Source organism: Streptomyces sp. NPDC000404, from assembly GCF_040300365.1.
Lineage (GTDB): Bacteria > Actinomycetota > Actinomycetes > Streptomycetales > Streptomycetaceae > Streptomyces > Streptomyces ramulosus.
In genome coordinates this window covers 171239-228909 of record NZ_JBEPDN010000001.1, presented here as the reverse complement: position 1 = coordinate 228909, position 57671 = coordinate 171239, and the positions used below count along the sequence as shown (strand labels likewise).

42 protein-coding genes, 1 tRNA gene and 1 pseudogene (2 of these 44 running past the window's edge) are annotated in these 57671 nt (G+C 74.0%); 34 read left to right on the top strand and 10 right to left on the bottom strand.

Annotation, left to right across the window (positions count from 1 at the left end; genetic code table 11):
- From trpC to ABT345_RS00955, 9 genes are all read left to right on the top strand, one after another.
- Window positions 1-355, top strand: partial view of an indole-3-glycerol phosphate synthase TrpC gene (gene trpC, locus ABT345_RS00995; RefSeq protein ID WP_345083129.1) — the 3' portion only. 455 nt of this gene lie to the left of the window's left edge; only the last 355 of its 810 coding nucleotides appear in the window; its start codon lies beyond the left edge, outside the window; the stop codon is at window positions 353-355.
- A gap of 16 nt (window positions 356-371) precedes the next feature.
- Entirely contained in the window at window positions 372-674 is a 303-nt protein-coding gene (trpM, locus tag ABT345_RS00990) for a tryptophan biosynthesis modulator TrpM (protein WP_345083126.1), read from the top strand.
- Window positions 675-1028: 354 nt separating this feature from the next.
- The gene (gene trpB / locus ABT345_RS00985; protein WP_345083123.1) at window positions 1029-2291 is read left to right on the top strand and encodes a tryptophan synthase subunit beta; all 1263 of its coding nucleotides are present in this window, start codon (window positions 1029-1031) and stop codon (window positions 2289-2291) included.
- On the top strand, window positions 2291-3118 hold the full coding sequence (gene trpA / locus ABT345_RS00980; protein WP_345083120.1) for a tryptophan synthase subunit alpha: 828 nt from the start codon (window positions 2291-2293) through the stop codon (window positions 3116-3118). Before trpB ends, trpA begins: the two co-directional genes overlap by 1 nt.
- 122 nt (window positions 3119-3240) lie before the next feature.
- A complete protein-coding gene (locus tag ABT345_RS00975) occupies window positions 3241-4050 on the top strand; it encodes a DsbA family protein (RefSeq protein WP_345083117.1) in 810 nt (269 codons plus the stop codon).
- A 113-nt stretch (window positions 4051-4163) separates the two neighbouring features.
- The gene (lgt, locus tag ABT345_RS00970; protein ID WP_345083114.1) at window positions 4164-5168 is read left to right on the top strand and encodes a prolipoprotein diacylglyceryl transferase; all 1005 of its coding nucleotides are present in this window, start codon (window positions 4164-4166) and stop codon (window positions 5166-5168) included.
- A gap of 368 nt (window positions 5169-5536) precedes the next feature.
- Window positions 5537-6277 carry a VIT1/CCC1 transporter family protein gene (locus ABT345_RS00965; protein ID WP_345083111.1) on the top strand — a complete coding sequence of 247 codons (741 nt, stop codon included), beginning with the start codon at window positions 5537-5539 and terminating at the stop codon, window positions 6275-6277.
- Between the two features lie 291 nt (window positions 6278-6568).
- Window positions 6569-11176 carry a glutamate synthase large subunit gene (gltB, locus tag ABT345_RS00960; protein WP_345083108.1) on the top strand — a complete coding sequence of 1536 codons (4608 nt, stop codon included), beginning with the start codon at window positions 6569-6571 and terminating at the stop codon, window positions 11174-11176.
- Window positions 11169-12629, top strand: a complete 1461-nt coding sequence (locus tag ABT345_RS00955) for a glutamate synthase subunit beta (protein WP_345083105.1) — start codon at window positions 11169-11171, stop codon at window positions 12627-12629. Before gltB ends, ABT345_RS00955 begins: the two co-directional genes overlap by 8 nt.
- Before the next feature lie 164 nt (window positions 12630-12793).
- Here ABT345_RS00955 and ABT345_RS00950 read toward each other — a convergent pair whose 3' ends face one another.
- Window positions 12794-13279: a PPOX class F420-dependent oxidoreductase gene (locus ABT345_RS00950; RefSeq protein ID WP_345083102.1), complete on the bottom strand. Its 486-nt coding sequence runs from the start codon at window positions 13277-13279 to the stop codon at window positions 12794-12796.
- 231 nt (window positions 13280-13510) lie between these two features.
- A complete protein-coding gene (locus ABT345_RS00945) occupies window positions 13511-14029 on the bottom strand; it encodes a hypothetical protein (RefSeq protein ID WP_345083099.1) in 519 nt (172 codons plus the stop codon).
- Between the two features lie 129 nt (window positions 14030-14158).
- Here ABT345_RS00945 and ABT345_RS00940 point away from each other — a divergent pair, with 129 nt between their 5' ends.
- The 3 genes from ABT345_RS00940 to ABT345_RS00930 all read left to right on the top strand — a co-directional run bounded on the left by ABT345_RS00940 (window position 14159) and on the right by ABT345_RS00930 (window position 19284).
- Window positions 14159-14899 (top strand): MBL fold metallo-hydrolase, encoded by a 741-nt coding sequence (locus ABT345_RS00940; protein ID WP_345083096.1) that lies wholly within the window; start codon window positions 14159-14161, stop codon window positions 14897-14899.
- A 223-nt stretch (window positions 14900-15122) separates the two neighbouring features.
- Window positions 15123-15932, top strand: a complete 810-nt coding sequence (locus tag ABT345_RS00935) for a S1 family peptidase (RefSeq protein WP_345083093.1) — start codon at window positions 15123-15125, stop codon at window positions 15930-15932.
- A 262-nt stretch (window positions 15933-16194) separates the two neighbouring features.
- Entirely contained in the window at window positions 16195-19284 is a 3090-nt protein-coding gene (locus ABT345_RS00930; RefSeq protein ID WP_386461339.1) for an endo-alpha-N-acetylgalactosaminidase family protein, read from the top strand.
- Window positions 19285-19325: 41 nt separating this feature from the next.
- Here ABT345_RS00930 and ABT345_RS00925 read toward each other — a convergent pair whose 3' ends face one another.
- A complete protein-coding gene (locus ABT345_RS00925) occupies window positions 19326-20060 on the bottom strand; it encodes a dienelactone hydrolase family protein (protein WP_345083088.1) in 735 nt (244 codons plus the stop codon).
- Between the two features lie 224 nt (window positions 20061-20284).
- Complete coding sequence (locus tag ABT345_RS00920) at window positions 20285-22051, bottom strand: glycoside hydrolase family 35 protein (protein ID WP_345083086.1); 1767 nt, start codon at window positions 22049-22051, stop codon at window positions 20285-20287.
- A gap of 136 nt (window positions 22052-22187) precedes the next feature.
- On the opposite strand from ABT345_RS00920, the pseudogene ABT345_RS00915 reads away from it, so the two are divergent.
- Window positions 22188-23057: pseudogene (locus tag ABT345_RS00915) on the top strand (helix-turn-helix domain-containing protein); the annotation flags it as partial.
- Between the two features lie 3 nt (window positions 23058-23060).
- Here the strand turns inward: ABT345_RS00915 and ABT345_RS00910 are convergent.
- Window positions 23061-24479 (bottom strand): MFS transporter, encoded by a 1419-nt coding sequence (locus tag ABT345_RS00910; protein ID WP_345083083.1) that lies wholly within the window; start codon window positions 24477-24479, stop codon window positions 23061-23063.
- A gap of 345 nt (window positions 24480-24824) precedes the next feature.
- Between ABT345_RS00910 and ABT345_RS00905 the strand changes: the two genes are divergently transcribed.
- From ABT345_RS00905 to ABT345_RS00850, 12 genes are all read left to right on the top strand, one after another.
- The gene (locus tag ABT345_RS00905) at window positions 24825-26348 is read left to right on the top strand and encodes an aldehyde dehydrogenase family protein (RefSeq protein WP_345083079.1); all 1524 of its coding nucleotides are present in this window, start codon (window positions 24825-24827) and stop codon (window positions 26346-26348) included.
- Between the two features lie 71 nt (window positions 26349-26419).
- Window positions 26420-27343, top strand: coding sequence for a VOC family protein (locus tag ABT345_RS00900; RefSeq protein ID WP_345083076.1), 924 nt, complete (start codon window positions 26420-26422; stop codon window positions 27341-27343).
- Window positions 27340-28167, top strand: coding sequence for an aspartate dehydrogenase domain-containing protein (locus ABT345_RS00895; protein WP_345083073.1), 828 nt, complete (start codon window positions 27340-27342; stop codon window positions 28165-28167). The genes ABT345_RS00900 and ABT345_RS00895 overlap by 4 nt, the downstream gene beginning before the upstream one ends.
- Window positions 28164-28961 carry an alpha/beta fold hydrolase gene (locus ABT345_RS00890; RefSeq protein ID WP_345083071.1) on the top strand — a complete coding sequence of 266 codons (798 nt, stop codon included), beginning with the start codon at window positions 28164-28166 and terminating at the stop codon, window positions 28959-28961. The genes ABT345_RS00895 and ABT345_RS00890 overlap by 4 nt, the downstream gene beginning before the upstream one ends.
- 32 nt (window positions 28962-28993) lie before the next feature.
- A complete protein-coding gene (locus ABT345_RS00885; RefSeq protein ID WP_345083068.1) occupies window positions 28994-29515 on the top strand; it encodes a cupin domain-containing protein in 522 nt (173 codons plus the stop codon).
- The gene (locus tag ABT345_RS00880; RefSeq protein WP_345083065.1) at window positions 29515-30267 is read left to right on the top strand and encodes an SDR family oxidoreductase; all 753 of its coding nucleotides are present in this window, start codon (window positions 29515-29517) and stop codon (window positions 30265-30267) included. The genes ABT345_RS00885 and ABT345_RS00880 overlap by 1 nt, the downstream gene beginning before the upstream one ends.
- A 58-nt stretch (window positions 30268-30325) precedes the next feature.
- Window positions 30326-31114 (top strand): SDR family oxidoreductase, encoded by a 789-nt coding sequence (locus tag ABT345_RS00875; RefSeq protein ID WP_345083062.1) that lies wholly within the window; start codon window positions 30326-30328, stop codon window positions 31112-31114.
- Between the two features lie 25 nt (window positions 31115-31139).
- On the top strand, window positions 31140-32786 hold the full coding sequence (locus ABT345_RS00870; protein ID WP_345083059.1) for a thiamine pyrophosphate-binding protein: 1647 nt from the start codon (window positions 31140-31142) through the stop codon (window positions 32784-32786).
- 47 nt (window positions 32787-32833) lie between these two features.
- The gene (locus tag ABT345_RS00865; RefSeq protein WP_345085028.1) at window positions 32834-33769 is read left to right on the top strand and encodes a PDR/VanB family oxidoreductase; all 936 of its coding nucleotides are present in this window, start codon (window positions 32834-32836) and stop codon (window positions 33767-33769) included.
- A gap of 23 nt (window positions 33770-33792) precedes the next feature.
- The gene (locus tag ABT345_RS00860; protein WP_345083056.1) at window positions 33793-34014 is read left to right on the top strand and encodes a recombinase-like helix-turn-helix domain-containing protein; all 222 of its coding nucleotides are present in this window, start codon (window positions 33793-33795) and stop codon (window positions 34012-34014) included.
- Between the two features lie 3 nt (window positions 34015-34017).
- Window positions 34018-35067: a Rieske 2Fe-2S domain-containing protein gene (locus ABT345_RS00855; RefSeq protein ID WP_345083053.1), complete on the top strand. Its 1050-nt coding sequence runs from the start codon at window positions 34018-34020 to the stop codon at window positions 35065-35067.
- Between the two features lie 100 nt (window positions 35068-35167).
- A complete protein-coding gene (locus tag ABT345_RS00850) occupies window positions 35168-36358 on the top strand; it encodes a serine hydrolase domain-containing protein (protein ID WP_345083050.1) in 1191 nt (396 codons plus the stop codon).
- Window positions 36359-36429: 71 nt separating this feature from the next.
- On the opposite strand, the gene ABT345_RS00845 is transcribed toward ABT345_RS00850, so the two are convergent.
- Window positions 36430-36978: a MarR family winged helix-turn-helix transcriptional regulator gene (locus tag ABT345_RS00845; protein WP_345083047.1), complete on the bottom strand. Its 549-nt coding sequence runs from the start codon at window positions 36976-36978 to the stop codon at window positions 36430-36432.
- 194 nt (window positions 36979-37172) lie between these two features.
- Between ABT345_RS00845 and pepN the strand changes: the two genes are divergently transcribed.
- From pepN to pyk, 4 genes are all read left to right on the top strand, one after another.
- Window positions 37173-39746 carry an aminopeptidase N gene (gene pepN, locus ABT345_RS00840; protein WP_345083044.1) on the top strand — a complete coding sequence of 858 codons (2574 nt, stop codon included), beginning with the start codon at window positions 37173-37175 and terminating at the stop codon, window positions 39744-39746.
- A 612-nt stretch (window positions 39747-40358) separates the two neighbouring features.
- Window positions 40359-41987, top strand: a complete 1629-nt coding sequence (locus tag ABT345_RS00835) for a pyridoxal phosphate-dependent decarboxylase family protein (protein WP_345083041.1) — start codon at window positions 40359-40361, stop codon at window positions 41985-41987.
- On the top strand, window positions 41987-43399 hold the full coding sequence (locus ABT345_RS00830) for a lysine N(6)-hydroxylase/L-ornithine N(5)-oxygenase family protein (protein WP_345083038.1): 1413 nt from the start codon (window positions 41987-41989) through the stop codon (window positions 43397-43399). Before ABT345_RS00835 ends, ABT345_RS00830 begins: the two co-directional genes overlap by 1 nt.
- Before the next feature lie 154 nt (window positions 43400-43553).
- Window positions 43554-44990, top strand: coding sequence for a pyruvate kinase (gene pyk / locus ABT345_RS00825; protein ID WP_345083034.1), 1437 nt, complete (start codon window positions 43554-43556; stop codon window positions 44988-44990).
- A gap of 255 nt (window positions 44991-45245) precedes the next feature.
- On the opposite strand, the gene ABT345_RS00820 is transcribed toward pyk, so the two are convergent.
- Window positions 45246-45320 (bottom strand) — tRNA-Leu (locus ABT345_RS00820).
- A gap of 95 nt (window positions 45321-45415) precedes the next feature.
- Here ABT345_RS00820 and ABT345_RS00815 point away from each other — a divergent pair.
- Entirely contained in the window at window positions 45416-46084 is a 669-nt protein-coding gene (locus ABT345_RS00815; protein ID WP_345083031.1) for an ANTAR domain-containing response regulator, read from the top strand.
- Window positions 46085-46212: 128 nt separating this feature from the next.
- Here the strand turns inward: ABT345_RS00815 and ABT345_RS00810 are convergent, their stop codons facing one another.
- Window positions 46213-46686: a PaaI family thioesterase gene (locus ABT345_RS00810; protein ID WP_345083028.1), complete on the bottom strand. Its 474-nt coding sequence runs from the start codon at window positions 46684-46686 to the stop codon at window positions 46213-46215.
- 82 nt (window positions 46687-46768) lie between these two features.
- Complete coding sequence (locus ABT345_RS00805) at window positions 46769-49075, bottom strand: FdhF/YdeP family oxidoreductase (RefSeq protein WP_345083025.1); 2307 nt, start codon at window positions 49073-49075, stop codon at window positions 46769-46771.
- A 277-nt stretch (window positions 49076-49352) separates the two neighbouring features.
- Between ABT345_RS00805 and polA the strand changes: the two genes are divergently transcribed.
- From polA to pgfA, 4 genes are all read left to right on the top strand, one after another.
- Window positions 49353-52091 (top strand): DNA polymerase I, encoded by a 2739-nt coding sequence (gene polA / locus ABT345_RS00800; protein WP_345083022.1) that lies wholly within the window; start codon window positions 49353-49355, stop codon window positions 52089-52091.
- Between the two features lie 746 nt (window positions 52092-52837).
- Complete coding sequence (locus ABT345_RS00795; RefSeq protein WP_345083019.1) at window positions 52838-54739, top strand: lytic transglycosylase domain-containing protein; 1902 nt, start codon at window positions 52838-52840, stop codon at window positions 54737-54739.
- Between the two features lie 129 nt (window positions 54740-54868).
- Window positions 54869-55003, top strand: coding sequence for an SPW_0924 family protein (locus ABT345_RS00790; RefSeq protein ID WP_345083016.1), 135 nt, complete (start codon window positions 54869-54871; stop codon window positions 55001-55003).
- Between the two features lie 44 nt (window positions 55004-55047).
- A complete protein-coding gene (gene pgfA / locus ABT345_RS00785; protein ID WP_345083013.1) occupies window positions 55048-56043 on the top strand; it encodes a cell envelope lipid trafficking protein PgfA in 996 nt (331 codons plus the stop codon).
- Window positions 56044-56190: 147 nt separating this feature from the next.
- On the opposite strand, the gene hrpB is transcribed toward pgfA, so the two are convergent.
- Window positions 56191-57671, bottom strand: partial view of an ATP-dependent helicase HrpB gene (gene hrpB / locus ABT345_RS00780; protein ID WP_345083010.1) — the 3' portion only. It continues 1126 nt past the right edge of the window; only the last 1481 of its 2607 coding nucleotides appear in the window; its start codon lies beyond the right edge, outside the window; it ends in the stop codon at window positions 56191-56193.

Here is a 57671-nt window from a genome sequence, read left to right as displayed (position 1 = left end):
CGAGCGGGCCGAGTCGATCGGCCTGACGCCGCTGGTCGAGGCGCACGACGAGGAAGAGGTCGCCCGCGCGGTCGACGCCGGCGCCAAGATCATCGGCGTGAACGCGCGCAACCTCAAGACCCTGGAGGTCGACCGCGGCAACTTCGCCCGGATCGCCCCCGAGATCCCCGACCACATCGTCAAGATCGCCGAGTCGGGCGTCCGCGGCCCGCACGACCTGATCGCGTACGCCAACGACGGCGCGGACGCCGTGCTCGTCGGCGAATCGCTGGTCACCGGCAAGGACCCGCGCACCGCCGTCGCCGATCTGGTCGCGGCCGGCTCGCACCCCGCCATCCGGCACGGCCGGGCCTGAGGACGGACCCGATCCCATGACCGCCACCGGCAGCCACCGCCCCGCCCGGGACCCGTTCCCGGGTGCGTTCGGCGTGCCCGCCGGTGCGCCCGCGGGGTGCGGGCCGGACGACCTGCCCGGCCACGGCCCCGCGCTCGCCCTGACACCCCGCGCCCGCCGCGCCCCGCGCCGGGCCGCGGTCCGCTGCGCGCTGCCGCCCTGGCACCGCGGCTGCCGGGCCCCCGCCCGCCGGGTGCACGGCCGCCGGGTCAGGTACCACATCGGCTCCGAACCCGGTCAGACCAACGGCATGCGATGGCGCCGGGGGCCCGTGCGCTGACGCGTGCGCGCCCCGGCGAGGCGGTGCGGCGGTGTGCCGCTCCGGCCTGCCGGGACCTCGTCCGGCGGGTGGCCGCAACGATCATCAGGCCGGACGCGTCCTACCGGTGCCCTCGTGGGCCGGTCGCTCGTTAGGCAGGGCGCGGCGCTCCCACGGCCCGGCGGATACCCCACGGCCCCACGGCGACCGGGAGTCACCGGCGGCCGGATCCGTCGGCGTACCGCGCGCCCCGCGCACCACCCGCGCGAGCGGCGCACGCCCCCTGTGCTTCTCCACACCCTTCCCATCCCTTTTCTCATCTTTCCGACAGACCCAGTTGTCCGGGGCGAGGGCCCCGGCAGAGGAGTGCGTCAGATGTCCTCCGATTTCTTCGTGCCCGACCCGGAGGGGCTGGTTCCCGGCCCCTCGGGCTACTTCGGCGCGTTCGGCGGCAAGTTCATCCCCGAGGCGCTGGTCGCCGCGGTCGACGAGGTGGCCGCCGAGTACGAGAAGGCCAAGGCCGACCCGGCGTTCGCCGCCGAGCTGGACGAGCTGATGGTCAACTACACCGGCCGGCCCAGCGCCCTCACCGAGGTGTCGCGGTTCGCCGAACACGCCGGCGGCGCCCGGGTGTTCCTCAAGCGCGAGGACCTCAACCACACCGGCTCGCACAAGATCAACAACGTGCTGGGGCAGGCGCTGCTCACCAAGCGCATGGGCAAGACCCGCGTCATCGCCGAGACCGGCGCCGGCCAGCACGGCGTCGCCACCGCCACCGCCTGCGCCCTCTTCGGCCTCGACTGCACCATCTACATGGGCGAGATCGACACCGAGCGGCAGGCGCTGAACGTCGCCCGGATGCGGATGCTCGGCGCCGAGGTCATCGCCGTGACCTCCGGCAGCCGCACCCTGAAGGACGCCATCAACGAGGCGTTCCGCGACTGGGTCGCCAACGTCGACCGCACCCACTACCTCTTCGGCACGGTCGCCGGCCCGCACCCCTTCCCGGCGCTCGTCCGCGACTTCCACCGCGTCATCGGCGTCGAGGCGCGGCGGCAGATCGTCGAGCGCGCCGGGCGGCTGCCCGACGCCGCGGTCGCCTGCGTCGGCGGCGGCTCCAACGCCATCGGCCTCTTCCACGCCTTCCTGCCCGACGAGAGCGTGCGGCTGGTCGGCTGCGAGCCCGGCGGCCACGGCATCGCCACCGGCGAGCACGCCGCCACCCTCACCGAGGGCACCCCCGGCATCCTGCACGGCTCGCGCTCCTACGTCCTCCAGGACGAGGACGGGCAGATCACCGAGCCGTACTCGATCTCCGCCGGTCTCGACTACCCGGGCATCGGCCCCGAGCACTCGTACCTCAAGGACAGCGGCCGGGCCGAGTACCGCGCGGTCACCGACGACGCGGCGATGCAGGCGCTGCGGCTGCTGTCGCGCACCGAGGGCATCATCCCGGCGATCGAGAGCGCCCACGCGCTGGCCGGCGCCCTGGAGCTGGGCCGCGAGCTGGGCCCCGACGGCCTGCTGCTGGTCAACCTCTCGGGCCGGGGCGACAAGGACATGGACACCGCGGCCCGCTACTTCGGGCTGTACGACAACGCGGGCGGCCACGCCGGCACCGGCGAGGGGGAGAAGTGATGACTCAGGCGACGGGCAACATCGCCCTGCTGGACTCGGTGCTGGCGACGGCGCGCGAGGAGAACCGCGCCGCGCTGGTCGGCTACCTCCCCGCCGGTTTCCCGACCGTGGACGGCGGCATCCGGGCGGCGACCGCGATGCTGGAGGGCGGCTGCGACATCGTCGAGGTGGGTCTGCCGCACAGCGACCCGGTCCTCGACGGCCCGGTCATCCAGACCGCGGACGACATCGCGCTGCGCGGCGGCGTGCGGATCCCCGATGTGATCCGCACGGTCGGCGAGGCGCACGCCGCCACCGGCGCGCCGGTGCTCTGCATGACCTACTGGAACCCGGTCTACCGCTACGGCGTCGAGCGGTTCGCCGCCGAGATGGCCGCCGCGGGCGGCGCCGGGTGCATCCTGCCGGACCTGCCGGTCCAGGAGGCCGGGGAGTGGTGCGCGGCCGCGGAGAAGCACGGTCTGGCGACCGTCTTCGTCGTCGCGCCCAGCACCCGCGACGCCCGCCTCGCCCAGATCACCGCGGCGGGCAGCGGCTTCGTCTACGCGGCGTCGCTGATGGGCGTCACCGGCACCCGTGAGTCGGTCGGCCATGAGGCGCAGGAGCTGGTCCGCCGCACCCGCGCCACCACCGACCTGCCGGTCTGCGTCGGCCTCGGGGTCTCCAACCCCGAACAGGCCGCGGAGGTCGCGCAGTTCGCCGACGGCGTCATCGTCGGCTCGGCGTTCGTGCAGCGGATGCTGGCCGACGAGCACGATCTGGAGGCCGGGCTCGCCGGGGTCCGGACGCTGGCCGGGGAGCTGGCCGCCGGGGTGCGCAAGCGCTCCTGAGACGGCCGCCGGCCGGGGCGGGGCGCGGGCACGGGTGTGCGGTGCGCCCGGTTCCGTCCCCCGATAGGGCGAACATCGGTACGGAGGGGTGCGGCAGCGCCCCTCCGTTTCGTTTTCCTGGGGTGAGCCAGAAGAACGATGACGGTAAGAGCAACGCCCGTGAGCGGCTGAAGGCACAGCGTGAGAAGGAGAAGGCCCGGGCCCGGCGCAACCGCCAGGCGATCGTCGCCGGAGCGGTGGTCCTGGTCCTGGCGGTGGCCGGCGCCATCGCCGTCTGGGCGTCCAACTCCGGCGGGGACGAGGAGAGCGCCAAGCCGCTGGCGGTGCCCAAGGGCGCGCGCGGCGGCGACAAGCCCGCGGTGCCGGTCGGCTCGGCCGGCGCCCCCTCCACCCTGACGGTCTGGGAGGACTTCCGCTGCCCCGCCTGCCAGCAGTTCGAGACCGGCTTCCGCCCGGCCATCCATGAGCTGGAGGACGCCGGGCAGCTGAGGAGCGAGTACCACCTCGTCACGATCATCGACGGCAACGGAGGCGGCACCGGCTCCCTCAACGCCGCCAACGCCGCGCTCTGCGCCCAGCACGCCGGTCACTTCCGCGCCTACCACGACGTGCTCTACAGCAACCAGCCGCCCGAGCAGCAGGACGCGTTCGCCGACAAGAAGAAGCTGATCCAGCTGGCCGGCAAGGTCCCGGGGCTGGCCGGCGACGCGTTCACGCAGTGCGTCGAGTCCGGTACGTACAACGACTTCGTCAAGCGGTCCAACGACGCGTTCGCCAAGTCCGGGTTCCGGGGCACCCCGACCGTGCTGCTCAACGGCAAGGATCTGGCAAAGGAGAAGAACGGCCAGTTCACGCCCGCGGAGTTCAAGAAGATGGTGCAGGGCGCCAACAAGGGCAAGCAGCCGGCCAAGCCCGCCACGCCGGCGGGCTGAGCGCGCGGCGCGGGGCCCGCCCGGCCCGGTCGCGAAGGTGTGACGGTCGTTACGCAGCCGTTGCCGGGCGGGTTGCCGCCGACCCCGCCCGGCGGGGTAGCGTCGTGACTGCCATGGACCTCGCATTCATTCCCAGCCCGTCGGTCGGCGTCGTACATCTCGGCCCGATCCCGCTCCGGGGCTACGCGTTCTGCATCATCATCGGTGTCTTCCTGGGCGTCTGGCTCGGCAACAAGCGCTGGGTGCAGCGCGGCGGCCGGTCCGGCACGGTGGCGGACATCGCCGTCTGGGCGGTGCCCTTCGGCCTCGTCGGCGGACGGCTCTACCACGTCATCACGACGTACGAGCCGTACTTCGGCAAGGACGGCCATCCGCTCGACGCCTTCAAGGTGTGGGAGGGCGGTCTCGGCATCTGGGGCGCGGTGGCGCTCGGCGCGGTCGGCGCGTGGATCGGCTGCCGCCGCCGCGGCATCCCGCTGCCCGCCTACTGCGACGCGCTCGCCCCCGGCCTCGCCATCGGCCAGGCCATCGGCCGCTGGGGCAACTGGTTCAACCAGGAGCTGTACGGCCGCCCGACCGATCTGCCGTGGGCGCTGAAGATCAGCGACGACCCCGCGATCGGCCGCATCGGCGGCACCTACCACCCGACGTTCCTCTACGAGTGCCTGTGGTGCCTGGGCGTCGCCGCGCTGGTGATCTGGGCCGACAAGCGCTTCCGCCTCGGCCACGGCCGCGCCTTCGCGCTGTACGTCGCTGCGTACTGCGCGGGCCGCGCCTGGATCGAGGAGATGCGGGTCGACGAGGCGCACCACATCCTCGGTCTGCGGCTCAACGTCTGGACCGCGCTGATCGGCCTGGTCCTCGCCGTCCTCTACATGATCATCTCGTCCCGGCGGGTGCCGGGCCGCGAGGAGGTCGTCGAGCCGGGCGCCCTGGAGGCGCCGGCCGGTGCGGACGCGGACGGTGCGCCGGAGGATGCGAAGGCGGCGGCGGACGGGTCCGCGGAGAAGGAGTCCGATCCCGCGGCCGGCAAGGACGCAGGGCCCGCCGGCGAGGAGGCGAAGCCCGCTGCCGACGGCGAGGCGAAGACCGCCGGGAGCGGCGGCAAGAAGAGCTGAGACCGCGCCGTCGCCCCGGGCGGCGGCCATACCTCTCCACCGCGCCGGGCGGAACCGTTACGGGTTCCGCCCGGCGCGGCGTCGTATGCGCGCCCGGCGGTGCGCGCCGCCCGCGCCCGGCGCCCGGACGGCCCCGTGCCGCCGTCGGCCGGCTTCCCCGAGCGGCGTCGCGCGGGCCCGTCGCAGCGGCCTCCCGCGGCGGCCTGTGAGCGGGATCTCATGGCGGGTGGCCGGGTAAAACCGCAGGTCAGAGAGGTAAGTTCGGCCTTCCTTGCTAGCGGTGGAGGGGGTGTCACGCCTAGTTTCGAGGTGTTGGAGGGGAAAGTGCCGAACAGCGGCCCACACCTCGTCGAAGGGAGTAGGTCCCTATGTCCGTCACCGATGTCATGGATGCCTCGGCGCCGACCCACGTCGCCCACCGCGACAACCACACCCACCGCGACGTCAACGGCGGCTGGCTGCGCCCCGCCGTCTTCGGCGCCATGGACGGGCTGGTCTCGAACCTCGCGCTGATGACCGGCGTCGCCGGCGGCGCCGTCTCCCAGCAGACGATCATCATCACCGGGCTGGCCGGGCTGGCCGCCGGCGCCTTCTCGATGGCCGCCGGTGAGTACACCTCGGTCGCCTCGCAGCGGGAGCTGGTCCTCGCCGAGCTGGACATCGAACGCGCCGAGCTGCGCAAGCACCCGACGGACGAACGGGACGAACTGGCGGCCCTCTACGTCTCGCGCGGGGTGGAGCCGGAGCTGGCCCGGAAGGTCGCCGAACAGCTCTCCCGCGACCCCGAACAGGCGCTGGAGATCCATGCCCGCGAGGAGTTGGGCATCGATCCGTCCGACCTTCCGTCGCCCACCGTGGCAGCGGTTTCCTCCTTCGGATCCTTTGCGCTGGGCGCGTTGCTGCCCGTACTTCCTTACCTGTTGGGCGCCTCCGCGCTGTGGCCCGCGGTGGCGTTGGCGCTGCTCGGGCTCTTCGCGTGCGGCGCTGTCGTGGCGCGGGTGACGGCCCGCTCGTGGTGGTTCAGCGGGGTGCGGCAGCTGCTCCTCGGTGGCGCGGCAGCGGGTGTGACGTACATCCTGGGAACGGTGTTCGGAACCGTCGTAGGGTGACGCTCCCATGCGGGGGCTCGCATAATTATTGAGTTACCCGGCGGTTTCATGTAGCTGACCGCCGGGCATAAGGCCGGGGCGCCACACGGGCAATGTCGCTCGGTGGGCGCCCCGTTTCCGGACCGGGTCGTTCGTCCGCGACCTCGCACACCGCACTCGCGGTGTCCGCATGTTGGAAGGCTCTATCCCGCTTCCCGAGAAGCGAGCCATCCTGTAACCTGCACGAAATTTCGCGGAGGGCCAACGTCGTCCCTCGGCAGTTCCTATGCCACGACGACGTTGGGAGAGCCGATGCGTTCCGCGTCCACGCACTCCGCGACCAGCGCCGGTGCCACCCGCGCCGCCTGGTCGCCCATGGACGGGCGCCCCGCCCCGCAGGGGATGTACGACCCGCGCAACGAGCACGACGCCTGCGGTGTCGGCTTCGTGGCCACCCTCACCGGCGAGCCCGGTCATGCGCTGGTCGAGCAGGCGCTCACGGTGCTGACCAACCTGGAGCACCGCGGTGCCACCGGCTCCGAGCCCGACTCGGGCGACGGTGCGGGCATCCTCCTCCAGGTGCCGGACGCGTTCCTGCGCGAGGAGGTCACCTTCGACCTTCCCGAGGCCGGCGGTTACGCCGTCGGCATCGCCTTCCTCCCCGCCGAGGCCCAGCAGGCGGCCGCGGCCGTCTCGCAGATCGAGACGATCGCCGCCGAGGAGGGCCTGACGGTCCTCGGCTGGCGCGTCGTCCCGGTCGCCCCGGCGCTCCTCGGCAACGGCGCCCGCGCCACCATGCCGGCCTTCTCCCAGCTGTTCGTCTCGGATGGTGAGAGCACCGGTCTGGCGCTGGACCGCAAGGCGTTCGCGCTGCGCAAGCGCGCCGAGCGCGAGGCGGGTGTCTACTTCCCGTCGCTCTCCGCCCGCACCCTGGTCTACAAGGGGATGCTCACCACCGGGCAGCTGGAGCCGTTCTTCCCGGACCTCTCCGACCGGCGCTTCGCCTCGGCCATCGCCCTGGTCCACTCGCGGTTCTCCACCAACACCTTCCCGAGCTGGCCGCTGGCCCACCCGTACCGCTTCGTCGCGCACAACGGCGAGATCAACACCGTCAAGGGCAACCGCAACTGGATGCGGGCCCGCGAATCGCAGCTCGCCTCGCGGCTCTTCGGCGACCTCGACGTGGACCGGCTCTTCCCGGTCTGCACCCCGGACGCCTCCGACTCCGCCTCCTTCGACGAGGTCCTGGAGCTGCTGCACCTCGGCGGCCGGTCGCTGCCGCACGCGGTGTTGATGATGGTGCCCGAGGCGTGGGAGAACTCCCCGTCGATGGACCCGGCCCGGCGCGCGTTCTACCGCTACCACGCCACGATGATGGAGCCCTGGGACGGCCCGGCGTGCGTCACCTTCACCGACGGCACCCAGGTCGGCGCGGTCCTGGACCGCAACGGGCTGCGCCCCGGCCGCTACTGGGTCACCGACGACGGCCTGGTCGTCCTCTCCTCCGAGGTCGGCGTCCTCGACATCGACCCCGCCAAGGTCGTCCGCAAGGGCCGCCTCCAGCCGGGCCGGATGTTCCTCGTCGACACCGCCGAGCACCGCATCATCGAGGACGACGAGATCAAGGCGGAGCTGGCCGGCGCCCACCCCTACCAGCAGTGGCTGGACGAGGGGCTGATCGACCTCGCCGATCTGCCCGAGCGCGAGCACATCGTGCACACCCACGCCTCGGTCACCCGCCGCCAGCAGACCTTCGGCTACACCGAGGAGGAGCTGCGGGTCCTGCTGGCGCCGATGGCGAAGACCGGCGCCGAGCCGATCGGTTCGATGGGCACGGACTCGCCGATCGCCGCGCTCTCGGCCCGTCCGCGGCTGCTCTTCGACTACTTCACCCAGCTGTTCGCGCAGGTCACCAACCCGCCGCTGGACGCCATCCGCGAGGAGCTGGTCACCTCGCTGATCTCCTCGCTCGGCCCGCAGGGCAACCTCCTGGAGCCGTCCGCGGACTCCTGCCGCAGCGTCACCCTGCCGTTCCCGGTGATCGACAACGACGAGCTGGCCAAGCTCATCCACATCAACGCCGACGGCGACATGCCCCGGATGACGGCCGTGACGCTGTCCGGGCTCTACCGCGTCGGCGGCGGGGGCGAGGCCCTCGCCGCGCGGCTGGCGGAGATCTGCGCGGAGGCCGCCGCCGCCATCGAGGCCGGCGCCCGGCTGATCGTCCTCTCCGACCGGCACTCCGACGCCGAGCACGCCCCGATCCCGTCGCTGCTGCTCACCTCGGCCGTCCACCACCACCTCATCCGCACCAAGCAGCGCACCCAGGTGGGGCTGCTGGTCGAGGCCGGTGACGTCCGCGAGGTGCACCATGTCGCGCTGCTGATCGGCTACGGCGCCGCCGCGGTCAACCCCTACCTCGCGATGGAATCCGTCGAGGACCTGGTCCGCGCCGGGACCTTCCTGCCCGCGGGCACCGACCCCGAGGACGCCATCCGCAACCTCATCAAGGCGCTCGGCAAGGGCGTCTTGAAGGTCATGTCCAAGATGGGCATCTCGACCGTCGCCTCCTACCGCGGCGCGCAGGTCTTCGAGGCGGTCGGCCTGGAGGACACGTTCGTCGACACCTACTTCCACGGCACCGCCACCAAGATCGGCGGCGCGGGCCTGGACATCGTCGCCGAGGAGGTCGCGGCGCGGCACGCCCAGGCGTACCCGGCGTCCGGCATCGCCGCCAGCCACCGCGCGCTGGAGATCGGCGGCGAGTACCAGTGGCGCCGCGAGGGCGAGCCGCACCTCTTCGACCCGGACACCGTCTTCCGGCTCCAGCACTCCACCCGCGCCCGCCGCTACGACATCTTCAAGCAGTACACGGACCGGGTGAACGAGCAGTCCGAGCGGCTGATGACGCTGCGCGGCCTCTTCGGCATCAAGAGCGAGCGTCCGTCGATCCCGGTGGACGAGGTCGAGCCCGTCTCCGAGATCGTCAAGCGGTTCTCCACCGGCGCCATGTCGTACGGCTCCATCTCGCAGGAGGCGCACGAGACGCTGGCCATCGCGATGAACCGGCTGGGCGGCAAGTCCAACACCGGTGAGGGCGGCGAGGACCCGGAGCGCCTGTACGACCCGGCGCGCCGCTCGTCCATCAAGCAGGTCGCCTCCGGCCGCTTCGGGGTGACCAGCGAATACCTCGTCAACGCCGACGACATCCAGATCAAGATGGCCCAGGGCGCCAAGCCCGGCGAGGGCGGTCAGCTGCCCGGCCACAAGGTCTACCCGTGGGTGGCGAAGACCCGGCACTCCACACCAGGCGTCGGCCTGATCTCGCCGCCGCCGCACCACGACATCTACTCCATCGAGGATCTCGCGCAGCTGATCCACGACCTGAAGAACGCCAACCCGGCGGCGCGGATCCACGTGAAGCTGGTGTCGGAGGTCGGCGTCGGCACCGTCGCCGCCGGTGTCTCCAAGGCGCACGCGGACGTCGTCCTCATCTCCGGCCACGACGGCGGTACGGGCGCGTCTCCCTTGACGAGCCTCAAGCACGCCGGCGGCCCCTGGGAGCTGGGCCTGGCCGAAGCTCAGCAGACGCTGCTGCTCAACGGGTTGCGCGACCGGATCGTGGTGCAGACCGACGGCCAGCTGAAGACCGGCCGGGACGTGATCATCGCGGCGCTGCTGGGCGCCGAGGAGTTCGGGTTCGCGACCGCGCCGCTGGTCGTCTCCGGCTGCGTCATGATGCGCGTCTGCCACCTCGACACCTGCCCGGTCGGCATCGCCACCCAGAACCCGGTGCTGCGCGAGCGGTTCAGCGGCAAGGCCGACTACGTCGTCAACTTCTTCGAGTTCATCGCCGAGGAGGTCCGCGAACTCCTCGCCGAGCTGGGCTTCCGTACCCTCGACGAGGCCGTCGGCCACGCCGAACTGCTCGACACCACGCGGGCGGTGGACCACTGGAAGGCCCAGGGCCTCGACCTCGCCCCGCTGCTGCACGTCCCCGACCTGCCCGAGGGCGCGGTCCGCCACCAGGCGACCGTCCAGGACCACGGGCTGGCGAAGGCGCTGGACAACGAGCTGATCCGGCTCGCCGCCGACGCGCTGTCCGCGCCTACCGCCGAGGAGGCGCAGCCGGTCCGCGCCCGGATCGCGATCCGCAACATCAACCGCACCGTCGGCACCATGCTCGGCCACGAGGTCACCAAGAAGTTCGGCGGCGCCGGACTGCCCGACGACACCATCGACCTCACCTTTACCGGCTCCGCCGGCCAGTCCTTCGGCGCGTTCCTGCCGCGCGGCATCACGCTGCGCCTGGAGGGCGACGCCAACGACTACGTCGGCAAGGGCCTCTCCGGCGGCCGCATCGTGGTCCGCCCGGACCGCTCGGCCTCCCACCTCGCGGAGTACTCCACCATCGCCGGCAACACCCTCGCCTACGGCGCCACCGGCGGCGAACTGTTCCTCCGCGGCCGGGTCGGCGAGCGGTTCTGCGTCCGCAACTCCGGTGCCACGGTGGTCTCCGAGGGCGTCGGCGACCACGGCTGCGAGTACATGACCGGCGGCACCGCGGTCGTCCTCGGCGAGACCGGCCGCAACTTCGCCGCCGGGATGTCGGGCGGGTTCGCCTACGTCATCGACCTCGACCCGGACCGTGTCAACAAGGAGCTGGCCGGTGCGGTGCGCCCGCTGGACGGCGCCGACCGGGAGTGGCTGCACGAGGTGGTGCGCCGCCATCAGGAGGAGACCGGCTCGACCGTCGCCGCCAAGCTCCTCGCCGACTGGGACGCGGCGGCTGCCCGCTTCAGCAAGGTCGTCCCGGCCACGTACCAGGCAGTGCTCGCCGCCAAGGACGCCGCCGAGCAGGCCGGACTCTCCGAGTCCGAGACCCACGAGAAGATGATGGAGGCGGCGACCCATGGCTGACCCGAAGGGCTTCCTCAACCACGAGCGCGAGGTCGCCACGGCCCGTCCCGTGGGCGAGCGCGTCCAGGACTGGAAAGAGGTCTACCGGCCCGGCGCCCTGCTGCCGATCATCAGCGAGCAGGCGTCGCGCTGCATGGACTGCGGCATCCCGTTCTGCCACAACGGCTGCCCGCTGGGGAACCTCATCCCCGAGTGGAACGACTACGCCTGGCGCGACGACTGGAGCGCCGCGTCCGAGCGGCTGCACGCCACCAACAACTTCCCGGAGTTCACCGGGCGCCTGTGCCCGGCGCCCTGTGAGGCGGCGTGTGTGCTCGGCATCAACCAGCAGCCGGTGACCATCAAGAACGTCGAGGTCACCGTCGTCGACAAGGCGTGGGACAGCGGCGACGTCACCCCGCAGCCGCCCGAGCGGCTCTCCGGCAAGACCGTCGCCGTCATCGGCTCGGGCCCCGCGGGCCTCGCCGCCGCCCAGCAGCTGACCCGCGCCGGCCACACCGTCGCCGTCTACGAGCGGGCCGACCGCATCGGCGGGCTGCTGCGGTACGGCATCCCCGAGTTCAAGATGGAGAAGCGGCACATCAACCGCCGTATCGAGCAGATGCGGGCGGAGGGCACCAAGTTCCGTACCGAGACGGAGATCGGCCGGGACATCGACGCGAAGAAGCTGCGCAAGCGGTACGACGCCGTCGTCATCGCCGCGGGCGCCACCACCTCCCGTGACCTGCCGGTGCCCGGCCGGGAGCTGAACGGCATCCACTTCGCGATGGAGTACCTGCCGCTCGCCAACAAGGTGCAGGAGGGCGATCTGACCGTCGCCCCGATCACCGCCGCGGGCAAGCACGTCGTCGTCATCGGCGGCGGCGACACCGGCGCGGACTGCGTCGGCACCGCCCACCGCCAGGGCGCCGCCTCCGTCACCCAGCTGGAGATCATGCCGCGGCCGGGCGAGGAGCGCAGCGCGGGCCAGCCCTGGCCGACCTTCCCTATGCTCTACAAGGTCACCTCCGCGCACGAGGAGGGCGGCGAGCGGGTTTACTCGGTCTCGACGACCCGTTTCGAGGGCGACGAGGACGGCAACGTCCAGTGGCTGCACCTGATCGAGGTGGAGTTCAAGGACGGCAAGCTCGCGCAGAAGCCGGGGACGGAGCGGAGGATTCCCGCGCAGCTGGTTACCCTTGCCATGGGATTCACCGGCACCGACCGGGAGAACGGCCTGGTCGAGCAGTTCGGCCTGGAGCTGGACGCCCGCGGGAACATCGCCCGCGACGCGGAGTTCGCCACCAACGTCCCCGGTGTGTTCGTCGCCGGTGACGCGGGGCGCGGCCAGTCGCTCATCGTCTGGGCCATCGCCGAGGGCCGCTCCGCCGCCCGCGGGGTGGACCGCTTCCTCACCGGCGCCAGCGCCCTGCCGGCGCCCATCAAGCCGACGGACCGCGCACTCGCCGTGTGACGGTACGTCCCTTTCTGTCCCGTACAACGGCGTACGGCGGCATGGGTCCCGGGAGCGATACCGGGGCCCATACCGCGACGCCTGCCTGATTCCCCGACCGGCAGGCGGGCGTCGCGCGTCTCTTGGCGGGCCGCCCGCCCCGGCGCGGGGCGGGCGGCCCGTTCTCACTTCCCGGCGTCGCCGTCCCCGCCCGCCAGCCGGGCGGGGAAGCCGCCGGTGGCGACCGGGCCCCAGCGCCGCGGGGTGACCCGGATCAGGGATTTGCCCTGGTCCCGCATGGCCTCGCGGTACTCGTCCCAGTCCGGGTGCTCACCGGCGACGTTGCGGTAGTACTCGACCAGCGGCTCGACGGACTCGGGCGCGTCGATCACCTCGGCCTCGCCGTCGATCTGCACCCACGGGCCGTTCCACTCGTCGGACAGCACGATCACGCTGACCGACGGCGCCCGGCGGGCGTTGCGCACCTTGGCGCGCTCGGGATACGTCGACATCACCAGCCGCCCGTCGTCGTCCACCCCGCAGGTCAGCGGCGAGCCCTGCGGGGTGCCGTCGGAGCGGCGGGTCAGCAGGATCGCGCGGTGCCGGGGGCGGACGAACTCCAGCAGTTCGGGCAGCTCGACTCGGGTGTTACGTGCGATGGAGGGGCTCATGGCGCGAGCCTAGGGGGTGAAGTCCGCGTGGATCGTTGTGCCGGGCGGTGCGCCCGGGTGGCGGTGGGGCGGGCGGCCCGGCCGCGGAAAAAGAGGGCCGGGGCGGGCCGGTAGGGGTACCGCGGCGCCCCACACGCCGCGGTACCCCTGCCGCCCCGCCCCGGCCCGGCGTCCGCCGCGGCGCCGCGGGGAGTGGCGCGGCGCCGTGCGGACGGTCGGTGTGCCGTCCGGTCAGCGGTGACCGGCCAGCGGTTTGCCGGTGGCGGCGTCGACGAGGGTGCGGTGGCCCAGCGGCTCCTTGAGGTCCAGGGTGACCTTGTCGGTGGCCAGCTGGGCGGTGCACATCTTCTTGTCGTCCTGCTTGCGGCTCCAGCCGGAGACCACGACCAGCTTCTCCGACTCCCGCACATGGGCGCCGTACTTCGCGTCACAGGCGCCGTGGCCGACGGTCACCGTCACCTTCCGCGCCGAGACGCCCGGCTTGTCGGCGCCGGCCAGCGGCAGCAGCGCCTCCTTGTGCCCGGACACCGGCTCGACCTTCGGCCAGTCCCGCACGATGGTGTCGGCGCGCTCCTCGAACGCGCTCTGCTTGCCGGGCGGTGCGGCTCCGACGGTCTGCTTCGCCCCGCCGCACCCGGCCAGCGCCGTACCGGCGGCGGTCAGGGCGATCAGGGCGGCCAGGGTGCGCCGCGCGGTACGGCTCTTCCCGGCGGGGGTGCGGGTGGTCCGCTGTGCTGTGGTGGTCCACATGTCTGCCTCCTCGGGTCACGCATGGGACGGAGCCGGGGCCGATCGGGTTCCGCTTCTTTCGCCGGCCGCGCGATCTGCCCACGGCAGAAGGCGTTTCACCGCCGCCGCCCGGTCCGTAGCGTCGCCGCCATGACCTCTCCCGCAACGGAACTCCGCCGGCTGACCGGCACCGTCTGGCAGCTGCCGTTCGCCCTCGGGCACGTCCATCTCGTCGCGCTGCCCGGGGACGGCTTCGCCGCCGTCGACACCGGCATGCCCGGATCCGCCCCGGCGATCCTGGACGCGCTGGAGCGGCTCGGCGCCGGGCCCCGTGCGCTGCGGCAGATCGTGCTGACCCACTCCCACATCGACCACGTCGGTGCGGCCGCAGCCCTGGTCGCCGCCACTGGCGCCACCGTGCTGGCGGGCGCCGGCGACGTCCCGTACATCACCGGCGCCCGTCCGGAGCCGCAGGCCCGGCCCACCCCGGCCGAGGCGGAGCTGCGGGCGGCGATCGACGCGGGGCTGCCCGGCGGGGCGCTGCCGGAGGGGGAGCCGGTCGCGGTGGACGTCGCGCTGGGCGAGGGGGACACGCTCGACGGCTGGGGCGAGCCGGTGCGGGTCCTTGAGGTGCCCGGGCACACCCCGGGCAGCATCGCGCTGCATCTGCCGCGCTCGCGGGTGCTGTTCCCCGGCGACCTCATCGGCGCGGTCGGCGGCCGGGTGGTGCTCGGTCCGTTCAACGTCGAGCGGGCGCGGGCCGAGGCGTCGTTCCGCCGGCTCGCGGCGCTCGACGACGTCGAGACCGTCTGCGTTCCGCACGGAGATCCGCTGGTCGAGGGCGCCCGCGCGGCGCTGGCGGCCGCCACCCCGGAGCGCGACTGGCGGTGAGGTGACGTCTGGGACGGTTGGTGCCAAGGGAGTTGAGGGGTCTGGCGCTCTTGTCACGCTGAGCGTCCGCTCACATAATCACAGAGCGCTTTACGGACTCATCCCCCACTGGGTCCGCAGGCCGCACGGCAGGCTGCCCTTTTCGCAGCCGTGCCGCGCACCGGCTCCGGTGGGGCACGCGTCCGTCGTCGTCGACGTGCAACCCCCCACGAAAGGAAGCCCGTTGCGCAGCTCCCTGAAGCACCTCAAGAGAACCACCGCCGCCGGCGCCGTCGCCCTGGCCGCCTTCAGCCTTCTGCCCGGCACGGCCTTCGCGGCGCCGGCCCCGGACGCCTCCGGCTCGGTGAGCACCAAGGTGGTCGGCGGCACCAAGGCCGACCAGGGTGAATTCCCCTTCATGGTCCGGCTGTCGATGGGCTGCGGCGGCGCGCTGTACGCCAAGGACATCGTGCTGACCGCGGCGCACTGCGTCGACGGCAGCGGCCCCAACACCGACATCACCGCCACCGCGGGCGTCGTCGACCTGGAGGACTCGGCCGCCGTCACGGTCAAGTCCAAGGAGGTCCTCCAGGCCCCCGGCTACAACGGCAAGGGCAAGGACTGGGCGCTGATCAAGCTGGAGAAGCCGATCGACCAGCCCACCTTGAAGATCGCCCAGGACGACAAGTTCAACAACGGTGACTTCACCATCGCCGGTTGGGGCGCCGACAAGGAGGGCGGCGACCAGCAGCGCTACCTCCTGAAGGCGACGGTGCCGTTCATCGACGACGCCACCTGCCAGAAGGCCTACGGCGACGATCTGACCCCGGGCGACGAGATATGCGCGGGCAAGCTCGACACCGGCGGCGTCGACACCTGCCAGGGCGACTCCGGCGGCCCGATGTTCCGCAAGGACGACGCGGGCGAGTTCATCCAGGTCGGCATCGTCTCCTGGGGCGAGGGCTGCGCCCGTCCCGGAAAGCCCGGCGTCTACTCCGAGGTGAGCACCTTCGCCGCGGACATCCAGAAGGCCGCGGGCGAGCTGGGCGCCTGACCAGCGGGGAGCCTTCCCCCGTCGCGCGGCAGCGGACTTCCCCCGGGTCCGCCGCCGCACCCCCGACCGCCCCGGTACCGGCCCGACCCGCCGGTACCGGGGCGGTTCGCACGATGCGCGCGGGAACGGACCGGGTGGCGGCCGGCCCGTCCCCGTACGCCCCGCCTCCGTTAGTCCAACTGCTCCGCCTCCTTTGTCCATAGGCGCATCCGCCCCACCGGCCGCAGGCTGTCCGGCGACAGCCCCGCGATCACGGAGGACGGTGCGCGTGAACGAAGAGAGATCGGACCAGGGCGGGCCCAGCCGGCGGACGGTCGTCGCCGCCACCGCACTCGCCTCGGCAGCCGCCGCGCTGCCCCTCGGCGCGGGCACCGCCGCGGCCGCGCCCGGCGCCCGCAGCGGCTCGGCGGTGCTGCGCTCGGCGGCGCTGGAGGTCCACGTCGCCACCGGATTCCCGCAGGTCATCGCGTACACCGACCGGGCCACCGGCGCCGTGCTGCACGGGCGTGAGGACGCGGTGCACGAGGTGCTGATCGACGGGCGGGCCCGCACCCCTGAGGTCGCCCACCGCCTCGCCGCCGACCGCGCCGCATACACCCTCGACCTCGGCTCCGGCACCCGGATCGGCGTGGAGATCGCGGTGGCCGGACGGACCGTCACCTGGCGGGTCACCGGCGTCGAGGACACCGCGGCGCTGCCCGTCGGCACGCTGGAGATACCGGGACTCGCGCTGGTGAGCGTGCGCGGCGACCAGCCGGGCGCACAGCTCCTCGCCGCCCGGATCGACCTCGACAAGTCCCGCAGCGGCGACACCCTGGTCACGCCCCGGCCGGACACCGCGCCGGACCCGGAGCCGGTCGGCTGCGCCTATGCGGTGGTCGCCACCGGACAGCTGGCCGCCGCCGTCGAGACCAACACCGTCCAGGACACCCCGACCGCCGCGACGAGCTGGGAGAACGGCCGGCTGTGGCGGCAGACCGTGCGCGCCGGCGGCGTCGTCACGGCGCGGCTGGGCCCCGGACAGTGGACCCACCGGGCGAAGGGCGCGCCCCGCGGCGCCACCGAACCGCTGCCGTACGCCACGGTGATCGTCACCGGGGACCGCAACGGCGACGGCGTGGCCGACTGGCAGGACGGCGCCGCGGCCCTGCGCGACATCATGACCGAACCGGCCGGCGCCGACGCCCAGCATCTGCGGGTCGTCCCGCACATCCCGTTCAACTTCGCCAGCCAGGCCACCAACCCGTTCCTCGCCACCCTCGACGACGTCAAGCGGATCGCGCTGGCCACCGACGGGCTGCGGCAGTTCACCCTGCTCAAGGGCTACCAGTCCGAGGGCCACGACTCGGCCCACCCCGACTACGCCGGGAACTACAACGTCCGCGCCGGCGGGCTCGCCGACCTCAACGCGCTGCTGCGCGCCGGAAAGCGCTGGAACAGCGACTTCGCGGTGCACGTCAACGCCACCGAGTCGTACCCGGAGGCGCACGCCTTCTCCGAGGAGCTGGTGGACACCGCCGACGAGCAGTGGGACTGGCTCGACCAGTCGTACCGCATCGACGCCCGCCGCGATCTGCTCTCCGGGGACATCGCGGCCCGGCTGGCCCGGCTGCGCGCCGAGACCGACCCGGGCCTGACCACCCTCTACTTCGACGTCTTCCGCGAATCGGGCTGGAACTCCGACCGCCTCCAGCGCCATCTGCGCGACCAGGGCTGGCAGGTCGCCTCCGAATGGGGCCACGGCCTGGAGCGCTCCTCGCTCTGGTCGCACTGGGCCAACGAGACCGACTACGGGCCCGACACCTCCCGTGGCATCAACTCGCGGCTGATCCGCTTCGTCCGCAACCACCAGAAGGACGTCTTCGCCGACAAGTGGCCGACGCTGCTGGGCGCGCCCCGGATGGGCAACTTCGAGGGCTGGACCGGCAAGACCGACTGGTACGCGTTCCTCGCCGTCGTCTGGCGCGACGCGCTGCCCGCCAAGTACCTCCAGGCGTATCCGATCCGCACCTGGAGCGCGCACGAGATCACCTTCGAGGGACCGTCCGGCACCACCGTCTCCGACGACGGCGGCGTCCGCCGGATCACCACCGACGGGCGGCTCGTCCTCGACGGCGGCCGCTATCTGCTGCCCTGGGAGCCGCGCCGCGCCACCGACCCGGCGAAGCTCTACCACTACAACGTGGCCGGCGGCGCCTCCACCTGGCAGCTGCCGCGCGGCTGGGCGGACGCCGCCGCGGTGTACGCGTACCGCCTCACCGACCGGGGCCGGGCCCAGGAGCGGCGGCTGCCGGTGCGCGGCGGCCGGATCACCCTGGACGCGGAGCCGGGCACCGCGTACGTGGTGTACCGGCGGAGGGCGCCCGCGGTCCGCGAGCCGCGCTGGGGCGAGGGCACCGCCGTCGCCGACCCCGGCTTCCACGGCGGCACGGACCACTGGCGCACCGACGGCCCGGTCTCCGTCACCGCGAGCGCGCTCGGCGACCCGGAACTCGTCGTCGCGGCGGGCGCGGCGGCCACCGTCTCGCAGCGCCTGGACCGGCTGCCGCCCGGCGACTACGCGGCGTCCGTGCAGATCGAGGTCGGGGAGCGGGCCGGGCAGCGCCGCCGCGCCGCGCTGGAGGTGCACACCGCCGACGGCGCCCGGGCGGTCAACTGGACCGAGACGTCCACCGCCGTGAACCACGTCGCCGCCGACCGCAAGCACGGCACCCGCTTCCAGCGGCTGACCACCCGCTTCACCGTGCCGGAGGGCGGCGGCCCGGTCACCCTCGCGCTGACGGCGGCGGCCGGGACGCCGCGGGTGCGGTTCGACAACGTCCGGGTGGTGCGCGCCGGACACAGCAGCCGGCCCGGGGCGCTGGTGTACGAGGACTTCGCGCACGTCCCGCAGGGCTGGGGCGTCTTCGTCAAGGGCGACGCGGGCGGCGCCACCGATCCGCGCACCCACCTCAGCGAGCGCCACGCCCCGTACACCCGCCGGGGCTGGCGGGGCAAGGCGGTCGACGACGTCCTCGACGGCGCCGCCTCGCTGAAGTCCCGCGGCGAGAACCCCGGCGTGGTCTACCGCACGGTGGCGCACACCGTCCGCTTCCGCCCGGGCCGCCGCTACCGCGTCTCCTTCTCCTACGTGAGCGAGAAGGCCGGCCAGTACGCCTGGCTCACCGCCGTCGACGAGCCCGCACCCCGCGAACTGGAGCGCCGCCCGCTGCCGGCGGCGAGCGCACCGGCCACCCTCGCCTACGAGTTCACCGCCCCGGACGGCGGCGAGAGCTGGGTGGGGCTGCGCAAGACCGGCGACGACGACAAGGCGGAGTTCGTGCTGGACGCCTTCGAGGTGCGGGAGGTGTGAGGCGGGCGGCCGGGGCGGTGCCGTCCCGGCCGCCCCGGGCCTCAGCCGCGGGTCAGCGCGCTGCCGAGCAGCGGGAGCAGCCGGTCCCAGTGGCGTTGCAGCCCGGCGGGGTCGAAGGCGTCGGTGTCGGACATGGTGAAGCCGTGGACGGTGCCGGGGTAGATCTCGGAGGTGTGGTCGAGCCCGGCGGCGTCCAGCGTCCGGTTGAGGCCGGCCAGGTCCTCGGGCGTCAGATCGGATGCGGCGTGGCCGAGATGGACCCGGGCGGTGATCGTGTCGAACAGCTCCGGCCCGTCGGCGGCCACCGGGCCGTGGAAGGCGGCGACGGCGGCCACCCGGCCGGGGTGGGCCGCGGCGGTGCGCACCGCGAGCAGACCGCCGATGCAGTAGCCGGTCACCGCGACCGGTCCGGCGGCGACCTCGGGCCGGGAGGTGAGGAAGGCGAGGTAGGCGTCGGCGTCGCGGCGGGCGCGTTCGGGGGTGTGCGCCTCGATCAGGGGCATCAGCCGCGCGAGGAGCGCGGTCCTGGCCGCCTCGTCGATGTATGCGGGCAGGTCGAGCACCGGCGCCGGGCCGTGCCGGTGGAAGAGGTGGGGGACGAGGACGTAGTAGCCGTGTCCGGCCAGTTCGCGGGCGAGCTCCCGCAGCACGGGCCGCAGGCCGAAGCCGTCCGCGTACATCAGCACACCGGGGTGGGGCCCGCCGGTGTCGGGGAAGGCGGCGAACGCCTCGGCCGGGCCGTCCGGGGTGGGGATCTGCAAGGTCGTGAGGGGCATGGGCTCTCCTGTCGTGGTGGCGGTGCGGTGGTGTGCACAGCACGACAGGCGGGGCCCGCGCGGCGGCGGGGGCGCGGCACTCCGGCGGCGGGCCCGCGGCGGCCCGGGCGGCGCTCAGCGGAGCACCGGGTCACCGATCCGTGTGTGGCGCGAGGCCGTCCCGGTAGTCATGTCCACAACGTAGCCGACCCGGCGAAGTCATGGCCAGGGATTCCGGCGTCCGCTCACGGCACCAACCGCGGCGCCCCGGCGTCCCGCGCCCCGGCCAGCTCCAGCAGCAGCACCTCGTTCGGGCCCTCGCGCAGCACCGGGCCCGGTACGTACAGGGCGTGCTGCGGGCCGGCCGACCAGTAGCGGCCGAGCGGGAAGCCGCCGAGCCAGGCGAAGCCCCGGGCCCAGCCGGGGAGTTCGAGCAGCGCGTCACCGGCGTGGCCGGGCGGGACGGTGACCGTGCCGCGGTGCAGGCCCCGGGCCCCGGGGCGGGGCGGGCCGAACGGCAGCCGGGCGAGCGCCGCAGCGTCCTTGAGCGCGTCGAGTCGCAGGCCCCGCGCCCGGACGCCGTGCAGATACTGGCGCTCGTGCAGCACCCCGCCCGTGAGGCCCTTGGGCTCGCCGAGCCGGGGCCCGTAGTTGACCCGGCCCAGCGACTCCACCCACAGCTCCACCTCCGCCGGGCCCGGCACGTCGCCGAGCAGCGCGTCCTCGGTGTCCAGCTCCGGGCCCGGTACGCCGTCCACGAACGTCACCGCGCGGTCCCGCAGGCCCCGCACCCGCAGCGGGTACGGCTGCCGGGGGCCCGGGACGCGCAGCCGGTAGCGGACCAGCCCGCGGTCCACGTCCAGCTCCTCGAAGGTCGCCGGGACGGGCGTGGTCACCTCCGGGCCGCCCAGCGTGTCCAGGACCGCGTCGGGCGTCGCCCACCGGTCGAGGCGGACGTCCGCCGGGGCGCCCAGCACCGGCCAGGGCGCCGGCGGCGGGGGCGGCGGGGCGTCCGCGTACGGGGTCAGGGCCTCGCGGAAGAGGGCGAACTTGGCGGTGGGGCGGCCGCGTTCGTCGATCGGGGCGGCGTAGTCGTAGGAGGTCACGGTCGGCTGGAGCGGGCCGTCGTGCAGCTCACCGGCGCGATTGGCGCCCGCGTGGCCGCCGAAGCTGGTGCCGCCGTGCGCCATGTAGAGGTTGACGGACGCCCCGCACGCCAGCGTGGCGCGCAGCTCCCGCGCCGCCCGCTCCGGATCGTCCGGCGCGGGCGCCTCGCCCCAGTGCGCGAACCAGCCGCACCACAGCTCCGCGCAGAACAGCGGGCCGGACGGCCGGTGGCGGCGGAGCGCGGCGAACGCCTCGCGGGCGCCGGAGCCGAAGTTCACCGCGGCGAGCACGCCCGGCAGCGAACCGCCGGTCAGCATGTGGTCCTCGGGCCCGTCGGAGGTGAACAGCGGCACCGTCACCCCCCGGTCGCGCAACAGCCCCGCCAGCCACTGGAGATACCCGGTGTCCGATCCGTAGGAGCCGTACTCGTTCTCCACCTGGACCAGCACCACCGGGCCGCCGGCGGTGCACTGCCGGGCGGTGATCTGCGGCAGCAGCGCCGTGAACCACCGCTCCACCGCCGCCAGATACACCGGATCGGTACTCCGCACCCGGCCGCCCAGCCGCCCGGTAAGCCAGTGCGGCAGCCCGCCGTTCTCCCACTCGGCGCAGATGTACGGGCCGGGCCGCACGATCGCCCGCAGCCCGGCGCGCCCGGCCGCGTCCAGGAACCGGCCCAGCGCCGCCACGTCCCGCAGCTCGCCGGGGCGCGGTTCGTGGAGGTTCCACGGGACGTAGGTCTCCACGCAGTTGAGGCCCAGGGCCCGCAGCATCGCCAGCCGGTGGTCCCACTGCGCCTCGTGGACGCGGAAGTGGTGCAGCGCCCCGGACAGCAGCCGCAGCGGCCGCCCGTTCAGCAGGAACTCCCGCTCGCCCACCGCGAACGCGGCCGCCTCGCCTGTCACCGTGGTGCCCGCCCTCCGTCGCCGCCGTCCGTGCCGCCCACCCTCGCCCCCTGGCCAGGCGGCGGTCCATGGACAAAGATCGGCGCTGATTGGACGGAGCGGCACACGGCGGCGGGCGGAACCGGGGAGGCCGGAGATGTACCACACCTGGATGCGCTACTTCACGCCCGCGCCGGTCCACCACCGCCTCGGGCTGGTCTGTCTGGGCGTCGGCCTCCAGCACGGCACGCTCCCGCCGGTCGGACCGCGCACCCTCGACCACCACGTCGCGCTGGTGATCAGCGCCGGTCGCGGCTGGTACGCGGGGACCGACGGCCGGATCCGGGAGATCACCGCGCCCGCGCTGCTGTGGCTGCTGCCGGGCGTCGTCCACCACTACGGCGCGGACCCGGACAGCGGCTGGGACGAGAGCTTCGTCGACTTCACCGGGCCCGCCGCCGCCACCTACCGCGAGCTGGGCTACATCGAGGCGGACCGCTGCCTCGTGCCGCTCACCGACACCGTCGCGGCGCGCGCCGCCGTCGGCCGGATCGCCCGCGCCGCGCGCCGCGACAACCCGCTCCTGGAGGTGGAGACCTCCGCCGCCGTCCACGAACTCCTCGTCGCGCTGCGCCGGGCCCGCGCCGGGACCGGCACGGACGGCGACCCGGTGCTGCGGGCGCTGGCCCGGGACGCCTTCGCACCGCTGACGGTGGCCGGGCACGCGGCCCGCAACGGCATGACACCGGCCGCGCTGCGCGCCGCGGTGCGCCGCGCGGCCGGGTGCACGCCCAAGGACTATCTGCTGGGCATCCGGCTGGGCCGGGCCAAGGAGCTGCTGGCGGCGACGGAGCTGCCCGTCGCCGCCGTGGCCCGCCGGGTCGGCTACGACGACCCGGCGTACTTCAGCCGGCTGTTCACCCGCCGGGTCGGCACGCCCCCGGTCCGCTTCCGCGAGCGGCAGGGGCGCAGCGTGCCGGGCGGCTGGTCCGACACGGTGCCCGATCCGGACGATCCGCCGGTGCTGCGGTCAGGGGGAGAGCTCCTCCAGCGGCCGGTCGCGGGTCTCCTCGGCGAAGAGGCCGGCCGCCAGGGCCCCGGCGGCGGCGACCGCGGCGAGCACCGCGAACACCGCGGGCAGCCCGGACGCCGCGTACACCGCGCCGACGACGACGGGCCCGCCGATCACCCCCAGCCGGTTGACCGCACCGCCCGCGGCGCAGCCCAGCGCCCGCATCCGGGTCGGGTACAGCTCCGGGGTGTAGAGGTACAGGCAGATGTTGGAGCCGAAGAAGCAGACCGCGGCGAGTGAGGTCCACAGCAGGACGCCGCCCGCGGAGCCGGCGCCGGTCAGGGCGAGGACGAGCAGGCCGGCCGCGGCGCCGCCCAGGAAGAGCGGGAAGACGCGGCGGCGGCCGATCCGGTCGACGGTGAGCGCGGCGGCCAGACAGCCGGCCAGCCCGGCGACGGAGGTGACCGTCGAGGCGAGCAGCGCATCGCCGAGCGAGAGGTGGAAGCGGCTGCCGTAGATGCTCGGCAGCCAGGACGTGATGCCGTAGTTGACGAAGTATCCGGTGAACCAGAGGGCGGCCAGCACGAGGGTGCGGCGGCGGTAGCGGCCGGTGAACAGGCCCCGTACGCCGGTGGCGGCGCGTTCGGCGGGGGTGGCGGGCACGACCGGGCCGTCGCCGGCGGACGCCGGGGCGGGGCCGGTGACCGGCGGCAGCGGGTGGCCGGTCGCCGCCTCGACCTTCCGCTCGATCAGCGCCATGGTCTCCTCCGCCTCCCGCAGCCGCCCGCGGTCGGCGAGCCAGCGCGGCGACTCGGGGACGGTGCGGCGCACCGGCAGCGCCAGCAGTCCGGGGAGGGCGGCGAGCAGATACATCCAGCGCCAGCCGAGGGCCGGGACGATCCAGGCGGCGCAGAGCGCGCCGACGGTGAGCCCGGCGGGGAAGACCAGTTCGTAGAGGAGGACGAAGCGGCCGCGGCCCAGGCTGCGGGTGATCTCGCTGATGAAGGCGGCGGCGACCGGCACCTCACCGCCGATCGCCAGGCCCTGCACGAAGCGGAGCGCCATGAAGGGCGTGGGCCCGTTCGCGGCGGCGAGGGCGGCGGAGGCCAGTCCCGACAGGCCGATGCAGGCGGCGATGACGGTGACCCGGCCGTAGCGGTCGGCGAGGCGGCCGGAGAGCAGCGCGCCGAGGAGCATGCCGACCGAACCGGCGGTCATCACCAGGGTGGCGCCGCCGGTGGACAGCGCCCATTCCTGGCGGAGTTCGGGCATCGCGTACGCGATCAGCAGCTGGTCGAAGGCTTCGAAGAAGGTGACCACGCCGATGACGACGCGGACGGTGACGTGCCAGCGGGACAGCGGGAGTCGTTCGAACCGGGCGGCGAGCGCGGCGCGGGCGGCGCCGGTCTCGCGGTCCGGGGAGGCGGCAAGGCTCATCCGGGATTCCTCCAGGCCCGCGGTGGGGCGGGAGAGGGGCAGGGCAGGGGAGGGCGAGGCGCGGCGGGGCGGCGGTCGGGGGGCCGCCGGGCCCGGTCGCCGCACGCCCCGCCCGGCGGGCGGTGACACGAACGCGGCGACCGGCCCCGTGTCCCGTCCGTAAGCGCAAAGCTTCTAAGCGCTTAAGTTCTACCGACCTCAGGGGCGGGGTCGTCAAGGGGTTGGTGCACGGAACTTTTTCCCGGCGACAGGGGTTGCCAGGGAATATTTAAGTGCTTAGATTTCTGGCGCTGAAGCAATCCGCTCGGCACGCACCCCGCCCAACTCCCGCTCAGGAGGCCCCGGATGACCGTCGACGCGCCGGTGAACGACCTGGTGCCCGCGCCGGGCGCCACCCCGGACGAGGTGCTGGTCGCGGGGGAGTGGCGGCGCGGCACCGGTGCCCCCGTCGAAACCGCCGACCCGGCGACCGGCCGCACCCTGACCACCGTGACCGGGGCGAGCGTCGCCGACGTCGACGCCGCGGCCACCGCCGCCGCCCACGCCGCCGCGGACCCCGACTGGCGCCGGCTGCCGCCGCATCGGCGCGCCCGGCTGCTGCACCGCATCGCCGCGCTCGTCGACACCCACGCGGACGCCCTCTCCGCGCTCCAGACCGCCGACACCGGCAAGACCCGCGCCGAAACCCTCGCCCTGGTGCGCAGCGCCGCCGCCACCTTCCGCTACGTCGCCGCCGCCGCGGAGACCGCCGAGGACGCCGTCACGCCCTCCCGCGGCGACTACGTCACCCTCAGCCGCCATGCCCCGATCGGCGTCATCGGCGCCATCACCCCGTGGAACTCCCCGATAGCCAGCGACGCCCAGAAGCTCGCGCCCGCCCTCGCCGCCGGCAACGCCGTCCTGCTCAAGCCCGCCGAGTGGACCCCGCTCGTCGCCCTGGCGCTCGGCCGCATCGTGCACCGCGCCCTGGCCGACGAGGGGCTGCCGGCCGCGCTGCTCGCCGTCCTGCCCGGGCCCGGCACCGTCACCGGCGACGCGATCGTGCGCCATCCGGCCGTCGGGAAGGTCGCGTTCACCGGCGGCACCCGCACCGGACGCGCCATCGGGCGGATCGCCGCCGACAAGATCATGCCGGTCTCGCTGGAGCTGGGCGGCAAGTCGCCGACGGTCGTCTTCGCGGACGCCGACACCGAAACCGCCCTGGCCGGCGTGTTGTTCGGGATCTTCTCCTCCAGCGGCCAGAGCTGCATCGCCGGCTCCCGGCTCTTCGTCCACCGCTCCCGGTACGACGCCTTCCTCGCCGCGCTCACCGACCGCGCCCGCGCGCTGCGCGTCGGCCCCGGCACCGACCCGGCGACCCAGGTCGGCCCGCTCGTCCACCACCGCCACCGCGACCACGTCGCCGCCTACGTCGACCTGGCCCGCGCGGAGGGCGCCCGCGTCCGCTGCGGCGGCGCCGCACCCGAGGGCGAGCGCTACCGCGACGGCGCCTACTACCTCCCCACCGTCCTCGACGGACTGCCGCCCACCGCCCGCGTCTGCCGCGAGGAGATCTTCGGGCCGGTCCTCGTCGCGCTGCCCTTCGACGACGAGGACGACCTCGTCGCGCAGGCCAACGACACGGTCTACGGCCTCGCCTGCGGACTGTGGACCCGCGACGCGGCCACCGCCTGGCGGGTCGCCGGCCGGATCGACGCCGCCACCGTGTGGATCAACACCTACAAGCAGTTCAGCGCGGCCACCCCGTTCGGCGGGATGAAGCAGAGCGGTCTCGGCCGGGAGAAGGGCCGCGACGGCATCCGCGCCTACCAGCGGCAGCAGAGCCTCTACTGGGGCACCGGCGGCCCGCTGCCCTGGGCCGCCGCCTGACCTCCGGCCGCACCCGCCGCGCCGCACCCGCCCCCGCCCCCGCCCGTTCCCGTCCGAAGGATGCCGAACCGATGCCCCCTGAGCCCATAGCCCGGCTCCGCGCGCTGCGCGCCGTCGAACTCCGCACCCCCGCCGTCACCGAGGCCGCCGACTTCTACCGCGAGGTGTGGGGCCTGGAGAGCGTCGCCGCCGAGCCCGGCGCTGCCTGGCTGCGCGGCACCGGACCCGAGCACCATGTCCTCGCCCTCACCCGCGCCGACCGCCCCGCCCTCGGGAAGATCAGCTTCGCCCTCGCCACCCCCGCCGACGTCGACACGGCCGCCCGCCGCCTGGCGGCCCGCGGCATCGCCCCCGTCCACGGCCCCGGCCCGCTCGACCAGATCGGCGGCGGCTACGGACTGCGCTTCACCGACCCCGAGGGGCGGCTGCTGGAGCTGAGCGCCCACGTCGAGGCCGTCGCCCCGCGCGGCCGGGACGCCGCCGTCCCCGTCGGCGTCACCCACACCGTCCTCAACACCACCGACATCGACGCCGCCGTCGCCTTCTACACCGACGTCCTCGGCCTGCGCGTCTCCGACTGGTCCGAGCACCAGATGGCGTTCCTGCGCTGCAACGCCGACCACCACTGCCTCGCCTTCAACCAGGCCGACTGGGCGTCCCTCAACCACGTCGCGTACGAGATGACCTCCGTCGACCACTTCATGCGCGGCCTGGGGCGGCTGCGCCACCACGGCATCACCCCGCAGTGGGGACCCGGCCGCCACGGGCCCGGCGACAACACCTTCGCCTACTTCACCGACCCGTCCGGCCTGGTCTGCGAGTACACCTCCGAGGTCGCGCAGATCGTCGAGGACACCTGGATCGCCCGGGTCTGGCGCCGCACCCCCGAACTCTCCGACCTGTGGGGCACCGCCGGACCGCCGTCCGCCGCCGTCCGCCGGCACATGGCCGGCGCCCCCGACCCCGGCCCGCTCGCCCCGGAAGGAACCGCATGACCGCCGCCCCCGCCACGCCGTCCGCCACCCGCGCCCCGCGCCGGGTCGGCCTCATCGGCTGGGGCGCCATCGGCCGCGTCGTCGCCGCCGCGTTGGCCGCCGGCGAGATCCCCGGCGCCGAGCTGACCTGCGTCGTCGACAACCGCCCGCTCGGTGACACCGCCCCCGCCCCGCAGCTCACCCTGGCGGCGGCGCTGACCCGCTGCGATCTGCTCGTCGAGGCCGCGGGGCAGGGCGTCGTCCGCGCCCACGGCGAGGAGATCCTCACCGCCGGCGCCGATCTGCTCATCGCCTCCACCGGCGCGCTCACCGACGACGCCCTCACCGCCCGGCTGCGCGCCGCCGGACCGGGACGCGTCTACTTCACCGGCGGCGCCGTCGGCGGCCTCGACCTCCTCCAGGCCGCCCGCGCCCTCGGCCCGCTCACCGATGTCACCCTCACCACCACCAAACTCCCCGCCACCCTCGAACAGCCCTGGATGGACGAGGAGTTGCTGCACCGGATGCGGACCGCCACCGGCCCCGTCGAGGTGCTGCGCGGCACCGCCCGCGAGATCCCCGCGAAGTTCCCCCGCTCCACCAACGTCGCCGCCTCCGTCGCCCTCGCCACCGGCGACCCGGACGCGGTACGGGTCAGCGTCGTCGCCGACCCCGCGGCCCGCCACACCCGCCATGTCGTCGAGGCGTCCGGCGCCCACGGCAGCTACCGCTTCGAGGTCCGCCACCTGCCCGATGCGGCCAACCCGGCCACCAGCCAGGTCGTGCCCTACGCGGTGCTGCGCTCCCTCGCCGCCCTCGCCGGACGCCCCGGGATGATCCTGTGACCGCCCCCTACGACCTCACCGGACTGCACATCGAGGAGACCGGCACCGACGGCCCGGCGCTGCTGTGCCTGCACGGCATCGGCTCCTCCGCCGCCGCCTTCGCCCCACAGTTCGCAAGCCTCGGCGCCCACCTGCGCCTCCTCGCCTGGGACGCCCCCGGCTACGGCGCCTCCGCCGACCCCGAGGGCCCGCTCGGCCTGGACGGCTACGCCGACACCGCCGCCGCCCTGATCCGCGAACGCGGCGGCCCGGCCCATGTCCTCGGTGTCTCCTGGGGTGGCGTCATCGCGCTGCGCCTCGCCGCCCGCCACCCGGACCTGGTCGCCTCCCTGATCGTCGCCTCGTCCAGCCCCGGCTCCGGCACCGATCCGCGAAAGGCCGCCGCGATGCGCGCCCGCGCCGCCGAACTCGACGCCCTCGGCCCGCGCGCCTTCGCCGAACGCCGCGGCCCCCGCCTGGTCTCCGGCGCGGCGCCCGAAGCCCTGGTGCGCCGGGTCACCGACACCATGGCCGCCGCCGTCCGGCTGCCGGGCTACGGCCACGCCGCCGAGGCGATGGCCGCCACCGACCTGCGCGGCGAACTGCCCGCCATCACCGCGCCCGCCCTCGTCCTGAGCGGCGACCTCGACCGCGTCACCGGCCCGGAGGCGAGCCAGCTCCTCGCCGGTGCGCTGCCCCGCTCGGCGTCCGTGATCGTCAAAGGCGCCGGTCACCTCGCCAACCAGGAGCGGCCCGAGGCGTTCGACGCCTGGGTCCTCTCCCACCTCCGCATCACCGCCGGCCTCGGCGCCTGACCACCTCCGCCACGAAGAAAGGCAGTCACGCCATGCCCCTGACCACCGACGCCTACGACAACGGCGACGACCTCGCCGCGTACACCGACTCCCTGATCGCCACCAAGGACTCCCGCGAGCCCGACTGGGACACCCTCGCCTTCCAGGCCAAGGCCGGTGACCAGTACCGCCGCGCCCAGATCCGCTACGTCGGCTCCGGCGCCACCGGCAACCACGAGGGCGACAACCGCATCCTGCCGTCCGGCGGCTTCACCTTCTCCAACATGCTGCTGCCGCCCGGCGCCGAGGGCCCCGAGCACACCCACCACGACGTCGAGGAGGCCTTCTTCGTCCTGGAGGGCGAGGTCCGCGTCGGCATCCACCGCGGCGAGCACGAGGCCGAGTACCGCACCCTCGGCTACCGCGACATGATCGTCGTCCCCGCCGGGGTGGCCCGCAGCCTCAAGAACGAGGGCGACACCGACGCGCTGTTCTGCGTCGTCATCGGCACCCGGAAGCCGCAGGTCCCCACCTACCCCGCGCACTCGCCGATGCACGGCGTCACCCGCGACTGATGGCCGCCCGCGCAACCGGCACCGTCGTCGTCACCGGCGCCGGCCGTGGCCTGGGGGAGGCCATGGCCCGCCGGGCCGCCGAGGACGGCCACCGCGTCGTCGTCGCCGAACTCGACCCCCGGCGCGGCACCGCCACCACCGCCGCGCTCCGCGCCGACGGCCTCGACGCCCACTTCGTCCGCTGCGACGTCGCCGACCCCGCCTCCGTCGACGCTCTCGCCGCCGCCACCGCAGCCCTGGGACCGCTCTACGGCCTGGTCAACAACGCGGCGCTGGCCAACGGCGTCGGCGGCAAGGAGTTTCACGACCTCACCGTCGAGGAGTGGGACCGCCTGATGACGGTCAACGCCCGCGGCCCCTGGCTCGTCGCCCGCGCCCTGCTCCCGCAGCTCCTGGCACACGGCACCGGACGCATCGTCAACCTCGCCTCCGACGCCGCCCTGTACGGCTCCCCGCGCCTGGCCCACTACATCGCCTCCAAGGGCGCCGTCCTCGCCCTCACCCGGGCGATGGCCCGCGAACTGGGCGACAAGGGCATCACCGTGAACGCCGTCGCCCCCGGCCTCACCGAGTGCGAGGCCACCGAGAACGTCCCCGCCGAACGCCATGAGCTCTACCGGCTGGGCCGCGCCGTCTCCCGCCCGCAACGCCCCGACGACCTCATCGGCCTGGTCGCCTTCCTCCTCGGCGAGGAGTCCCGCTACCTCACCGGCCAGGTCATCGCGGTCAACGGCGGCTTCACCATGCACTGACCCCCAACTCTCTTGCTTTTCAAGGGAGTTGTATGTCACCCGAACCGGAAGGACCCCCATGGACCTCGGCCTCGCCGACCGCACCGTACTCGTCACCGGCGGCACCTCCGGCGTCGGCCTGGCCACGGTCCGCGCGCTGCTCGACGAGGGCGCCCGCGTCGCCACCTGCGCCCGCACCCCGGATGCGCTCACCGCCCTCGCGGGCAGCCTCGGCGCCGGCCCGGACCGGCTGCTCACCGGCGCCGCCGACATCCGCGACGCGGACGCCACCGCCGCCTTCGTCCGCCGCACCGCCGACCACTTCGGCGGCCTCGACGGCCTCGTCAACAACGCCGGGCGGTCCCGGATGAAGCGCTTCGCCGAGACCACCGCCGAGGACTGGCGCGACGAGCTGGAGCTGAAGTTCGCGGGCGTGCTGCACACCCTGCGCCCCGCCCTCCCGTACCTGCGCGCCTCCGACGCCGCGTCCGTCGTCAACATCAACGCCGTCCTCGCCAAGGAACCCTCCCCCCGGCTGATCACCACCAGCGCCGCCCGCGCCGGGATTCTCAACCTCTCCGCCTCCCTCGCCCGCGAACTCGCCCCCGACGCCATCCGCGTCAACTCCGTCTGCCTCGGCCTCATCGACACCGGCCAGTGGACCCGCCGCCACGCCGCCGCCGGCACCGACCGGAGCTACGAGGAGTGGCAGGCGGCACTGGCCGCAGACCGCGGCATCGCCCTCGGCCGCCTCGGCCGCGCCGACGAGGTCGCCTACGCCGTCCTCACCCTGCTCGCGCCCCGCGCCTCGTACATCACCGGCACCGCCCTCGACGTCTGCGGCGGCGTCGCCCGCTCCGCCGCCTGACCCGCACCCACCGGGAGACCGCACCATGTCCCAGCCCCACGGCGGCGATCTGCTCGTCGCCCTCCTGCGCGACCTCGGCGTCGACACCGTCTTCGGCGTCGTCAGCGTGCACAACCTGCCGCTCGTCGAAGCGGTCGACCGCGATCTGCGGTTCGTGCCCGTCCGCCACGAGGCCACCGCCGTCAACGCCGCCGACGGATACGGCCGCGCCCGCGGCGGCGTCGGCTGCGCCCTCACCAGCACCGGCACCGGCGCGGGCAACGCCGCCGGTTCGCTGATCGAATCCCTCGCCACCGGCAGCCGCGTCCTCCACGTCACCGGCCAGATCGACAGCCGCCACCTCGGCGCCGGCCGCGGCTACATCCACGAGACCCGCGACCAGCTCGGCATGCTCCGCGCCGTCAGCGCCCACGCCGCGACCGTCCCCGACGCCGCGCGCGCCGGCCGCGTCCTGCGCGACGCCGCCGACCACCTCCTCGGCCCGGCCGGCGGCCCCGCCAGCGTCGAATGGCCCATCGACCTCCAGTACGCGCCCCAGGACCCGGCGGCCCTGCCCGCCGCCCGGCCCGCACCCGGGCCCGTACGGCCCGCCGCCGACGCGCTCGACGCCGCCGCAGGCGCCCTGGCCGCCGCCCGCCGCCCCCTCGTCTGGGCCGGCGGCGGCGCCACCACCGCCGGCGGAGAACTCGCCGCCCTCCTCGACAAGGCCGGCGCCGGACTGCTCACCTCCAACTCCGGCCGCGGCACCGTCCCCGAGACCGACGACCGCTGCATCGGCAACTTCGCCACCGCCCCCGCCTGCCGCGCCCTCCTCGCCGACGCCGATCTGCTGCTCACCGTCGGCACCCACTTCCGCTCCAACGAAACCGCCGACTGGAGCCTGGAACTCCCGCCCGTCCACGTGCAGATCGACCACGACCCGGCCGCCCTCGGCCGCTCCTACCCGGCCACCCACCCGCTGCACGGCTCCGCCGCCACCACCCTCGCCGCCCTCCACGACCGCCTCGCCGCCCGGCCCGCCGCGGCCCCCGACCCCGCCTGGGCCGCCCGCATCCGCACGGCCCGCGAGAGCGTCCGCGCCGAACTCCGCGACCGCATCGGCCCGCAGGCCGCGCTCTGCGACGCGATCCGCGCCGCCCTGCCGCCCGAGGCCGTCCTCGCCCGCGACGTCACCGTCCCCGCCAGCAGCTGGGGCAACCGCCTCCTTGCGATCCACCACCCGCACACCAACGTCTTCCCGCGCGGCGGCGGCATCGGCCAGGGCCTCGGCATGGGCATCGGCGCCGCCCTCGCCACCCCCGCCGCACCCACCCTCGTCATGGCCGGCGACGGCGGCCTCGCCGTCCACCTCGGCGAACTCCTCACCCTCGCCCAGGAACGCCCCCGCCTGACCCTCGTCGTCTTCAACGACGGCGGCTACGGCGTGCTGCGCAACATGCAGGACCGCTACTTCGACCGCCGCTCCGGCGTCGACCTGGCCACCCCCGACTTCGCCGCCCTCGCCCGCGCCACCGGCCTGCCCTACGCCCGGATAGCCGCCGAGGCCGACGCCGCGCCCGTCCTCGCCGCCGCCACCGCGAGCGACGGCCCCACCCTCGTCGAGGTCGATCTGACCGCCCTCGGCCCCATGAAGACCCCGTTCACCCCGCCCGTCGCACTCCCCGCCCGGTAAGGAGGACGACCGTGTCCGACACCGCCCTCGACCTGCTCGTCCACCGGATGACCTGGGAGGCCGACGACGTCCTCTCCCTCGACCTCGTACACCCCGGCGGCAAGCCCCTGCCGCCCTGGGAGCCCGGCGCCCACCTCGATCTGCACACCGGCGGCCACCTGCGCCAGTACTCCCTGTGCGGCGACCCGGACGACACCACCCGCTACCGCATAGCCGTCCTGCGCACCCCCGGCTCCCGCGGCGGCTCCGCCCACGTCCACACCGCGCTGCGCCCCGGAGCGACCGTCCGCGCCCGGGGCCCCCGCAACCACTTCGCCCTCGAACCGGCCGCCCGCTACCTCTTCGTCGCCGGCGGCATCGGCATCACCCCGCTGCTCCCGATGGTCCGCCGCGCCCAGCACACCCACACCCCCTGGCACCTGCTCTACGGCGGCCGCCGCCGCACCGGCATGGCCTTCGCCGACGCGCTCACCGCGCTGGCCGACGGCGCCACCGGCCGCTGCGACCTGCGCCCCCAGGACGTCCACGGCCACCTCGACCTCGACACCGCCCTCACCGGCCTGCCGGACGACACCCTCGTCTACTGCTGCGGCCCCGAACCCCTCCTCGCCGCCGTCGAGGAACGCTGCGCCGCCCTCGGCCTGGCCGGCCGGCTGCGCACCGAACGGTTCGCCGCCCCCGCCCCGCCCGACGGCGCCCCGGAGCCTGGCGAGGGCCATGGCTTCGACGTGGAGTGCCGCCGCAGCGGCACCACCGTCCGCGTCGAGGACGGCACCTCCATCCTCGACGCCGTCGAACGCGCGGGCATCGACGTCCCCAGCTCCTGCCGCGACGGCGTCTGCGGCACCTGCGAGACCCGCGTCCTGGACGGCACCCCCGACCACCGCGACTTCCTGCTCAGCGACGCCGAACGGGCCGCCGGCACCTCCCTGATGCTCTGCGTCTCCCGCTGCGCCGGCGACCGCCTCGTCCTCGACCTGTGACCCCCAAACCCCCCGGAGGCACCGTGCACCCCACTCCGTACCTCGAAGTCCACCAGTCCCGCACCCGGGAGCCGACCCCCTACGAGATCAAGCTCGCCCGCACCCTGGAGGAGATCTTCACCCGGGTCGGCCACGAACTGACCGACGTCGTCGCCGGACTGAACGCCCGCCAGGTCCGCACCCCGGACGGCGAGCCCTGGACCGAACGGTCCTTCCGCGACGAGATGCACCGACTGGGAGCGTGACCCGTGACCGCAGCGACCACCCCGACCACCGGCCACGCCGGCCACGCCGACAGGGTCTACGCCACCGGACTGCGCAACCGGTGGCACCCCGTCGTCCCGTCCCGCTTCGTCGCCCCCGGCGGGATGCGCCGGGTCCGGGCACTCGGCGAGGACTGGCTCCTCTTCCGCCGCGCCGACGGCCGTCTCCACATGCTCGCCGACCGCTGCCCGCACCGCGGCGCCCGGCTCTCCCTCGGCCGCCACCTCGGTGACCGCATCGCCTGCTGGTACCACGGCGTCGAGGTCGACGGCGGCGGCACCGTCACCGCCGTCCCCGGGCTGCCCGGCTGCGCCCTCGAAGGCAAACAGCTCGTCACCAGCCCGCCGGTCCGCGAGGCCGGCGGCGCGATCCTCGCCTACTTCGGCGACGCGCTCCACCCCGAGCCCGGCGAACTGACCCTGCCCGAACCGCTCACCGACCCCGGCACCGACGCGTTCCTCTGCTACGCCGAGTGGGACGTCCCCTGGCGCTACGCCATGGAGAACCTCCTCGACCCGATGCACGGCCAGTTCCTGCACCACGAGTCGCACACCATGGGGGAGGGCGAGTCCACCGCCAAGTTCCGCATCCGGGAGACCGAGCGCGGCTACTTCTTCGAGAAGACCGATCAGCGCGGCGTCAACTTCGACTGGGTGGAACTGTGCCGCACCGGCGTCGACTGGGTCGACCTCTCCATCCCCTACCCGCCCTCCGCGGGCCCCGGCGGCCCCTTCGGCATCGTCGGCATGATCTGCCCCGTCGACGAGAGCCGCAGCGGCGTCTTCTTCTGGCGCTACCGCCGTGTCACCGACTGGCAGCGCGACACCTGGCGCTTCCTCTACCGCACCCTCATCGAGGAACGCCACTGGCAGGTCCTCGAACAGGACCGCACCATGCTGGAGGCGCTGCCGCCCGACGCCGACACCGCCGAGAACCTCTACCAGCACGACCTCGGCGTCGTCCGCCTCCGCCGCCTCTACCGCGCCGAGGCCGAGCAGCAGGCGGCCGGCCTCGCCGCCGCCGGGCACATCTGACGGCCGGGCCGGGCCCCAACTCGGAACTTCCCGGCCCCTGTTGGACGTAGTGATCACCGAGGGGCGGCACCCGTCCCTCGGTGACCTGGGAGGCCCACCTGTGAAGAGACCGACCACCCGTACCCTGACCTGCGCCCTGGCCGGGGCGCTCACCGCCGGCGTGCTGACGCTCGCGCCGGCCGCCCACGCCGCGCCGCAGCCCGCGCCCGGCGACCACCGGGCGACCGCCGCCGCACTGCGCGCCCTCGTCGAGAAGGGCGGACTCCCCGGAGCCGCCGCCACCGTCCGCGACGGCACCGGGCGCTGGTCCGCCGCGGCGGGCCACGCCGACACCACCACCGGCCGCGAACGCGACCCCGAGAGCGAGCACTTCCGCGGCGCCAGCATCACCAAGACGTTCATCGCCACCGTCCTGCTCCAGCTGGAGGCGGAGGGCCGGCTGAGCCTGGCCGACTCCGTCGAGAAATGGCTGCCCGGCCTGGTGCGGGGCAACGGCTACGACGGCAAGAAGATCACCCTCCGCAGCCTCCTCAACCACACCAGCGGCCTCGCCAACCACACCGAGGACCCCGCGTTCGCCCACGACACCACCGGCCCCGGCTTCCCCGAGCACCGCTACGACACCTACACCCCCGAGGAGTTGGTGGCGACGGCCCTGAAGACCCCGCCGCGGCCCGACCCGGAGAAGAAGCCGTACTACTCGAACACCGCCTATGTGATAGCCGGGATGGTCATCGAGAAGGCGACCGGCCGCGGCTACGCCGAGGAGGTGACGCGCCGCATCATCCGGCCCCTGAAGCTGACCGGGATCTCCTTCCCCGGCGCCTCGCCCCGGATGCCCGAGCCGCACCCCGTCGCCTACTCCCGCCTCGGCGAAAAGGGCCCCGACGCCGAGATCCACGACGCCACCGAGCAGAACATGACCTGGCTGGGCGCCTCCGGCGACATCATCGTCTCCGGCGACGACCTCAACCGCTTCCAGCGCGCCCTGCTGAAGGGCCGGCTGCTGCCCCGGGCGCAGCTGAAGGAGATGCTCGTCGAGGTCCCCGCGGAGGGCGGCTACGGCTTCGGCCTCGGCGTCGAGTTCGCGCGGCTGTCCTGCGGGGTACAGGTCGTCGGCAAGACCGGCAGCACCAACGGCTCCCTCTCCGCGAGCGTCGGCACCCCGGACGGGAAGCACCAGCTGACGTTCAACGCCAACGGCGACTGGCTCCAGGACGTCACCCTCTACACCGACGTCATCGAGGCGGAGTTCTGCGGCAAGACCCTGTCCGCCCGCAAGCCCGCCTGAAGGGCGCCGCACACAGAAGGGGCGGCCGCCTGCCCGGCGACCGCCCCGGTGCCCCCGCCGCGCCCGCCGGTTCAGGCCGACGGCTCCCGCGCCTCGCCCCCGGGCCCGTCCGCCTCCGTGATCGACCGCTCCAGCTTCGACAGCAGCCGGGCCAGCTGACGGCACTCGGCGGGGGAGAGCCCGGCCAGCATCCGCCGCTCGTTCTCCAGATGCTCGGCGAAGAGCGCATCGATCTTCGCCAGCCCCTCCTCCGTCAGCCGCGACCGCACCACCCGCCGGTCCTCGGCGTCCCGCTCCCGCACGATCAGCCCGTCCCGCTCCAGCCGGTCGATGCGGAGCGTCACCCCCGCCGACGAGATCAGCCCGGAGTCCGCCAGCTGCCCGGCCGTCCGCCGGTACGGGCGGCCCGCCCGCCGCAGCGCCGTCAGCACGTCGAACCCGGCCACCGACAGCCCGTGCGACTCCACCGACGCCGTCAGCCGCGCGCTGTAGCGCAGAAACGTCCGGTGCAGCCGCGCCAGCACCTCCAGGGGCGAGGTGTCCAGCTCGGGCCGCTCGCGCCGCCAGTCCTCGACGACCGCCGCCACCGCATCCGACCGCTCCGCCGATCTGCGCGCCATCTCCGCCCCTCCCCGGCCCCGGTTCGCCCTGCTCACCGGAAATACTTTAGTACTGAGAATCCGTGCCTTTGAGGCTTCCCCGCACGGCCCGCGCGGCCCCGGGAACAGCGCGCCGGAAGGCGCCCGGGCCCGTCTCCCCGTGAAGTTGTCCACACCCCGTGCGGCCGAACCGGTGCGTACGGCAGCATGAGCCCATGCCCGCACTCCAGCGCGACGAGGCGCAGACCCGAGCCGGACTCCTCGACGTCCGCCACCACTCCATCCACCTCGACCTCACCCAGGGCGAGAAGCACTTCGGCTCCCGCGCCGACATCCGCTTCACCGTCCGCGACGGCGCGCCCGCCGCCACCTTCTTCGAGGTCAAGCCCGCCGCGCTGCTCGCCGTCACGCTCGACGGCACCCCCCTCGACCCCGCCCTCCTCGACGACAACCGCTTCCCGCTCACCGGCCTGGCCCCCGGCGACCACGAGCTGCACGTCGAGGCCCGGATGTCCTACTCCCGCACGGGCGAGGGCATGCACCGCTTCACCGACCCCGCCGACGGCGAGACGTACGTCTACACCCAGCTGTTCATGGAGGACGTCCAGCGCGTCTTCGCCACCTTCGACCAGCCCGACCTCAAATCCGTCTTCGCCCTCACCGTCACCGCCCCCGAGGAGTGGTCCGTCCTCGCCAACGGCGTCACCACCCACGAGGGCGGCGGCGTCTGGCGCGCCGCCCCCACCCCCCTCATCTCCACCTATCTCGTCGCCGTCGCCGCCGGCCCCTGGCACTCCGTCCGCACCGAGCACGCCGGGCTGCCCTTCGGCATCCACTGCCGCCGCTCCCTCGCCCCGTACCTCGACGCCGACGCCGAGGAGATCCTCGACCTCACCCGCCGCTGCTACGACCGCTACCGCGACCTCTTCGCCGAGCCGTACCCCTTCGACTCCTACGACCAGGCGTTCGTCCCCGAGTTCAACGCCGGCGCGATGGAGAACCCGGGCCTGGTCACCTTCCGCGACGAATTCGTCTACCGCTCCGCCGTCACCGACACCGAGCGCCAGACCCGCGGCATGGTCATCGCCCACGAGATGGCCCACATGTGGTTCGGCGACCTCGTCACCCTCCAGTGGTGGGACGACATCTGGCTCAACGAGTCCTTCGCCGAGTACATGGGCTACCAGGTCCTCTCCGAGGCCACCCGCTTCACCGACACCTGGGTCGACTTCGGCACCGTCCGCAAGAGCTGGGGCTACGAAGCCGACCAGCGCCCGTCCACCCACCCGGTGGCCCCCACCCCCGAGGACGTCCCGGACACCGCCTCCGCCCTCCTCAACTTCGACGGCATCTCCTACGCCAAGGGCGCCTCCGCCCTGCGCCAACTCGTCGCCTGGATCGGCGAGAAGGACTTCCTCGCCGGGATCAACGACCACCTCACCCGCCACCGCTTCGGCAACGCCACCCTCGCCGACTTCCTCGACTCCCTCGCCCGCCACACCGACCGCGACGTCCCCGGCTGGGCCGCCCGCTGGCTGCGCACCACCGGCCCCGACACCCTCACCGCCACCGTCGAACCGCAGGACGACACCTGGCAGCTCGCCGTCGGCCACCACGGCAGCCGCCCGCACCGCATCGCCGTCGGCCTCTACGACCAGGACGCCACCGACCCGGACCGGCTGCGCCTGCGCCACCGCTTCGAGACCGACATCCCCCAGGAGGAGGGCACCACCCGCCACACCCTCCCCGGCCCCGTCCCCGCCCTCGTCGTCCTCAACGACGGCGACCTCAGCTACACCAAGGTCCGCCTCGACGCGGCCTCCTGGGAGACCGCCGCCCGCGCCCTCTCCGGCATCCCCGCCGCGGACGGCGGCGCGCTCACCCGCGCCGTGCTGTGGAACACCGCCCGCGACATGGCCCGCGACGGCGACCTCCCGCCCGCCGCCTACCTCGACCTCGCCCGCCGCCATCTGCCGGCCGAACCGGACCCGGCCGTCGTCGCCGGTGTGCTGCGGTTCGCCCGCACGCCCGTCGCCGACCACTACCTCCCCGCCGCGGAGCGCCGCACCGCCCTGGGCACGCTCACCGCCCTGAGCCGCGAGATCCTGCGCCACACCGAAGGCGCCGCCGACCCCACCGCCGCGAGCCTGCGCCTGACCGCCGTCCGCGCCTTCATCGACAGCGCCACCTCACCCGAGGGCATCCAGGACTGGCTCGACGACGGCAGCGTCCCCGGCGGCCCCGACCTCGACCCCGAACTGCGCTGGCGCATCCTCGCCCGCCTCGCCACCCTCGGCGCCCTCACCCCCGATCGCATCGACGACGAACTCTCCCGCGACCCCAGCGCCACCGGCACCCAGGGCGCCGCCCGCTGCCGCGCCGCCCTGCCCGACCCGGACGCCAAGGAAGCCGCCTGGCAGTCCCTGTTCACCACCGACCCCGACGCCGCCCCCTCCAACTACCTCTTCACCGCCACCGCCACCGGCTTCTGGGCCCCCGAACAGCACGACCTCCTCCGCCCCTACGTCGCCCGCTTCTTCACCGACGTGCTCCCCCTCGCCACCCACCGCGGCCCCGCCCTGGCCGAGGCCGCCGCCCGGTACGCCTTCCCCGCCACCTTCGTCGACGAGGAAACCCTCCGCCTCGGCCACGCCTGCCTCGCCACGGACACCCCGACCCCCGCCCTCCGCCGCGGCCTCACCGACCAACTCGACGACCTCGCCCGCGCGGTACGCATCCGCACGGGCCGGGCCTGCACCGAGCCCGCCGAGGGGGCGCCGGCCGCCTGATCCGGCCGCCGGGGGCGGGCATCGCGGGCGCGGCGGCCTGCCCCCGGGCGCCTTCGGGGCGGGGCCCGAGCCTGCTTCGGCGCGGACTCCTCGGCCGGTCCGTGCCGGTCCGGCCCGGGTGTTCCGACGCGCCTCTGCCCGGCCTGGGGCGGCTGATCTGGGGCGGGTGCTCCGACGTGTCGTTGCCCGGCCTGCGGTGCGTGCCCGGACAGGAATCTTGCCTGCCTCGCCCCGGGCCGGGGCGTTCCGACGCGCCTCTGCCCGGCCTGGGGCGGCCGGTCCGGGCCGGGGCGCCCCGAACCCCAAGGCCGGAGCCCCTCCCGCCCGGAGCCGCTCCCTCCTGCCCGGAGCCCCCTCCCGCCCGGGGGACCGGCCGATCCGGGCCGCGCCGCACGCGCTGCACCCTCCCCCTCGCACCACCCCGGGCTACCCCGTGTCCTTCCCGCCCCACCCGAACACCTGCGGCACCCGCCTCCCACGTATGGGTGGAACGTTCGCCCCCGGTGGCTACGCACCGTACGGGGAAAGTAACTTAGGGCCGCCTAATGGCTGACCGTCGTGACGACGGAACGGCCGTTCCCACCCCAACTCTCCACATGGAAGGGCACGTTCATGCCTGTGCCCGCCGCCGACGCCGCCCTCGCAGGCGGTATCGAAGGCCCCCGCGCGCTCCGCCCCCTCCTCGGCACCGTCCTCGACGCCCTCACCACCGGCGCCGCGGACCGCGCGGGCCCCCTCCCCGCTGGCGGACCGGACGCCGTCGCCCGCGCCGTCCGCGACACCTGCGCCCCCCTCCTCCCCGATGTCGGCGACGGCGCGCACGCGGCGCTCGCCACCCTCGTCCGTACCCTGGCCGCCGGCGCCGCCGACCCGGCCGACCCGCACTGCGCCGCGCATCTGCACTGCCCCCCGCTGGCCGTCGCCGCCGCGGCCGACCTCGCCGCGTCCGCCCTCAACCCCTCCATGGACTCCTGGGACCAGGCCCCCGCCGCCTCCGCCCTCGAAGCCCTCGCCACCCGCGAACTCGCCGCCCTCGTCTTCCCCCGCGCCCCCCGGCGCACCCGCACACCGGACGACACCTACGCACCGGGCGACGGCCCGGACGCCCTGCTCACCACCGGCGGCACCGAGTCCAACCAACTCGCCGTCCTCCTCGCCCGCGAGGCCGCCCGCACCGCCCGGCGCACCGCGGGGCACCTCGCGGGGGAGCGGTATGCCGGGGGAGTGCGCCCCGCGGCATCCGTCCGTACCCGCGCCGGTGGCGTCGCCGGCGTCCGGGGCCCCGCGCCGGTCGCCACCCTCGCCCCGGTCATCGGCGCCCCGCGCCGCCCCGCCGACGCCCTCCCACCCGTCCCCGCCGCCGCACCGGAGGCACCCCCGCTCCGTATCGTCTGCGGCGCCAACGCCCACCACAGCATCCACCGCGCCGCCTGGCTGCTCGGGCTTCCCGCGCCCGTCACCGTGCCCACGCCGGACGGCGTGCTCGACCCCGTCGCCGTCGACGCCGCGCTCACCCGCCTCCACGGCCCCGTCCTGCTCACCGCCACCGCCGGCACCACAGACTCCGGCGCCCTCGACCCGCTCCCGGCCCTCGCCGACCTCGCCGCCCGCCACGGCGCGCGCTTCCACGTCGACGCCGCATACGGCGGCGCGCTCCTCTTCAGCGACGCCCACCGCGGACTCCTCACGGGCCTGGACCGCGCCCACACCGTCACCCTTGACCTGCACAAACTCGGCTGGCAGCCGGTCGCCGCCGGCCTCCTCGCCGTCCCCGGCACCGCCGACCTCGCCCCTCTCGACCACCGCGCCGACTACCTCAACGCCGACGACGACACCGAGGCGGGCCTGCCCGACCTCCTCGGCCGTTCGCTGCGCACCACCCGCCGCCCCGACATCCTCAAGGCGGCCGTCACCCTCAAGGCCCTCGGCCGCCGTGGCATCGGCGACCTCGTCGACCGCACCCTGGCCGCCGCCGCCACCCTCGCCGACCTCATCGAGGACCACCCCCACCTCGAACTCCACTCCCGCCCTGCCCTCACCACCGTCCTCTTCCGCCCCACCGGCGTGGACGACGGCACCGTCGCCGCGATCCGCCGCACCCTCCTCGCCGACGGCCACGCCGTCCTCGGCCGCGCCGCCACCCCCACCGGACTCTGGCTCAAGGCCACCCTCCTCAACCCGCACGCCGACGCCGGTGACCTCGCCCACCTCCTGAAACTCGTGGAAGGCCACATCCCCTGATGACCACCGAGCACCCCACCGGCGCCGCCGCCCCCACCGACCCCCTCGACCTCGCGGGCATCGGCATCGGCCCCTTCAACCTCTCCCTCGCCGCCCTCGCCGAGCCCCTGACCGGCCTGCGCACCGCCTTCTACGACCAGCGCCCCGCCTTCCACTGGCACCCCGGCCTCCTCATCGACGGCGCCACCCTCCAGGTCCCGTTCCTCGCCGACCTCGTCACCCTCGCCGACCCCACCAGCCCCTGGAGCTTCCTCAACTACCTCCGCAGCCGCGACCGCCTCTTCCCCTTCTACTTCGCCGAGCGGTTCCACATCCACCGTGCCGAGTACGACGCGTACTGCCGTTGGGTCAGCGAGAACCTCCCCGCCCTCCACTTCGGCCACCAGATCGACGCCGTCCGCTGGAACGCCACCCACGCCGTCTTCGAGATCGACTACACCCACCTCGACGCCGACGGCGAAGCCGAGGCCCTCGGCCGCGGCTACGCCCGCAACCTCGTCCTCGGCATCGGCACCGCCCCGCACGTCCCCGAGGCCCTGCGGCCCCTCGCCGAGAGCCCCGCCGCGCCCGTCCTGCACTCGTCCGACTACCTCGACCACCGGGAACGCCTGCTCGCCGCCGACCACGTCACCGTCGTCGGCGCGGGCCAGTCCGGTGCGGAGATCTTCCTCGATCTGCTGCGCGCCCGCCCCGAGGGCCGCGAACGCCTCCACTGGCTCGCCCGCACCCCCGCCTTCGCGCCCATGGAGTACAGCAAGCTCGGCCTCGAACACTTCACCCCGGACTACACCCGCTACTTCCACGCGCTGGCCGAACCGGTCCGCGACGCCCTCGTCCCCGGCCAGTGGCAGCTCTACAAGGGCATCGACCACGACACCCTCGCCGCCGTCCACGACGAGCTCTACCGCCGCACCCTGCACGGCGGCTGGCCGGACGCCGTCCTCACCCCCGGCGTCCAGGTGGAGGCCGCCGACCGCGCCCCCGGCGGCGGCATCGAACTCCGCCTCACCCACGCCGAACAGCGCAGCCGCACCCGCCTGACCACGGACGCCGTCGTCCTCGCCACCGGCTACCGCGAGCGCCGCCTCGACACCCTCCTCGCCGCCCTCGACCCGTACCTGTCCCGCGACGCCGCGGGACGCCCCCGTGTCGACGCCGAGCACCGCCTCGTCCTCGACCCCGCCGTCACCGGTTCCGTCCACGTCCAGAACGCCGAACGCCACAGCCACGGCGTCGGCACCCCCGACCTCACCCTCGCCGCCTGGCGCAGCGCCACCATCCTCAACTCCCTGACCGGCACCACCCCGTACCCGCTCCCCGACCGCACCGCCTTCACCACCTTCGGCCTCCCGCACCCCACGGCCCCCGCGGCGGCCGCCGCGCCCCACGCGACACCCGCCCACCACGGCTGACGTCGCATCAGCACGGCCCGCACACCACGGCCCGCCGCTCATCGGAGCGGCGGGCCGCGCATTTCCGTACTCGTCAACAACCTTTAAACCAGCGGTCGTTGAGCAGCCATCGCACCACTCTTCTCTACCAGTGGGTACGGCATAGGGTCGCCCCATGCGCCGAGCAAAAATCGTTTGCACACTGGGACCGGCCACCGACACGTACGAGCAGATCAAAGCCCTCGTCGACGCCGGCATGGACATCGCACGCTTCAACCTCAGCCACGGCACCTACGCCGATCACGAGGCGCGTTACGCACGGGTCCGCGAGGCATCCGTGGAGACCCACCGCAGCGTCGGCGTCCTCGCCGACCTTCAAGGTCCGAAGATCCGCCTGGGCCGCTTCCGCGAAGGGCCCGTACTTCTCGAACGCGGCGACACGTTCACCATCACCGTCGACCCCGCCGCGGAGGGCGACCGCCACCTCTGCTCCACCACCTACGACGGCCTCGCCGCCGACGTCACCACTGGCGAACGCATCCTCGTCGACGACGGCAAGGTCACCCTGGAGGTCACCGGCGTCGACGGGCCCCGCGTCCGCACCCGGGTCGTCGAGGGCGGCATGGTCTCCGACCACAAGGGCCTCAACCTCCCCGGCGTCGCCGTCTCCGTCCCCGCCCTCTCCGGCAAGGACGAGGGGGACCTCCGCTGGGCACTGCGCACCGGCGCCGACCTCATCGCCCTCTCCTTCGTCCGCAGCGGCCGCGACATCGAGGACGTCCACCGCATCATGCGCGAGGAGGGCCGCTTCCTGCCGGTCATCGCCAAGGTCGAGAAGCCGCAGGCCGTCGAGGCCATCGACGACATCGTCGCGGCCTTCGACGGCATCATGGTCGCGCGCGGCGACCTCGGCGTGGAAATGCCGCTGGAGTCCGTGCCGGTCGTACAGAAACGCGCCGTCAAGCTGGCCAAGCGCAACGCCAAGCCGGTCATCGTCGCCACCCAGATGCTCGACTCGATGATCGACAACTCCCGGCCCACCCGCGCCGAGGCGTCCGACGTCGCCAACGCCGTCATCGACGGCACGGACGCGGTGATGCTCTCCGGCGAGACGAGCGTGGGCAAGTACCCCGCCGAGACCGTCCGCACCATGAGCCGGATCGTGGAAGCGGCCGAGGAGGACATCCTCGCCAAGGGCCTGCCGCCGCTGACCGACCGCAGCAAGCCCCGCACCCAGGGGGGCGCCGTCGCCCGCGCGGCCGCCGAGATGGGCGACTTCCTCGGCGCGAAGTTCCTCGTCGCCTTCACGCAGTCCGGCGACACCGTCCGCCGTCTCTCCCGCTACCGCTCGCCCATCCCGCTGCTCGCCTTCACCCCCGACCCGGCGACGCGCTCGCAGCTCAACCTCACCTGGGGCGTGGAGACCTTCCTCGGCCCGACCGTCGACTCCACCGACGAGATGGTGGCGCAGGTCGATGAGCAGCTGCTGAAGATCGGCCGCTGCGAGAAGGGCGACCTCGTGATCATCACCGCCGGCTCCCCGCCCGGGGTTCCCGGCTCCACCAACCTCGTCCGCGTCCACCGCATCGGCGAGGACGACGGCGGGAAGTAGGGGGAGTCCGCAGTCCCACCGTACGAAACAGCCGCCCGTGCGCGGGCGTTGATGCCGGGCCGAGGTTCTGACCGCCGTTCCTGTCAGTGCTTCGGCCCTCTGCGTGCCGTCACCGGAAACGGGGCGGATGCGCGGGGATCATACGAAGCGGGGAGCGCCGGGACCCGGAGAAGCGGGCGACGGGGCGTGATCACCACGACGGGTGAAGATCACCGATCGGCGGAGCGAGGTCTGGCCTTCGAAAGTGAGGCGAAGTGCCCTGGGTGGGATTCGAACCCACACTGTCGGTGGTTTGAGCACCGTCCCTCTAACCGGTTGGGGTACCAGGGCCTTGGGAATCGAAGGCTGAGGAGCCCCCGTCGTGCTCCCACCATACAGGAGCTGGGTAGGCTAAAGGGGCACCACCTGCCTGAACGAGGAGACCCGTGAGCGCCGCCGAGCCCGAGCAGCCCGCCGCCGATGACGACCGGTCGCACGTCCCCCCGCTGACCACGCGCGTCGTGATCGCCGAGGACGAGGCCCTCATCCGTCTCGACCTCAAAGAGATGCTGGAGGAGGAGGGCTACACCGTCGTCGGTGAGGCCGGTGACGGGCAAAAAGCCGTCGAGCTGGCCCGCGAGCACCGCCCGGACCTGGTCATCCTCGATGTGAAGATGCCGGTCCTGGACGGCATCTCCGCCGCCGAGCGCATCGCCGAGGAGAGCATCGCCCCCGTGCTGATGCTGACCGCCTTCTCCCAGCGCGAGCTGGTGGAGCGCGCCCGGGACGCGGGCGCGATGGCCTACCTCGTCAAGCCGTTCTCCAAGAGCGACGTCGTCCCGGCCATCGAGATGGCGGTCAGCCGCTTCACCGAGCTGAAGACGCTGGAGAAGGAGGTCGCCGACCTCACCCAGCGGCTGGAGACCCGCAAGCTGGTCGACCGCGCGAAGAGCATCCTGCAGACGCAGTACGGGCTGACCGAACCGGCCGCGTTCCGCTGGATCCAGAAGACCTCGATGGACCGCAGGCTCTCGATGCAGCAGGTCGCCGAGGCGGTCATCGAGGACGCCGAGGAGAAGAAGCAGAAGGAACAGAAGGACCAGCCGGGGCAGTAGCCCGGTCCGTCCGTCCGCGGGTGGCCCCGTACCGTGTGCCGGTGCGGGGCCACCCGTACATCCGGTGGCCGGCCGGGCCGCGTGGGCGGGGCGGCGGGCCGCCCGCGCGGCCCCGCGCGGCCGTCGTCTCAGCCGCGGTAGGCGTCCGCGGGCGCGTCCCGGAGCATGCAGGTCAGCCGCGCGGTGCAGACCCGCTTGCCCGCCTCGTCGCTGATCACGACCTCGTACGTCGCGGTGGAGCGCCCCCGGTGCACCGGGGTGGCGACGCCGGTGACCAGACCCGAGCGGACCCCGCGGTGGTGGGTGCAGTTCAGGTCCACGCCGACGGCCAGCTTCGACGGGCCGCCGTGCAGCATCGCGCCGACCGAACCCAGCGTCTCCGCCAGCACCGCGGACGCGCCGCCGTGCAGCAGCCCGTACGGCTGGGTGTTGCCCTCGACCGGCATGGTGCCGACGACGCGGTCCGGACCGGCCTCCAAGACCTGCACGCTCATCCGGTTGCCGAGGTGCCCGGCGGAGAAGAGCGCCGGGAGGTCGAGGCCGAGCCCGGCCCACCGGTCGAGGACCTCCTGCGGAAACGTGGTGGTCTGCTGCGCGCCCAAGTGCTCGCTCCGTTCGCTCGCCCGTGCTCGTCGATGATCCGGATGATCCTGCCAGCCCGCCCCGGCGCCACCGGGCACGGGGTCACCCTTCCGCCGCCCCGTCAGTCCCGTCGTCCTGTGCCCGCTCCAGCCGGATCACCACGGACTTCGACGCCGGGGTGTTGCTGGTGTCGGCGGTGTGGTCGAGCGGGACGAGCACATTGGTCTCGGGGTAGTACGCGGCCGCGCAGCCCCGCGCCGTCGGATAGTGCACCACCCGGAACCCGGGGGCGCGCCGCTCGACGCCGTCCGTCCACTCGCTGACCAGATCGGCGTAGGAGCCGTCGGCGAAGCCGTGCTCCCGGGCGTCCTCGGGGTGGAGCAGCACGACCCGGCGGCCATTCTTGATGCCGCGGTAGCGGTCGTCGAGGCCGTAGATCGTGGTGTTGTACTGATCGTGCGAGCGCAGCGTCTGGAGCAGCAACCGGCCCTCGGGGACGCGCGGGTACTCCACGGGCGCCGCCGTGAAGTTGGCCTTCCCGGTGGCGGTGGGGAAGCTGCGGCTGTCGCGGGGGGCGTGCGGCAGCGTGAAGCCGCCGGGGCGGGCGACCTTGGCGTTGAAGTCCTCGAAGCCGGGGATGACACGGGCGATGCGGTCCCGGATCGTTCCGTAGTCGCGGGCGAACTCCTCCCACGGCGTACGGCTCCGCTCGCCCAGGACGCGGCGGGCCATCCGGGCCACGATCGCGGTCTCCGACAGCAGCTGCGGACCGGCCGGCGCCAGCCGCCCCCGGGAGGCGTGCACCATCCCCATGGAGTCCTCGACCGTCACGAACTGCTCGGCGCCGCCCTGCACATCGCGCTCCGTACGGCCCAGCGTCGGCAGGATCAGCGCCCGCGCGCCGGTGACCGCGTGCGAGCGGTTGAGCTTGGTGGAGACGTGCACCGTCAGCCGGGCGCGGCGCACCGCCGCCTCGGTGACCTCGGTGTCGGGGGTGGCGGAGACGAAGTTGCCGCCCATCGCGAAGAACACCTTGGCATCGCCGTCGCGCAGCGCCCGGATGGCGCGGACGACGTCGTAGCCGTGCTCCCGGGGCGGGGCGAACCCGAACTCCTTCTCCAACGCGTCGAGGAAGGCGGGCGCGGGCCGCTCGAAGATGCCCATGGTGCGGTCGCCCTGGACGTTGCTGTGCCCGCGCACGGGGCACACCCCGGCGCCGGGGCGGCCGATGTTGCCGCGCAGCAGCAGGAAGTTGACGACCTCGCGGATGGTGGGCACCGAGTGCTTGTGCTGCGTCAGGCCCATCGCCCAGCACACGATGGTGCGCCGCGAGGCGAGCACCATCTCCAGCGCCGCGTCGATCTCCTCCTGGCGCAGCCCGGTGGCGCGCAGCGTCTCCTCGGGGTCGGCCTCGCGCGCGGCGGCCGCGAACTCCTCGAAGCCGTGCGTGTGCGCGTCGATGAACTCCTGGTCGAGCGCGCCCTCGGCCTCCAGGACGCCGCGGCACAGGGCACGGAAGAGCGCCTGGTCACCGCCGATGCGCACCTGGAGGAAGAGATCGGTCAGCGCGGTGCCGCCGCCGGCCAGGCCGCGCGGCGTCTGCGGGTTCTTGAACCGCTCCAGACCGGCCTCGGGCAGCGGGTTGACGGAGATGATCCGCGCGCCCTCGGCCTTCGCCTTCTCCAGCGCGGTCAGCATCCGGGGGTGGTTGGTCCCGGGGTTCTGCCCGGCGACGATGATCAGATCGGCCTTGTAGAGATCCTCCAGCAGCACGCTGCCCTTGCCGACGCCCAGCGTCTCGGTCAGCGCCGACCCGGACGACTCGTGGCACATGTTGGAGCAGTCGGGGAGGTTGTTCGTGCCGAACTCGCGGGCGAAGAGCTGGAAGAGGAAGGCCGCTTCGTTGCTGGTGCGCCCGGAGGTGTAGAAGACCGCCTCGTCGGGCGAGGCGAGGGCGGTCAGCTCCTCGCCCAGGATGTCGAAGGCGCGCTCCCACGAGACCGGTTCGTAGTGCTCGGCGCCCTCGGCGAGGTACATGGGGTGGGTCAGCCGGCCCTGCTGGCCGAGCCAGTAACCGCTGCGGTCGGCGAGATCCGCGACGGGGTGCGCGGCGAAGAACTCCGGGGTGACGCGGCGCAGCGTCGCCTCCTCCGCGACGGCCTTGGCGCCGTTCTCGCAGAACTCCGCGGTGTGCCGCTGCTCGCCCTCGGGCCAGGCGCAGCCGGGGCAGTCGAAGCCGCTCTTCTGATTGACGCGCAGCAGTGTCAGGGCCGTACGGCGCACACCCATCTGCTGCTGCGAGATGCGCAGCGCGTTGGTGATCGCCGGGAGGCCGACGGCCGAGTGCTGTGGCGCGCCGACCTCGGGCGCGTCCTGTACCGGATCGGATGCGGGCGGCTTGCCTGCCATGGCGCTCTCCCTTGAGCCGTGTGCCACCCGGCGCACGGGCCGGGCCGGATCGTTGCCGTGCACATCCGATCCTGTCATGGACCGCGGCGGCCGGGCAGGGCCTGTGGACGACGCCGCGGAGGCCGGGCCCGGCCCTGTGGAAAACTCCGCGCCACGGCCGTCACCTGCGTACGGACGGTCGCCGGTGGCCACGCACCGGCACCGCGGACGCCCCGGCCCGGCCCGCCCCTCCCCGCCGCGGCGGGGATTGTCGGTGGGGCGTGGCAGGATCGGGGGCGTGGCAGCAAAGGCAGCGAAGAAGAGCGAAACGACCGGCACCGCAGCGGTGGGGGACGGCCGTCCCCGCCTGCTCCTGATGGACGGGCACTCCATGGCCTACCGGGCGTTCTTCGCCCTGCCCGTGGAGAATTTCACCACCGCCACGGGGCAACCGACCAATGCGATCTACGGCTTCGCGTCCATGCTCGCGAACACCCTGCGTGACGAGGCGCCCACCCATTTCGCGGTGGCCTTCGACGTCTCCCGCAAGACCTGGCGCTCCGAGGAGTTCCCCGACTACAAGGCGAACCGCTCCAAGACCCCCGACGAGTTCAAGGGCCAGGTCGAGCTGATCGGCGAGCTGCTGGACGCGATGCACGTCAAGCGCTTCGCCGTCGAGGGCTTCGAGGCCGACGACGTCATCGCCACGCTCACCCAGCAGGCCACCGCCGAGGGCTTCGCCGTCTCCATCGTCACCGGCGACCGCGACTCCTTCCAGCTCGTGACCGACGACGTCACGGTCCTCTACCCGACCAAGGGCGTCTCCGAGCTGACCCGCTTCACCCCGGAGAAGGTGTTCGAGAAGTACGGACTCACCCCCGCCCAGTACCCGGACTTCGCGGCCCTGCGCGGCGACCCGTCGGACAACCTCCCCGGCATCCCCGGCGTCGGCGAGAAGACCGCCGCGAAGTGGATCAACCAGTTCGGCTCCTTCGCCGAGCTGGTGGAGCGGGCCGAGGAGGTCAAGGGCAAGGCGGGCCAGAATTTCCGCGACCACCTGGAGTCCGTCAAGCTCAACCGCCGCCTGACGGAGATGGTCCGCGACGTGGCGCTGCCCTGCGGCCCCGGCGCGCTGGTCCGCGAGGCGTACGACCGCGAGAAGCTCACCGCGTTCCTCAACGGCCTGGAGATCCGTAACCAGGGCCTGCGCGACCGGCTGCACGCCGTCGACCCGGGCGCGGACCAGGGCGGCGACGAGGCCGTCGCGGCCGGTGGGGTCGAGGTCGACGGCACCGTCGCCGCCGCCGGTGAGCTGGCCCCCTGGCTCGCCGAGCACGGCACCGGCCCGCTGGGCGTCTCCACCGTCGACGTCTGGTCCCTGGGCAGCGGCAACGTCGCCGAGATCGCGCTGGCCACGGCCGCGGGACCGGCGGTCTGGTTCGACCCGGCGCAGCTCGACGAGGCCGATGAGCAGGCCTTCGCCGCCTGGAGCGCCGCCGCCGACCGCCCGAAGGTCATGCACAACGCCAAGGGCCTGATGCGGGTCTTCGGTGAGCACGGCTGGCAGATCGACGGCGTCACGATGGACACCGCGCTCGCCGCCTACCTCGTCAAGCCCGGCCGCCGTTCCTTCGCCCTCGACGCCCTCTCGGTCGAATACCTCGGCCGTGATCTGGCCCCGGCCACCGAGGCGGGCGGCCAGCTGGCCTTCGGCGCCGACGAGGAGGCCGAGGCCGAGGCCCTGATGGCCAAGGCCCGTACGGTGCTGGATCTCGGCGCCGCCTTCGAGACCCGGCTCGCGGAGGTCGGCGCCGCCGAGCTGCTGCGCGATGTCGAGCTGCCCACCAGCGCCCTGCTGGCCCGTATGGAGCGCGACGGCATCGCCGCCGACCGCGGCTGGCTGGAGCGGATGGAGCAGCAGTTCGCCGGTGCGGTGCAGCAGGCCGTCCAGGAGGCGCACGCCGCGGCCGGCCACGAGTTCAACCTCGGCTCGCCCAAGCAGCTCCAGGAGGTCCTCTTCGGCGAGCTGGGCCTGCCGAAGACGAAGAAGACCAAGACCGGCTACACCACCGACGCCGACGCCCTCGCCTGGCTCGCCGCCCAGACCGAGAACGAACTCCCGGTGATCATGCTGCGCCACCGCGAGCAGTCCAAGCTGCGCGCGACGGTCGAGGGCCTGATCAAGACCATCGCCGCGGACGGCCGCATCCACACCACCTTCAACCAGACCGTCGCGGCCACCGGCCGGCTCTCGTCGACCGACCCCAACCTCCAGAACATCCCGGTGCGCACCGACGAGGGCCGCGCCATCCGCCGCAGCTTCGTCGTCGGCGAGGGGTACGACACCCTGCTGACCGCCGACTACAGCCAGATCGAGCTGCGGGTGATGGCGCACCTCTCCGAGGACGAGGGCCTGATCGAGGCGTTCACCTCCGGCGAGGACCTGCACACCACCGTCGCCTCGCACGTCTTCTCCGTCGCCAAGGACGAGGTCGACCCGGAGATGCGCCGCAAGATCAAGGCGATGTCCTACGGCCTGGCGTACGGCCTCTCGGCGTTCGGTCTCTCGCAGCAGCTGGGCATCCAGCCGGACGAGGCCCGCAAGCTGATGGACAACTTCTTCGAGCGGTTCGGCGGCGTGCGGGACTACCTCCAGCGCGTGGTGGAGGAGGCCCGCGCCACGGGGTACACCGAGACGATCCTCGGCCGCCGCCGCTACCTCCCCGACCTCAACAGCGACAACCGCCAGCGCCGCGAGATGGCCGAGCGGATGGCGCTGAACGCCCCGATCCAGGGCACCGCCGCCGACATCGTCAAGATCGCGATGCTGAAGGTCGACGAGGCGCTGCGGGCGGCCGGGCTGACGTCCCGGATGCTGCTCCAGGTACACGACGAAATCGTGGTCGAGGTGGCACCCGGCGAGCGCAAGCAGGTCGAGGAGCTGCTCCGCCGCGAGATGGCCGACGCCGTCGACCTCCGCGCCCCGCTGGACGTCTCCATCGGCGTCGGCGCGGACTGGGAGTCGGCCGCGCACTGACGGGGCGCCGGCCGCGGGCACCGTTCCCGCGGCCGGCGGACCCGCGCGTTCCGGTGGCAGTGGATGCTCACGGGCCTCGCCAAGCTCGGGGCGGACGGCCGCATGTCGCTGTCCGACGCGTCGCGGGTGCTGTGGGGAGCGGACTTCCAGCACTCCCGGCGCCTCTGCCTCGGGCTTGCTTGCCGAGATGGTCGCCGACGCGCCGACGTATGCCGTGTTCGCGATGGTGATTTCGCGCTCAAAAACGAGGGATACCAGCAGCCCATCCACGAGCGAATGATCCACGACAGCAAGCATTCCTCCCCGATACCAGTGCCATGATGAGCTGATCGGGGACCAACTTTTCCCGCTCCGTGGACGGTGACGGTCCAGCGGGTATGTGACCGTCCGCTCGCAGTGCGACGGAGAATCTCCTCCCGGACCGGCGGGACGGCGGATGCGGCGCGGCAGACGTGAATTCCGTGACCGCGGAGCGTGGGCGGGTCCGGCCCGGGTGGGGGAGTGGCCCGGCCCGGGGAGCGGGCCGGGCGTCGTCACCCGTCCCCTCCGGCCTCGGCGGGACCATCCGCCTCATGCCCAAGAGTGAACGATAAGTGCCCTTTCCTGACCGATACCGTTCACCATCTCGGCCGATGATGGCGGTAGATGTGCGTCCCCAGGTGTCGTAGTGTCGCGTGCGTCGGCGCGCAACGGAGCACGCAACGGCGGCTCCGGCGCGGCCGTTCACCGCGGAGGAGGAGGCACGCATGGCAGCCACGTTCGGGCGACGGCTCCGCCGAGGGGCCGGGTCGGCCGCTGTCGCGGCCCTGGTGGTGGCCGCACTGACGGCCTCTCAGGCGCCGGGCGCCATCGACCGCGCGCAGGCGGCCCCGGACCGCACCCCCCAACCGCCCGCCGACGCCACCGTCGACGGCGACTCGCCCTATTACACGGACCTGCCGCCCCTCAACAGCCCGGTGCCGCCCGACGGTTCGCGGAAGAAGCCCGGCGCTCCGGTCGTCATCGGGCCCGCCGAGGCCGGCATCCCCGCCACCGTGCTCGCCGCGTACCGGAAGGCGGAGGCGAGCGTCGCCGCCAGTGACCCCGGGTGCCGGCTGCCGTGGCAACTGCTCGCCGCGATCGGCAAGGTGGAATCCGGCCAGGCACGCGGCGGCGCCGTCGACGCCGAGGGCACCACCTTGCGCCCCATCCTCGGCCCCCAGCTCAACGGCCGGGGCTTCGCCCGTATCACCGACACCGACCAGGGGCGATACGACGGCGACCGCACCCACGACCGCGCCGTGGGCCCGATGCAGTTCATCCCGTCGACCTGGTCCCAGGGCGGACCGGACGGCACGGGATGGGGCGCCGACGGCAACGGCGACGGCAAGAAGGACCCCAACAACATCTTCGACGCGGCGCTCGCCGCCGGCCACTACCTCTGCGGCGCCGACCGCGACCTCTCCCTCGCCCGCGACCTGGACCGCGCCGTCCTCGCCTACAACCACTCCGAGGACTATCTGCGCACCGTCCTGTCCTGGTACGCCTTCTACCGCAAGGGCACCCACGAGGTTCCGGACGGCACCGGCGTCCTGCCCGTCCACCGGCGTGGCGGCACCTCCGGCGGCACCGTCACCCACCGCGGCAGCACACCCGCGAAGCCCGGCAGCCCGGCCGACGGCCCCGCGAAGGACACCGGGAAGAGCCCCGGCAAGGACACTGGTAAGGACCACGGGGGAAGCCGACCGGACACCGGCAAGGACGCCGACGGCCCGTCCTCGGGCGGAAGTTCAGGCGGCACGGGCGGCACACCGGGCGGCGGCACCGGAGACAACGGCGGAACCGGCGGAACCGGCGGAGGCAACGGCGGCACGGGCGACACCGGCACCGGCGGCAACCCGCCCCCCACGGACCCGACCAACCCCACCGAACCCACCACCCCCGCACCCCTCACCGCCCTCGAACGCACCGGTGACAAGGACCTCACCGCCACCGCGGGCAACACCTTCACCACCCCGCCCCAGGTGCGCGCCAAGGACAGCGCGGGCAAGCCCGTCGCCGACGCCCCCGTACGCTTCACCATCACCGGCACCACCGACACACGCTTCCCGGACGGCGCCACCACCGTCACCGTCACCACCGCCAAGGATGGCCTGGCCACCGCCCCGGCGCTGCGCGCGGGCAAGACCACCGGCACCTTCACCGTCCGCGCCACCGCCGTCGGCCGCACCGTCCCGCCCGTCGACTTCACCGCCACCGTCGAGGCGCCGCCCGCCCCCAAGGCCGACACCCTCACCCGCACCTCGGACGAGGAACTGACCGTGACCGCGGGCGACAGCTACGCCGCCGACCGCATCGAGATCAAGGCCGCCTTCCGGGGCGAGGCCGCCGCGGGCGTCCCGGTCACCGCCACCATGGTCACCGGCGACCCCGACCACCCGATCCCGAACACCGCCGGACCGTCCTTCACCGACCCCCGGGCCACCGGCGCGGCCACCGACACCCCGCAGCGCACCCTCACCGACCTCACCACCGACGCCCACGGCCTGCTGAAACTCCCGGAGATCTTCACCGACGCCGACCGCCCCGGCACCTACCGCCTCCGCCTCACCACCGCCGACGGCGCCGCCCTCACCCTCGAACTGAAGGTCACCGCGCCCACCGCCTGACCGGCACCGCACCGCCACCGCCGCCCCGCCCGCCCCGGGCAGGGCGGCGGTGCCACGTGTTCTCATCTCGGCCGCCCGTTGCTACGGTGCCCCCTCCCTGACGCAGCATCAGCTCTCCGGGAGCCGCCCATGCGCGCCTTCACCGCAGCCGCCGCCGGCCTCGCCGCCGCGCTCCTCCTCGTCCTCACCATCACGGCGATCGGCGCCCCCGACGGCACCACCTCCCCCAAGCCGCTGCGGACCACCGTCCCCGCACACCCCTGACGGCAGGCACGCCGCACACCCCGCAAGGGAAGGGACGCACCGCCATGCGCCGCAAAGCCAGCCTGATACTCCTCGCCGTCGCGGTCTTCTGCACCGCGCTCTCCCCGCTGCTGCGCTGGTACGCCTTCCCGCGCCTCGCGAAGGTCCCGCCCAGCCAGTACCAGGACACCGTCCTCGTCGCCGAGCCCGCCACCCTCGTCGACTACGGAACCATGAAGGCCAAGAAGGTCCCCCGGCTCACCGTCGTCCAGACCCTCAAGGGCAACGTCGCCGCCGCCGACCGCATCGAGCGGAGCGCCGACCGCGACGTCGTCGTCTGGGACGCGCTCACCTACGTCGCCGGGCCCGACGGCAAGATGGTCTCCCAGATCCCCGAGCGCTACGTCTTCGACGCCCACAGCCAGGAACCGGTCCACGCCACCGGCGAAAGCGTCGACGGCGACCCCGTGCGCCGCGACGGCATCGAGTACAAATGGCCGTTCCTCGTCGAGAAGCGCGACTACTCCTACTACGACCCGCAGACCCGCGCCTCCGCCCCCATCCACTACAAGGGCACCCGCACCTTCCACGGCCTGGAGGTCTACTACTTCGAGCAGACCATCCCCTGGACCAAGGTCCCGCTGCCCAAGAAACTGCCGGTCAAGGGCATCACCGCGGACTCCGTCCGCAAGATGGGCACCACCCGCTGGTACACCACCAAGCGCATGTTCTGGGTCGACCCCGTCACCGGCGCCCCCGTCAACGGCGAGGAGATCCACAAGGAGGAGCTGCGCGGCGGCGACCTCCTCCCCGGCGGCGGCAAGGTCACCGCCTTCGCCGGACACGTCAAGATGCGCCCCGACTACGTCGACGCCGTCGTCGCCCTCGTCTCCTCCCAGCGCACCCTGGTCCTGCTCCTCACCAGCTATCTTCCCTGGGGCTTCCTCGCCCTCGGCGCCGCCCTCCTCACCCTCGGCCTCACCCTGGAGGCCCGCGCCCGCCGCCCCCGCCCGACCACGGCCGCACCCGCCGCACGGCCCGTTGTCAGTGGCGGACCGTAAGGTGACACCAGGACTGAACGAGCCGACAGCGCCTACGAATTGACCCCGGCCACGACGGCCCGCGCCACCCCGTGCCCCACCGCCGGCGCCGGCCCTTCACCCACCCACCGCACGCCTCCGCCCCGCCCCGACAACCCACCCGTCCCCTCAGCCCCGCTCCCGCTTCATCCGCGCCGTCGTGTACCGCGTCGGCTCGGCCGCCGACGGATCCTCGGGCCACGGATGCTTCGGATAACGGCCCCGCAGCTCCGCCCGCACGGACCGGTAACCATCCCGCCAGAAGGAGGCCAGATCCGCCGTCACCGCCGCCGGGCGCCCGGCGGGGGAGAGCAGATGGACGAGGACCGGCACCCGCCCGTCCGCCACCCGCGGCGATTCCTGCTGCCCGAACATCTCCTGCAACTTCACCGCCAGCACCGGCTGCGCACCGCCGTAGTCGACCCGCACCCGCGAACCGCTCGGCACCTCGATACGCTCCGGCGCCAGCTCCTCGAAGCGCACCGCGGCACCGGATGCCCACGGCAACAGCCGCCCCAGCGCCGCCCCGGCATCGATCCGCTCCAGATCCGCCCGCCGCCGCGCCCGGTCCAGCTCCACCCCCAGCCACTCCCCGGCCCGCTCCAGCAGCGCCGCATCCGACACCTCCGGCCACGGCTCACCCAACTCCCCGTGCAGAAAGGCCATCCGCTGCCGCAGCGCCACCGCCCCCGCCGACCAGCGCAACAGCCCGACGCCCTCCCGCCGCAGCCCCTCCGCCACCGCCTCGCGCACCGCCCCCGCGTCCGGCGCCGTGAGCGGCCGCGCCACCAGCTCGATCGCCCCCAGCCGCGTCACCTCCCGCGCCACGACATCGCCGTCCGCCCACCGGACCTCCTCGCCCCGGGAGGACAGCGCGCCCGCCGCCGCAACCGCCGTCGCCTCGTCGATCACCGCCGCCAGCCGCACCCGCGCGGATGCCGCCGCCACCGGACGGTCCGCCACCGCGACCGCCAGCCACCGCGCCTCCCGCAACCGCGAACCCGCCTCGCCGGTCTCCGCCCGCGTCCCGGACGCCATCAGAAAACTGCCCGCGCCCCGCGCCCGCGCCACCCGCTCCGGGAACGCCAACGCCGCCACCAGCCCGGCCACCGCATCGTCGTCCCCGACACCACCGGCACCCGACCCCGCACCACCGGAGCGCCCACCCGCGGCCCCGGACCCCGCCTCGGCCGCCACGTCGCCGGCGCCCTCCGGCCCGAGCCCCGTCACCGCCGATGCCAGCCGACGGGCCTCCTGCCGCCACCGCCCCGCATACGCATCGCCGCCCCGCCGCGCCTGCCGCCACGCGGCCGCCAGATCGTCCCCGTACGACCGCGGCGGCTCCTCGCTCAGCAACGCCACCACCTCGGCCGCCCGCCGCACCCCCACCTCCCGCGCGCCGTCCAGCAACGCCCGCGCCAGCCGCGGCGCCACCCCCAGCCGCGCCAACCGCCGCCCCCGTTCCGTCACCCGGCCGTCCGCATCCACCGCGCCGACCGCACCCAGCACCTCCCGCGCCGCCGCCATCGCCCCCGCGGGCGGCGGATCCAGCAGCGCCAGCCCCGCCGCCGACGGATCACCCCAGCACGCCACCTGCAACGCGAACGCCG

Coding starts and splice junctions, on each gene's coding strand:
- trpM (WP_345083126.1), top strand. CDS start 372: ATGACCGCCACCGGCAGCCACCGCCCCGCCCGGGACCCGTTCCCGGGT.
- trpB (WP_345083123.1), top strand. CDS start 1,029: ATGTCCTCCGATTTCTTCGTGCCCGACCCGGAGGGGCTGGTTCCCGGC.
- trpA (WP_345083120.1), top strand. CDS start 2,291: ATGACTCAGGCGACGGGCAACATCGCCCTGCTGGACTCGGTGCTGGCG.
- lgt (WP_345083114.1), top strand. CDS start 4,164: ATGGACCTCGCATTCATTCCCAGCCCGTCGGTCGGCGTCGTACATCTC.
- ABT345_RS00965 (WP_345083111.1), top strand. CDS start 5,537: ATGTCCGTCACCGATGTCATGGATGCCTCGGCGCCGACCCACGTCGCC.
- gltB (WP_345083108.1), top strand. CDS start 6,569: ATGCGTTCCGCGTCCACGCACTCCGCGACCAGCGCCGGTGCCACCCGC.
- ABT345_RS00955 (WP_345083105.1), top strand. CDS start 11,169: ATGGCTGACCCGAAGGGCTTCCTCAACCACGAGCGCGAGGTCGCCACG.
- ABT345_RS00950 (WP_345083102.1), bottom strand. CDS start 13,279: ATGAGCCCCTCCATCGCACGTAACACCCGAGTCGAGCTGCCCGAACTG.
- ABT345_RS00945 (WP_345083099.1), bottom strand. CDS start 14,029: ATGTGGACCACCACAGCACAGCGGACCACCCGCACCCCCGCCGGGAAG.
- ABT345_RS00940 (WP_345083096.1), top strand. CDS start 14,159: ATGACCTCTCCCGCAACGGAACTCCGCCGGCTGACCGGCACCGTCTGG.
- ABT345_RS00925 (WP_345083088.1), bottom strand. CDS start 20,060: ATGCCCCTCACGACCTTGCAGATCCCCACCCCGGACGGCCCGGCCGAG.
- ABT345_RS00910 (WP_345083083.1), bottom strand. CDS start 24,479: ATGAGCCTTGCCGCCTCCCCGGACCGCGAGACCGGCGCCGCCCGCGCC.
- ABT345_RS00905 (WP_345083079.1), top strand. CDS start 24,825: ATGACCGTCGACGCGCCGGTGAACGACCTGGTGCCCGCGCCGGGCGCC.
- ABT345_RS00900 (WP_345083076.1), top strand. CDS start 26,420: ATGCCCCCTGAGCCCATAGCCCGGCTCCGCGCGCTGCGCGCCGTCGAA.
- ABT345_RS00895 (WP_345083073.1), top strand. CDS start 27,340: ATGACCGCCGCCCCCGCCACGCCGTCCGCCACCCGCGCCCCGCGCCGG.
- ABT345_RS00885 (WP_345083068.1), top strand. CDS start 28,994: ATGCCCCTGACCACCGACGCCTACGACAACGGCGACGACCTCGCCGCG.
- ABT345_RS00880 (WP_345083065.1), top strand. CDS start 29,515: ATGGCCGCCCGCGCAACCGGCACCGTCGTCGTCACCGGCGCCGGCCGT.
- ABT345_RS00875 (WP_345083062.1), top strand. CDS start 30,326: ATGGACCTCGGCCTCGCCGACCGCACCGTACTCGTCACCGGCGGCACC.
- ABT345_RS00870 (WP_345083059.1), top strand. CDS start 31,140: ATGTCCCAGCCCCACGGCGGCGATCTGCTCGTCGCCCTCCTGCGCGAC.
- ABT345_RS00865 (WP_345085028.1), top strand. CDS start 32,834: ATGACCTGGGAGGCCGACGACGTCCTCTCCCTCGACCTCGTACACCCC.
- ABT345_RS00845 (WP_345083047.1), bottom strand. CDS start 36,978: ATGGCGCGCAGATCGGCGGAGCGGTCGGATGCGGTGGCGGCGGTCGTC.
- pepN (WP_345083044.1), top strand. CDS start 37,173: ATGCCCGCACTCCAGCGCGACGAGGCGCAGACCCGAGCCGGACTCCTC.
- ABT345_RS00835 (WP_345083041.1), top strand. CDS start 40,359: ATGCCTGTGCCCGCCGCCGACGCCGCCCTCGCAGGCGGTATCGAAGGC.
- ABT345_RS00830 (WP_345083038.1), top strand. CDS start 41,987: ATGACCACCGAGCACCCCACCGGCGCCGCCGCCCCCACCGACCCCCTC.
- pyk (WP_345083034.1), top strand. CDS start 43,554: ATGCGCCGAGCAAAAATCGTTTGCACACTGGGACCGGCCACCGACACG.
- ABT345_RS00805 (WP_345083025.1), bottom strand. CDS start 49,075: ATGGCAGGCAAGCCGCCCGCATCCGATCCGGTACAGGACGCGCCCGAG.
- ABT345_RS00795 (WP_345083019.1), top strand. CDS start 52,838: ATGGCAGCCACGTTCGGGCGACGGCTCCGCCGAGGGGCCGGGTCGGCC.
- ABT345_RS00790 (WP_345083016.1), top strand. CDS start 54,869: ATGCGCGCCTTCACCGCAGCCGCCGCCGGCCTCGCCGCCGCGCTCCTC.
- pgfA (WP_345083013.1), top strand. CDS start 55,048: ATGCGCCGCAAAGCCAGCCTGATACTCCTCGCCGTCGCGGTCTTCTGC.